45 protein-coding genes and 3 rRNA genes (2 of these 48 only partly in view) are annotated in these 57,671 nt (G+C 70.7%); 29 read left to right on the top strand and 19 right to left on the bottom strand.

Annotation, left to right across the window (positions count from 1 at the left end; genetic code table 11):
- Both OUQ99_RS27230 and OUQ99_RS27225 read left to right on the top strand, forming a co-directional pair.
- Nucleotides 1–4,175, top strand: partial view of a HAMP domain-containing protein gene (locus OUQ99_RS27230; protein WP_267946624.1) — the 3' portion only. Its footprint begins 862 nt before the window's first position; 4,175 of the gene's 5,037 nt are visible here — the last part of the coding sequence; its start codon lies off the left edge, out of view; it ends in the stop codon at nucleotides 4,173–4,175.
- Nucleotides 4,176–4,181: 6 nt separating this feature from the next.
- A complete protein-coding gene (locus OUQ99_RS27225; protein ID WP_267946623.1) occupies nucleotides 4,182–4,820 on the top strand; it encodes a response regulator in 639 nt (212 codons plus the stop codon).
- A 305-nt stretch (nucleotides 4,821–5,125) separates the two neighbouring features.
- Here the strand turns inward: OUQ99_RS27225 and OUQ99_RS27220 are convergent, their stop codons facing one another.
- On the bottom strand, nucleotides 5,126–6,292 hold the full coding sequence (locus tag OUQ99_RS27220; protein WP_267946622.1) for a PAS domain-containing protein: 1,167 nt from the start codon (nucleotides 6,290–6,292) through the stop codon (nucleotides 5,126–5,128).
- A gap of 103 nt (nucleotides 6,293–6,395) precedes the next feature.
- On the opposite strand from OUQ99_RS27220, the gene OUQ99_RS27215 reads away from it, so the two are divergent.
- Nucleotides 6,396–7,151, top strand: coding sequence for an ANTAR domain-containing response regulator (locus OUQ99_RS27215; protein WP_267946621.1), 756 nt, complete (start codon nucleotides 6,396–6,398; stop codon nucleotides 7,149–7,151).
- A gap of 52 nt (nucleotides 7,152–7,203) precedes the next feature.
- The gene (locus tag OUQ99_RS27210; RefSeq protein WP_267946620.1) at nucleotides 7,204–7,551 is read left to right on the top strand and encodes an STAS domain-containing protein; all 348 of its coding nucleotides are present in this window, start codon (nucleotides 7,204–7,206) and stop codon (nucleotides 7,549–7,551) included.
- Here OUQ99_RS27210 and OUQ99_RS27205 read toward each other — a convergent pair.
- Nucleotides 7,541–8,473: an anti-sigma factor RsbA family regulatory protein gene (locus OUQ99_RS27205; protein WP_267946619.1), complete on the bottom strand. Its 933-nt coding sequence runs from the start codon at nucleotides 8,471–8,473 to the stop codon at nucleotides 7,541–7,543. The two genes, OUQ99_RS27210 and OUQ99_RS27205, sit on opposite strands and share 11 nt — an antisense overlap.
- A gap of 86 nt (nucleotides 8,474–8,559) precedes the next feature.
- Nucleotides 8,560–9,837, bottom strand: coding sequence for a glycosyltransferase (locus OUQ99_RS27200; protein ID WP_267946618.1), 1,278 nt, complete (start codon nucleotides 9,835–9,837; stop codon nucleotides 8,560–8,562).
- Nucleotides 9,838–10,607: 770 nt separating this feature from the next.
- Here OUQ99_RS27200 and OUQ99_RS27195 point away from each other — a divergent pair.
- Entirely contained in the window at nucleotides 10,608–11,369 is a 762-nt protein-coding gene (locus OUQ99_RS27195) for a PP2C family protein-serine/threonine phosphatase (RefSeq protein WP_267946617.1), read from the top strand.
- Nucleotides 11,370–11,489: 120 nt separating this feature from the next.
- Here the strand turns inward: OUQ99_RS27195 and OUQ99_RS27190 are convergent, their stop codons facing one another.
- The 3 genes from OUQ99_RS27190 to OUQ99_RS27180 form a co-directional block, all read right to left on the bottom strand.
- Nucleotides 11,490–12,170, bottom strand: coding sequence for a copper resistance CopC family protein (locus tag OUQ99_RS27190; protein ID WP_267946616.1), 681 nt, complete (start codon nucleotides 12,168–12,170; stop codon nucleotides 11,490–11,492).
- Between the two features lie 79 nt (nucleotides 12,171–12,249).
- Complete coding sequence (locus tag OUQ99_RS27185) at nucleotides 12,250–12,819, bottom strand: copper resistance protein (protein WP_267946615.1); 570 nt, start codon at nucleotides 12,817–12,819, stop codon at nucleotides 12,250–12,252.
- 281 nt (nucleotides 12,820–13,100) lie between these two features.
- On the bottom strand, nucleotides 13,101–13,364 hold the full coding sequence (locus OUQ99_RS27180; protein ID WP_267946614.1) for a WhiB family transcriptional regulator: 264 nt from the start codon (nucleotides 13,362–13,364) through the stop codon (nucleotides 13,101–13,103).
- A gap of 782 nt (nucleotides 13,365–14,146) precedes the next feature.
- On the opposite strand from OUQ99_RS27180, the gene ectA reads away from it, so the two are divergent.
- The 11 genes from ectA to OUQ99_RS27125 all read left to right on the top strand — a co-directional run bounded on the left by ectA (nucleotide 14,147) and on the right by OUQ99_RS27125 (nucleotide 25,093).
- A complete protein-coding gene (gene ectA, locus OUQ99_RS27175) occupies nucleotides 14,147–14,656 on the top strand; it encodes a diaminobutyrate acetyltransferase (RefSeq protein WP_267946613.1) in 510 nt (169 codons plus the stop codon).
- Nucleotides 14,657–14,745: 89 nt separating this feature from the next.
- Nucleotides 14,746–16,011 (top strand): diaminobutyrate--2-oxoglutarate transaminase, encoded by a 1,266-nt coding sequence (gene ectB, locus OUQ99_RS27170; protein WP_267946612.1) that lies wholly within the window; start codon nucleotides 14,746–14,748, stop codon nucleotides 16,009–16,011.
- Nucleotides 16,012–16,140: 129 nt separating this feature from the next.
- Complete coding sequence (locus OUQ99_RS27165; protein ID WP_267946611.1) at nucleotides 16,141–16,542, top strand: ectoine synthase; 402 nt, start codon at nucleotides 16,141–16,143, stop codon at nucleotides 16,540–16,542.
- A 522-nt stretch (nucleotides 16,543–17,064) separates the two neighbouring features.
- Nucleotides 17,065–17,916 carry an ectoine/hydroxyectoine ABC transporter substrate-binding protein EhuB gene (ehuB, locus tag OUQ99_RS27160; RefSeq protein ID WP_267950523.1) on the top strand — a complete coding sequence of 284 codons (852 nt, stop codon included), beginning with the start codon at nucleotides 17,065–17,067 and terminating at the stop codon, nucleotides 17,914–17,916.
- Nucleotides 17,917–17,923: 7 nt separating this feature from the next.
- A complete protein-coding gene (gene ehuC, locus OUQ99_RS27155) occupies nucleotides 17,924–18,652 on the top strand; it encodes an ectoine/hydroxyectoine ABC transporter permease subunit EhuC (RefSeq protein WP_267946610.1) in 729 nt (242 codons plus the stop codon).
- On the top strand, nucleotides 18,649–19,287 hold the full coding sequence (gene ehuD / locus OUQ99_RS27150) for an ectoine/hydroxyectoine ABC transporter permease subunit EhuD (RefSeq protein ID WP_267946609.1): 639 nt from the start codon (nucleotides 18,649–18,651) through the stop codon (nucleotides 19,285–19,287). The genes ehuC and ehuD overlap by 4 nt, the downstream gene beginning before the upstream one ends.
- Complete coding sequence (gene ehuA / locus OUQ99_RS27145; protein ID WP_267946608.1) at nucleotides 19,274–20,116, top strand: ectoine/hydroxyectoine ABC transporter ATP-binding protein EhuA; 843 nt, start codon at nucleotides 19,274–19,276, stop codon at nucleotides 20,114–20,116. Before ehuD ends, ehuA begins: the two co-directional genes overlap by 14 nt.
- 209 nt (nucleotides 20,117–20,325) lie before the next feature.
- Nucleotides 20,326–21,258: a CPBP family intramembrane glutamic endopeptidase gene (locus tag OUQ99_RS27140; RefSeq protein WP_267946607.1), complete on the top strand. Its 933-nt coding sequence runs from the start codon at nucleotides 20,326–20,328 to the stop codon at nucleotides 21,256–21,258.
- A 210-nt stretch (nucleotides 21,259–21,468) separates the two neighbouring features.
- A complete protein-coding gene (locus OUQ99_RS27135) occupies nucleotides 21,469–23,571 on the top strand; it encodes an RNA degradosome polyphosphate kinase (RefSeq protein WP_267946606.1) in 2,103 nt (700 codons plus the stop codon).
- Nucleotides 23,572–23,645: 74 nt separating this feature from the next.
- Nucleotides 23,646–24,593 (top strand): NUDIX hydrolase, encoded by a 948-nt coding sequence (locus OUQ99_RS27130; protein WP_267946605.1) that lies wholly within the window; start codon nucleotides 23,646–23,648, stop codon nucleotides 24,591–24,593.
- 56 nt (nucleotides 24,594–24,649) lie between these two features.
- Nucleotides 24,650–25,093 (top strand): SRPBCC family protein, encoded by a 444-nt coding sequence (locus OUQ99_RS27125; RefSeq protein WP_267946604.1) that lies wholly within the window; start codon nucleotides 24,650–24,652, stop codon nucleotides 25,091–25,093.
- A 101-nt stretch (nucleotides 25,094–25,194) separates the two neighbouring features.
- Here OUQ99_RS27125 and OUQ99_RS27120 read toward each other — a convergent pair whose 3' ends face one another.
- Nucleotides 25,195–25,785 carry a hypothetical protein gene (locus OUQ99_RS27120; RefSeq protein ID WP_267946603.1) on the bottom strand — a complete coding sequence of 197 codons (591 nt, stop codon included), beginning with the start codon at nucleotides 25,783–25,785 and terminating at the stop codon, nucleotides 25,195–25,197.
- Nucleotides 25,786–26,053: 268 nt separating this feature from the next.
- Here OUQ99_RS27120 and OUQ99_RS27115 point away from each other — a divergent pair, with 268 nt between their 5' ends.
- Nucleotides 26,054–26,749: a M50 family metallopeptidase gene (locus OUQ99_RS27115; protein ID WP_267946602.1), complete on the top strand. Its 696-nt coding sequence runs from the start codon at nucleotides 26,054–26,056 to the stop codon at nucleotides 26,747–26,749.
- 150 nt (nucleotides 26,750–26,899) lie between these two features.
- On the opposite strand, the gene OUQ99_RS27110 is transcribed toward OUQ99_RS27115, so the two are convergent.
- The 3 genes from OUQ99_RS27110 to OUQ99_RS27100 form a co-directional block, all read right to left on the bottom strand.
- Nucleotides 26,900–27,253, bottom strand: coding sequence for an STAS domain-containing protein (locus OUQ99_RS27110; protein ID WP_267946601.1), 354 nt, complete (start codon nucleotides 27,251–27,253; stop codon nucleotides 26,900–26,902).
- 597 nt (nucleotides 27,254–27,850) lie between these two features.
- Nucleotides 27,851–30,160, bottom strand: coding sequence for a hypothetical protein (locus OUQ99_RS27105; protein WP_267946600.1), 2,310 nt, complete (start codon nucleotides 30,158–30,160; stop codon nucleotides 27,851–27,853).
- Between the two features lie 156 nt (nucleotides 30,161–30,316).
- Entirely contained in the window at nucleotides 30,317–31,411 is a 1,095-nt protein-coding gene (locus tag OUQ99_RS27100; protein ID WP_267946599.1) for a CaiB/BaiF CoA transferase family protein, read from the bottom strand.
- 338 nt (nucleotides 31,412–31,749) lie between these two features.
- On the opposite strand from OUQ99_RS27100, the gene OUQ99_RS27095 reads away from it, so the two are divergent.
- Together OUQ99_RS27095 and rsmA are read left to right on the top strand one after the other, a co-directional pair.
- A complete protein-coding gene (locus OUQ99_RS27095) occupies nucleotides 31,750–32,901 on the top strand; it encodes a ubiquitin-like domain-containing protein (protein ID WP_431061451.1) in 1,152 nt (383 codons plus the stop codon).
- 56 nt (nucleotides 32,902–32,957) lie between these two features.
- Complete coding sequence (rsmA, locus tag OUQ99_RS27090) at nucleotides 32,958–33,842, top strand: 16S rRNA (adenine(1518)-N(6)/adenine(1519)-N(6))-dimethyltransferase RsmA (protein WP_267946598.1); 885 nt, start codon at nucleotides 32,958–32,960, stop codon at nucleotides 33,840–33,842.
- A 116-nt stretch (nucleotides 33,843–33,958) separates the two neighbouring features.
- Here rsmA and OUQ99_RS27085 read toward each other — a convergent pair whose 3' ends face one another.
- A complete protein-coding gene (locus tag OUQ99_RS27085) occupies nucleotides 33,959–34,186 on the bottom strand; it encodes a hypothetical protein (protein ID WP_267946597.1) in 228 nt (75 codons plus the stop codon).
- The gene (locus OUQ99_RS27080) at nucleotides 34,173–35,663 is read right to left on the bottom strand and encodes a PspC domain-containing protein (protein WP_431061450.1); all 1,491 of its coding nucleotides are present in this window, start codon (nucleotides 35,661–35,663) and stop codon (nucleotides 34,173–34,175) included. Before OUQ99_RS27080 ends, OUQ99_RS27085 begins: the two co-directional genes overlap by 14 nt.
- A 209-nt stretch (nucleotides 35,664–35,872) precedes the next feature.
- Between OUQ99_RS27080 and OUQ99_RS27075 the strand changes: the two genes are divergently transcribed.
- Both OUQ99_RS27075 and OUQ99_RS27070 read left to right on the top strand, forming a co-directional pair.
- Nucleotides 35,873–37,087, top strand: a complete 1,215-nt coding sequence (locus OUQ99_RS27075) for an ATP-binding protein (protein WP_267946595.1) — start codon at nucleotides 35,873–35,875, stop codon at nucleotides 37,085–37,087.
- Nucleotides 37,088–37,208: 121 nt separating this feature from the next.
- Nucleotides 37,209–37,880, top strand: coding sequence for a response regulator (locus OUQ99_RS27070; protein ID WP_276567173.1), 672 nt, complete (start codon nucleotides 37,209–37,211; stop codon nucleotides 37,878–37,880).
- 107 nt (nucleotides 37,881–37,987) lie between these two features.
- On the opposite strand, the gene OUQ99_RS27065 is transcribed toward OUQ99_RS27070, so the two are convergent.
- Nucleotides 37,988–38,917 (bottom strand): nucleoside hydrolase, encoded by a 930-nt coding sequence (locus OUQ99_RS27065; RefSeq protein WP_267950520.1) that lies wholly within the window; start codon nucleotides 38,915–38,917, stop codon nucleotides 37,988–37,990.
- Between the two features lie 168 nt (nucleotides 38,918–39,085).
- On the opposite strand from OUQ99_RS27065, the gene pcrA reads away from it, so the two are divergent.
- The 4 genes from pcrA (at nucleotide 39,086) to rrf (ending at nucleotide 47,229) form a co-directional block, all read left to right on the top strand.
- Entirely contained in the window at nucleotides 39,086–41,416 is a 2,331-nt protein-coding gene (gene pcrA, locus OUQ99_RS27060; RefSeq protein ID WP_267946594.1) for a DNA helicase PcrA, read from the top strand.
- A 632-nt stretch (nucleotides 41,417–42,048) separates the two neighbouring features.
- A 16S ribosomal RNA gene (locus OUQ99_RS27055) occupies nucleotides 42,049–43,580 on the top strand.
- 333 nt (nucleotides 43,581–43,913) lie between these two features.
- Nucleotides 43,914–47,006, top strand: a 23S ribosomal RNA gene (locus OUQ99_RS27050).
- 107 nt (nucleotides 47,007–47,113) lie between these two features.
- Nucleotides 47,114–47,229 (top strand): 5S ribosomal RNA (gene rrf / locus OUQ99_RS27045).
- Together the 16S, 23S and 5S rRNA genes form the textbook arrangement of a ribosomal RNA operon.
- Before the next feature lie 99 nt (nucleotides 47,230–47,328).
- On the opposite strand, the gene OUQ99_RS27040 is transcribed toward rrf, so the two are convergent.
- From OUQ99_RS27040 to OUQ99_RS27025, 4 genes are all read right to left on the bottom strand, one after another.
- On the bottom strand, nucleotides 47,329–48,393 hold the full coding sequence (locus tag OUQ99_RS27040; protein ID WP_267946593.1) for a peptidase M23: 1,065 nt from the start codon (nucleotides 48,391–48,393) through the stop codon (nucleotides 47,329–47,331).
- Between the two features lie 347 nt (nucleotides 48,394–48,740).
- Entirely contained in the window at nucleotides 48,741–49,265 is a 525-nt protein-coding gene (locus OUQ99_RS27035; RefSeq protein ID WP_267950519.1) for a methylated-DNA--[protein]-cysteine S-methyltransferase, read from the bottom strand.
- Nucleotides 49,266–49,487: 222 nt separating this feature from the next.
- A complete protein-coding gene (locus tag OUQ99_RS27030; protein WP_276567194.1) occupies nucleotides 49,488–51,065 on the bottom strand; it encodes an AlkA N-terminal domain-containing protein in 1,578 nt (525 codons plus the stop codon).
- Nucleotides 51,066–51,121: 56 nt separating this feature from the next.
- Nucleotides 51,122–51,523: a hypothetical protein gene (locus OUQ99_RS27025; RefSeq protein WP_267946592.1), complete on the bottom strand. Its 402-nt coding sequence runs from the start codon at nucleotides 51,521–51,523 to the stop codon at nucleotides 51,122–51,124.
- A gap of 144 nt (nucleotides 51,524–51,667) precedes the next feature.
- Here OUQ99_RS27025 and OUQ99_RS27020 point away from each other — a divergent pair, with 144 nt between their 5' ends.
- From OUQ99_RS27020 to sucD, 3 genes are all read left to right on the top strand, one after another.
- Entirely contained in the window at nucleotides 51,668–52,078 is a 411-nt protein-coding gene (locus OUQ99_RS27020; RefSeq protein WP_267946591.1) for a cobalamin B12-binding domain-containing protein, read from the top strand.
- A gap of 433 nt (nucleotides 52,079–52,511) precedes the next feature.
- Nucleotides 52,512–53,693: an ADP-forming succinate--CoA ligase subunit beta gene (gene sucC, locus OUQ99_RS27015; RefSeq protein WP_267946590.1), complete on the top strand. Its 1,182-nt coding sequence runs from the start codon at nucleotides 52,512–52,514 to the stop codon at nucleotides 53,691–53,693.
- A gap of 15 nt (nucleotides 53,694–53,708) precedes the next feature.
- The gene (gene sucD, locus OUQ99_RS27010) at nucleotides 53,709–54,587 is read left to right on the top strand and encodes a succinate--CoA ligase subunit alpha (protein ID WP_267946589.1); all 879 of its coding nucleotides are present in this window, start codon (nucleotides 53,709–53,711) and stop codon (nucleotides 54,585–54,587) included.
- On the opposite strand, the gene OUQ99_RS27005 is transcribed toward sucD, so the two are convergent.
- Complete coding sequence (locus OUQ99_RS27005; RefSeq protein WP_267946588.1) at nucleotides 54,584–55,210, bottom strand: DUF1707 SHOCT-like domain-containing protein; 627 nt, start codon at nucleotides 55,208–55,210, stop codon at nucleotides 54,584–54,586. The genes sucD and OUQ99_RS27005 overlap by 4 nt on opposite strands.
- 150 nt (nucleotides 55,211–55,360) lie before the next feature.
- Between OUQ99_RS27005 and OUQ99_RS27000 the strand changes: the two genes are divergently transcribed.
- Nucleotides 55,361–57,103 carry a cell division protein PerM gene (locus tag OUQ99_RS27000; protein WP_431061449.1) on the top strand — a complete coding sequence of 581 codons (1,743 nt, stop codon included), beginning with the start codon at nucleotides 55,361–55,363 and terminating at the stop codon, nucleotides 57,101–57,103.
- 123 nt (nucleotides 57,104–57,226) lie between these two features.
- Here OUQ99_RS27000 and mfd read toward each other — a convergent pair whose 3' ends face one another.
- Nucleotides 57,227–57,671 carry the end of a transcription-repair coupling factor gene (gene mfd, locus OUQ99_RS26995; RefSeq protein WP_267946587.1) on the bottom strand. Its footprint extends 3,164 nt past the window's final position, so the window shows 445 of its 3,609 coding nt (coding positions 3,165–3,609); its start codon lies off the right edge, out of view; it ends in the stop codon at nucleotides 57,227–57,229.

Raw genomic sequence — 57,671 nt, 5'->3', positions numbered from 1 at the left:
CGGACAACCTGACCAACCAGGTGCGTGACATCTCACAGGTCACGACGGCGGTGGCCAGGGGCGACCTGACCCAGAAGGTCCAGGTCGACGTGCAGGGCGAGATGCTGGCCCTGAAGAACACCGTGAACACCATGGTCGACCAGCTCGACTCCTTCGCCGACGAGGTCACGCGCGTGGCGCGCGAGGTCGGCACCGAGGGCAAGCTGGGCGGTCGCGCCAACGTCAAGGGCGTGTCGGGCATCTGGAAGGACCTGACCGACAACGTCAACTCCATGGCGAACAGCCTCACCTACCAGGTCCGCAACATCTCCCAGGTGACGACCGCCGTCGCCGCCGGCGACCTCACCAAGAAGATCACCGTGGACGCCCAGGGCGAGATGATGGAGCTGAAGGACACCATCAACAAGATGGTGGACCAGCTCGACTCCTTCGCCAGCGAGGTCACCCGGGTGGCGCGCGAGGTGGGCACGGAGGGCAAGCTCGCCGGGCAGGCCCACGTCCGCGACGTCTCCGGGGTCTGGAAGGACCTGACGGACAACGTCAACTCCATGGCCAACAACCTGACCTACCAGGTGCGGCAGATCTCCATGGTCACGCGCGCGGTCGCGGCGGGCGACCTGACCAAGAAGGTCACGGTCAACGCCAAGGGGGAGATCCTCGAGCTCAAGGACACCATCAACGTGATGGTCGACCAGCTGTCCGCGTTCGCCGACGAGGTCACGCGCGTGGCGCGCGAGGTCGGCACCGAGGGCAAGCTGGGCGGTCGCGCCAACGTCAAGGGCGTGTCGGGCATCTGGAAGGACCTGACCGACAACGTCAACTCCATGGCGAACAGCCTCACCTACCAGGTCCGCAACATCTCCCAGGTGACGACCGCCGTCGCCGCCGGCGACCTCACCAAGAAGATCACCGTGGACGCCCAGGGCGAGATGATGGAGCTGAAGGACACCATCAACAAGATGGTGGACCAGCTCGACTCCTTCGCCAGCGAGGTCACCCGGGTGGCGCGCGAGGTGGGCACGGAGGGCAAGCTCGCCGGGCAGGCCCACGTCCGCGACGTCTCCGGGGTCTGGAAGGACCTGACGGACAACGTCAACTCCATGGCCAACAACCTGACCTACCAGGTGCGGCAGATCTCCATGGTCACGCGCGCGGTCGCGGCGGGCGACCTGACCAAGAAGGTCACGGTCAACGCCAAGGGGGAGATCCTCGAGCTCAAGGACACCATCAACGTGATGGTCGACCAGCTGTCCGCGTTCGCCGACGAGGTCACGCGGGTCGCCCGCGAGGTGGGCACCGAGGGCAAGCTGGGCGGTCGCGCCAACGTCAAGGGCGTGTCCGGCATCTGGAACGACCTCACCGAGAACGTCAACTCGATGTCGCACAACCTCACCACGCAGGTGCGCAACATCTCCGAGGTGACGACGGCGGTCGCGGCCGGAGACCTCACGAAGAAGATCGACGTCAACGCCCAGGGCGAGATCCTGGAGGTCAAGACGACGGTCAACACCATGGTGGACCAGCTGTCGGCCTTCGCCACGGAGGTCACCCGCGTCGCCCACGAGGTGGGCAGCCAGGGGCAGCTGGGCGGCCAGGCCAAGGTCGAGGGCGTCTCGGGCACCTGGAAGCAGCTCACCGACAGCGTCAACGGGCTGGCGGGCAACCTCACCACGCAGGTGCGCGCGATCGCCGAGGTGGCCAGCGCCGTCGCCGAGGGCGACCTGACCCGCAACATCCAGGTCGACGCCCGCGGTGAGATGGAGCAGCTCAAGGACAACATCAACCTGATGGTGTCCAACCTGCGCGAGACCACCGCCACCCAGCGGGACGCCGACTGGCTCAAGTCCAACGTGGCCCGCATCTCCGGCCACATCCAGGGCCACCGCGACCTCAAGGAGCTGGCCCGCCTCATCATGACCGAGGTGACGCCGCTCATCGGCGCGCAGCACGGCGCCTGCTACCTGCCCGAGGCCCAGGACGACGAGGAGAACTTCCTCTTCTACGCGGGGTTCGGCTTCGAGCCGGGCGAGAGCCGCCGCCGCGTCCGCAAGGGCGTCGGACTCATCGGCGAGGCCCTCTCTCAGCAGGTCGAACAGCAGGTGGGCAACATCCCGCCGGGGTACGTCAAGGTCGAGTCCGGCCTGGGCGAGGCCTCGCCCCGCAACCTGTACATCCTCCCGATCGTCTCGGAGGAGCGCGCCCTCGGCGTCGTGGAGTTCGCCTCCTACGGCGAGTTCCGCGAGATCCACAAGAACTTCCTGCGCCAGCTGGTCGCCCTGCTCGGCACGACGATCAACACCATCCTCGCCAACAACCGCACCGAGCACCTGCTGGAGCAGTCGCAGCAGCTCACCAGCCAGCTGCGGGAGCGCTCGAACGAGCTCCAGCGCCAGCAGGAGGAGCTGCGCGGCAAGAACGCCGAACTCCGGCAGAAGGCCACCCAGCTCGCCAACCAGAACAGGGCCATCGAGCTCCAGAACCAGCAGATCCAGCGGTCCAGGAACGCCCTGGAGGAGCGGGCGCACCAGCTCCAGGTCTCCTCCAAGTACAAGTCCGAGTTCCTGGCGAACATGTCGCACGAGCTGCGCACACCGCTCAACAGCCTGCTCATCCTGGCGCGACTGCTCGCCGACAACGGGGAGCAGAACCTCTCGCCCAAGCAGGTCGAGTTCGCCCAGACCATCCACAAGGCGGGCAGCGACCTGCTGCTGCTCATCGACGAGATCCTCGACCTGTCCAAGGTGGAGGCCGGCCGCGCGGAGGTCCAGCCGAGCGAGGTGTCCATCGGACAGCTGGTGGACTACGTCGAGGCGACCTTCCGCCCGGTCACGGGCGAGCAGGGGCTCGCGTTCGCGGTGGACGTGTCGCCGGACATCCCGGGGACGCTGTGGACCGACGAGCAGAGGCTCCAGCAGATACTGCGCAACCTGCTGTCCAACGCCGTCAAGTTCACGCCGCAGGGCGAGGTGCGCCTCCTCATCGAGCCCGCGTGGGCGCTGGAGGACGCCGACCTGGAGATGTTCGAGGAGAACGAGGAGGTCATCGCCTTCACGGTCGCGGACACCGGGATCGGCATCGCCGAGGACAAGCTCCAGGTCATCTTCGAGGCCTTCCACCAGGGCGACGGAGGCACGTCGCGGAGGTTCGGCGGTACGGGCCTCGGCCTGTCGATCAGCCGGAACTTCGCCCGCCTGCTCGGCGGGGAGATCCGGGTGCAGAGCGTCGCGAACCAGGGCTCGACCTTCACGCTGCTGCTGCCGGTCCGCCTTCCCGAGGACGCCGGGGACCGGGACGACCAGGCGGTCGGCGTGTCCTCGGTGCCCATGCTGGAGACCGGCCGCGGCGACACCGACCCCGCCCAGGACGCCTTCGGGACCGGGTTCGGGACGGGCGTCCCGATCAACGACGACTTCGCCATGCCGGACGAGGACTTCGACGCGGCGGTGGCCGCCCTCACCGACATCGGCCACGAACCGCTGCCCACCGTCCCGGTGCTCAAGGCGCCCGAGTCGGCCGCACCGGCCGGGGGAGAGGCCGCGGAGGAGCCGAAGGAGGCCGAGGCGCGCACCGACCCCGAGCGGCGCGCCGTCCTGGCCGGCCAGCGGGTCCTCATCGTCGACGACGACGTGCGCAACGTCTTCGCCCTGACGAGCGCCCTGGAGGCGCAGGGGCTGGAGGTGCTCTACGCCGACAACGGCCACGCGGGCATCGCCAGGCTGGAGGCCAACGAGGACATCTCCCTGGTCCTCATGGACGTGATGATGCCGGAGCTGGACGGCAACCAGACGACCCAGCGCATCCGGGAGATGCCGCAGTTCGCCGACCTGCCGATCATCTCGCTCACCGCCAAGGCCATGCAGGGCGACCGCGAGCGCAGCCTCGCGGCGGGCGCCACGGACTACGTGACCAAGCCCGTCGACCTGGACCACCTGCTCGACGTCATGCGGCGCTGGCTCACCGCGGGCCGGGAGGAGACCATCGCCGGAGCGGCGGCCGAGGACGCCGCCGCCGCGGCGGCCTCCGCCGGAACCGGGGCCGACGGCGCGGACGACACACGGACCGGGCAGAATGGCGCGACGGCCGACGACGGCGACAACACCCGCGCCGGTACCAGGGATAACAACGACCCGAACGGGGACACTGGCACCAGCACCCCGACCGAAGACCTGGAGTAACCCGAAGTGACCCAGAAGGCCAACATCCTTCTCGTCGACGACCGCGACGAGAACCTGATCGCGCTGGAGGCCGCCCTCACGTCCCTCGACCAGAACCTGGTCCGTGCGAACTCCGGGGAGGAGGCGCTCAAGCACCTCCTGGGCACCGACTTCGCGGTCATCCTGCTCGACGTGGTCATGCCGGGGATGGACGGGTTCGAGACCGCCGCCCACATCAAGCAGCGCGAGAAGACCAAGGACGTGCCGATCATCTTCCTGACGGCACAGGAGATCGACCGGCACCAGGTCTTCCGCGGCTACGCGTCGCGCGCGGTCGACTTCCTGCTCAAGCCCTTCGACCCGTGGGTGCTGCGCTCCAAGGTCGAGGTGTTCGTGGAGCTGCACCAGCTCAAGGCGCAGATGCGCGAGCAGGCCCGCGCCCTCCAGCGCGACCTCGGCCAGGAGACCGGGGAGCCGGGCAAGATCCTGGCCGAGCAGCTGGCGCTGCGCTCACGGCAGGTGCAGTCCGACCTCGCCGAACTGCGCGAGCACATCGTCACCAACTACCAGGACGTGGACCAGCCCCTCGTCAACGGCGTGCGCCGGATGGACCGGTCGGTGTCGCAGCTGTCCACACTGGTGGACACCCTGCACGGCCCCGAGTAGCTGTGTTTGCCCTGGGGCTCCGCTTCGCTTTGCCCCGGGGTTCGGGCGCCTTGAGGCCGGTGTGCTTCCTGTGTTTGCCCTGGGGCTCCGCTTCGCTTTGCCCCGGGGTTCGGGCGCCTTGAGGCCGGTGTGCTTCGTCCTCGTCTGCGCCTGCCGCTCGTTCCTCGCTCGCGGCTTGACTCGTCCTGCAGCACCCCGGCGGCGCCCTCACTCGCAACCCCCTGGGGCGGGGGTGCGTTCTGACGCACACCCCCTGGGGTGGGGTCGTGTTCTCACTCGCAACCCCCTGGGGCGGGGGAGCGGGATCAGGGGACGGGACGGGGAGGGAGCGCGAGTCCGATGTGCTCGCCGATCTCCTCGATGAGCCCCAGGTCGGCGAGGCGGAAGCTGCTGCGGTTGCTGCGGCGGATCAGGGTGAGCGCGCCGCGCACGCCCCGGCTCCCCCGGAGCGGGACGGAGAGGAGCGACCCGGCCCCGAGCACCGCGAGCAGGGGAGCGCCCGACCCGGCGGCGCCCAGCACCGACTCGTCCTCGATGAGGGGGAACAGCAGGGACTGGCCCCGGCCGAGCACCTCGCCGGGGATCTCGGACCCCCCGGGCGACACGGCCGCGACCTCCTCCCGCACACCGGGCGCCGCGTCGGGAGGGCCGGCGACCACGGCGCGCCGGGCGACCCCGGGGTCGGTGGGCAGGTCGCACACGTCCACGACCACCCAGTCCGCGTAGGAGTCGGCGAGCAGTTCGGCGGCGTCCGCGAGGGCGAGCGGCTCCCCCGCCCCGCCGGGCCCCGCGGACCGCAGCAGCAGCCGCGTCATCCTCGTCAGGACGTCCAGCCGACGGGCGGCGAGGACCACCACCTGGTCCTCCACCTCCGGTTCGAGCGGGGACGGGGCCTCCTCCTCGGCGCCGTTCATCGGCGGCGACATCGCCACCAGCACCAGCGGGTTCGGCTCCGTGGGCAGCTCCAGGCGGGTGAGGGTGAGGTGGACGTCCTCCGCCCACCCGCGCTGCGCCAGCCGCGACTCCAGCGAGGCCGGCCCGCCGCCGCGCAGCACGGCCGCGAGCCAGGACTGCATCGCCGCCCTTTTGCGCAGGTCCACGAAGTGGGCGAAGGTCTTCCCGGTGAGGTAGCCCGGTGCGCTGCCCAGCTGGGCGGCCCCCGCGTTGTTGATCCGTCTGATGTACCCCTCGTGGTCCAGCAGCACCACCGGGACGCTGAGCTCGGTGAACACCGCCCGGAGCAGGTTGCGGTCGTCGTCGTTCTGGCGGCGCGGCCCGGGCTGGCTGTGGGCGCGGGCCAGCTGCGCCCCCGCGTCGTTGAGCAGGCGTTCCGCGTACTCCAGCTCCGCGAGGGCCGCCTCGGCGGTGCCCTCGGCGTCGTCCGGGTACATCGTGTGCGTGTTGCGGAGGGCGGCTGTTCTCTCACTGAGAGCAGTGGTCTCGCGTTGCAACCCGGCGAGGTTCTCCGACACGCTCAGGGCTCCCGTCGTGGCTGGTCTCTCCCGGATGTCCGGGTCCGTGATCCCCAAGGTTACGGTTAGCGGGTGAGCCCCGGACGCGGAAGGAGGCCCCGCCGTGTGGATCGAACGCCTGGCCCGCGACATCGGTGCGCTGGGACAGGCGGAGAACACCACCCTCGAACGCGCCCTCGACCAGATGAGCAGGGCCGCCGCCTTCGGGGTCCCCGGCTGCTCGGCCGCCCTCGTCGTGCTGTGGCGCGAGGTCGAGGGGGCCGACGGGACGGTCCGCCACGTGGTGACCGACTACGGCGCCTCCCACGCCGATCTCTCCGCCGCCTTCGAGCACCAGTACACGACCGACCAGGGACCGACGGTGGAGGCCGTGCGGGAGATGGCCCGGGTCGGGGTCGCCGACGTGCTCCGCGAACCCCACCGGTGGCCGAGCTACACCGCCATGGCCGTCCAGTGCGGCGACCGCTCCTCCATCACCCTGCCCAGCCTCCTGTCCGGCGACGGCGCCGACGACGACCGCGTGGTCACGTTCGGGGTGCACTCCGGCCGCGCCGACGCCTTCGACGAGCAGGTCGTCGCACCGCTCACCGCACTGCTGGCGGAGCACGCGGCGGCGGCCCTGCACACGGTGGGGCGCCAGGCCGACGTGGCGCGCGAGACCGCGCACATGCGCCGGGCGATGTCCGCGCGCACCTACATCGACCAGGCCAAGGGCATCATCATGCACGCGCGCGGCTGCGACGCGGACACGGCCTTCACCGCGCTGCGGGAGGTCGCCCAGCGCAACCGCAAGCGGGTCGTGGACGTGGCCAGGGACCTGGTCATGGAGAACACGGCGGGTGACGAGTCCCGAGCGTGATCGAAAACCGCCATGATGAGGCTCCGACCCGCAGCGACAAGGAGAAGCGACCGTGACGTCAGACATCTCGATCCGTCGCGAGCATGACGTCGTCGTCGTCACCCCCGTGGGGGAGATGGACGCGGTGACCTCTCCCGGCCTGGCCGACGTCCTGGAGGAGGTCCTGGCCGCCGACCGGCCGCGGGGCGTGGTGGTGGACCTCGCCAAGGTCGGCTTCTGCGACTCCCGCTGCATCGGGGTGCTCGTCGCGGCCTTCCGGCGCGGCCGGGACATGGACGTGGGGTTCGTGGTCGCCGAGCCGCAGCAGCAGGTCAACCGTCTGTTCGTGATAGCCGGCATCGACCAGGTCATCCCGATCGTGCCGAGCACCGACGAGGCGGTCGACTCGCTCAGGGGCTGAGCCCCCCGAGCCCGTCCACGAAGTGCAGCCGTACCGTCGACCCCCCGCCGTCCCCGCTGATCTCCAGGAAGTCGCAGCTCTGGCGGGTGATCCACAGCCCGTACCCGCGCGGGCGCATGCTGTCGGCGGGACGGTAGCCCGCCAACGGGTCGGTGAGGCCCCCGTGCTCGTCGAACACGTCGCACACCCACCGGTCGGGGCCCCGCCAGAGGCTGACGGAGCCCTTGCCCGCCCCGTGCTCCAGCACGTTCGCGGCCAGCTCGTTCACGGCCACGACGAGGCTGTCGGCCCGGTGCCGGGCCAGGCCCAGGGACTCGCAGAGCGCGGTCAGCTCACGGCGCAGCCGGGGGAGCGACATCCCGATCTCCAGCCGGTGGACGGGCCCGCCGACCGGCAGGGGGTCCGGTACGGCCGGCAGGGCGCCGAACGCCGCCGTGCCCAGGTAGCCGGGGTTGGGACCGGGCCCGCCCGGGCCCACCAGCGCCGGGTGGGTGGCGCGCACCGCCGCGCGGGCCCTCGGGCCGAGCACCCGCCCGTCGTAGGCGCACAGCAGGCGCAGGCCCAGGGGCGCCAGCGCCGTGCACAGGACCGACTCCAGGCGCAGCCACTCGCGCGTCTCGGTCCCCGAACCGGAGGGGGGCGGTGGCTCCGCCACCAGCGCCACGGGTTCGTGGGTGAGGGTCAGGCGGTGCAGGGCCGCCAGGGTGCGCCCAGGGGCCTCGTAGAGCCCGTCCCTGTCGAGCACGTGGACGCGCGCGCCCTCCGCGGGGGACAGGGACCCGACGAGGGCGGCGGCGCGGGCCCCGGAGACGGCGAGCGCCGCGTGGGCGCCGCCGCCCAGCGCGGACCGCAGCCGCTCCAGGGCCGTGTCGTGGAACCGCCCCTCGCTCTCGAAGAGGAGTCCCTGGTGCTCGAAGGTCATCGGCGCACGGCTCCGCGCCCCGGCCGCCCGGAGGGGGCTCCGCCGGGCTCGGGACACGGACACGGGGGGACGGGGGAACACACGGATCAGCGGGTGGCCCCGGACAGCAGGAGGCCGTCCGTCTCGCTCCCGTCGGCGCCCTCGTCCTCCGCCTGCTGCGGGCGCGACCGGTCGTAGGCGATCTCGGTCTCCACGGCGATCCGCTGCCACGTGAACCGCGAGCGGGCACGGTCCACGGCGGCGATCCCGTAGGCGGTGCTCATGGTCGGGGTGCTGAGCACGGCGCGCACGGAGCGCGCGACCTCGTCCGGCCGGCCGAACCGCATCAGCACGCCGCTGGTGCGGTGCAGGACCGCGCCGGGGGTCGCGCCGGTCGCGGTGGCCACGACGGGCAGGCCGCAGGCCATGGCCTCCAGGACGGCACCGCCGTAGGGGTCGTAGGAGGCGGCGGACACGTACACGTCGGCCGAGCGCAGCAGGCGCGGCAGCTCCTTGCGCTCGACCGGTCCGACGAGGTGGACGCGGTCGTCGACGCCGGCCTCCTTGGCCAGGAGCTCCACCCGGCGGGCGTTCTCGTCGAGGGCGACGTCGAGGTCCTCGGCGGTGGAGACGATGAGCAGCTCCGCCTCGGGCAGGCGGGTCATGGACTCGACGAGGCGGTCGGCGCCGCCGGCCTCCGTCAGGGAGGTGACCGACACCAGTCGCGCGCGCTCCTCGCGCCGGGAGGTCCAGTGCTCGGCCGAGGTCCCGCCCTCCATGCTGAAGTGGTCGGGGTCCACGCCGAAGGGCACGACGCTCACGTGGTGCCGGGGCACGCCCAGGCGCGCCAGCTCGCCCTGCTGGTCGGTGGAGTTGACCAGGACGTGGTCGGCGCGGGAGGCGAGGATCGTCTCCATGCGGGCGCGTTCGGGGTGGTGGGACAGCCCGGAGCGCTGTTCGCTGGCGTTGAGGGAGTGGAAGGTCTGGACGATGGGGGTCCCGCTCTGGTCGCTCTCGCTGTGCGCCTGGGCGTGCAGCGCCGCGAGACCGCTGGTCCAGCCGATGGCGTGCAGGACGTCGGGCGCGTCCTCGTCCAGGACCGCGGCCAGGGCGGTGCCGAAGGCGCCGGTGTGCTCGGCGTGCTCATCGGCGGGAAGCGGGCTGGCGGGGCCGGCGTCGAGGTAGGTGACGGAGACGCCGCGCGCCATCCGGGTGCGCCCCTCCGGCTGCTCGGGGTCGCTGCGACGGGCGTAGACCGTCACCTTGTGACCGAGTTTGGCCAGCTGCCGGGAGAGCGCGCAGACGTGCAGGCTCGCGGGGCAGGCGGGCTCCCCCCGGTGGGCGGGAAGGGGGTTGGCGTGTTCGGCGATCATGGCGATCTTCACTGGGCTGGACTCCTTGGGCGAGAACGGTGCCCGTCGTAGGTGCGAACGCCCGAGGTGACTCCGGAGCGGGGATCGGAATCCCCCCGGGCGGGACGGCGGCTGTGCGATCCAGGGGAGAGCGGGCGCACGGGTCGGGAACGCCCGGGCACAGCGGGTGGTGGACGCCGGGCAGCACTGACGGCCGCGCGCACGGAGGGCACGCGGCTGCTGCGGGGCGAACCGGGAAAGGAAGAGAGGCAGGGCAGACGCACAGTGATCACACCAAACGACCGTCGAAGGAGATCGAGGACCACGGGCGCGACGGAGTCGCGGCGCACGTGGCGGGTCGTGTGTGTCTGCGTCTTAGACACCCAACGGGGCCCATTCTGCCAGACGCCTCGCGGGCGGACAACGCGAGGCCGGTCTCGCGCCATGCCCCAAGGAGACTTCGGGGCGGACCGTAATACCCCGGGACCCCCTGTGCGCTGGGGGTTCTCCGTACCCGCCGATCGGCCCTGTCGGGCGCGCGTGGACGCCGCTACTGTCGGACCGGGACCACGGAAGGCCGCGACACACACCGGAGGCCCACCCGTCACAGCACTTTTATCGGCCGGAACCGGTGCGGGAACTGCATATCCGGGTGTTTTCCGCCATGATGTACGCGGATTTTGACCGACTCCAGCAGTAGGTCGGTACGGTTACAGAATCCAGACGTTGAACGGGACTCGACCAAGGTCCGGCGCGTGGCGCCGGGCAACCGGCCACGGCCGACGAAACGGGAGGAAGGGCGTATGGGTGTCGCTGGTGGGGAAGTCATTGTCACGGCCCTCACGCACCGGGGCGCTATCCGCCCCGCCAACGAGGACGCCGTCGTCATGGGTGCTCTCACCGTCGCCAGTGCGAACATGACCTCTCCGGTCCGCTGCGTGCTGCCGGTGAGCGAGCCCGTCATCCTGGCGGTCGCCGACGGGATCGGCGGACAGGCCGCGGGAGAGATCGCCTCGGAGCACGCGGTGCACCGCATGGCCGAGATGGGGCCGCGGCTGAACGGCCCCGAGGAGATCGCCCAACTGCTGAGCAACATCGACGAGGAGATCAAGGACCACGCCCTCCAGCACACCGAGTTCTCCGGCATGGGGACCACGGTCGCCGGCGTCCTGCTCAACAACGACGGCAACTTCTGGTTCAACGTCGGAGACTCCCGGACCTACCGCCTGGAGGGACGCCGCCTGCGGCAGCTCTCCGAGGACGACTCCCCGGCGCTCCCCCCCTCCGAGGACGGCCGCCCGGTCACCACGAACTTCATCACCCAGTCCCTGGGCGGCAGTTCCGGCGGCTCGATGGTCCCGCACGTGGGACGCGACGACGCGGCCGACCCGAGCGCCTGGCTCATGTGCAGCGACGGACTGTCCGACCTCGTCCTCCCCGAGGAGATGGAGCGGATGATCGCCGAGGCCGGCAGCGACGAGGCCGCCGTGCACGCCCTGTGGCAGGCCGCCATGGAGGCCGGCGGCAAGGACAACATCAGCATCCTGCTGGCGCGCCGAGTCTGACCCCGGCTCCGACGCGCGGGTCCCGCCCCGCGGCGGCCGGCGCGGGGCGAACACGAAGGGCCCGTACACCTCGCGGTGTACGGGCCCTTCCGCTCGTGGACCGCGAGGGTCCGCGCCGGCCTACTTCCGGTCGGCGCCGCCGCCCGGGCGGTTGCGCATCCGGACCAGGACGAGCACGACCGCGCCGATGCCCGCGATCGCGACGACGGCCACCACGGCCAGCGCCACGGGGGAGACGCCGCCCTCGTCGGCCTCCTCGGCGGAGACCTCCTCGGCGGCGGGCTCCCCGGCGGGCTCGTCCGACTCCTCGGAGGCGGGCGCCTCGCTCTCACCCGCCTCCGGCTCCGGCGCCGCGGCGGCCACGGCCTCCTCGGTCACGGTGAACGTCAGGCTGTCCTGGATGGGGTGGCCGTCGGAGGACACGACGCGGAACCCGATGGTGTACTCGCCGGCCTCGTCCAGGGGGCTCAGCCCCACGGACACGTCCGTGCCGTCGAACGAGAGCTCGCCGTCCTCGTAGGTGGTCTCCCCGTCCGGCCCCGTCACGACGACGGCGCTTCCGCTGCCGCCCTCCATCGGCGCGTTGTTGAAGGTCAGCACGACCTCCTCGGGCACGGTCTCCAGGGTCTGCCCGTCCTCGGGGCTGGAGTCGGTCAGCACGTCGTGGGCCAGCGCGGGCGAGGGAGCCAGCGCCAGTGCCGCGGCGGCGAGGGGGGCGAGGAGGGCGGCGGCCGCGCGCGGGAGCACGCGGGAGGCTGTCCCGGTTCCGTCGAGGGGGGCGCTGCTGCTGGTGGTGGTCATGTTCTTCTCTCAGCGTTCGTGGTCGGTTCGCGCCCGGCGCGCGGGTCCTCCGGTACGGGGACCGCGCGGTCCGGGCCTCTCACAGTGCGGACGGGTGCGAACCGGGAGGCCCCCGGGGCCGGTGCGCCGAGAGCGGGGCGGGGGAGGGCGCCGCGGACCGGGTCGGAGACCGGGCCGGAGCGGCGGCGCCGAACGCGAGGCGGGGGACGAGCAGCGGCGGCAGCGCGCGTGCGAACAGCGCGGCGAGGAACCACAGGGCCGCCTCGCCGTGGGCGAGCAGGGCGGAGGCGAGCAGGGCCGCCCACAGGTGCGCGAGCAGCATGCCGGGCGCGAAGCCGAGCGTGTGCGCGAGGAACCCGTGGCCCGCGTGGCCGGCGTCGGCGCCGAACGCGGGGTCGACCGAGCCCTGGAGGACGAGGTGCAGGGCGACCTGGACCGTCGCCATGACGGCGAGGATGTCGCCGAAGCCGCGCATGGACCGGGTGAAGAACCAGAGCACGGGGAAGAGCACCGCGGTGGCGGCGGCGAACCCGCCGGCGGAGGCGGGGACCTCCGCCCACAGGTTGTGGCCGCCCCAGGCCAGCCCGGTGCACGCCGCGGCGAGGGACGCCGTGCGTGTGAGACGGAGAGTGCCGTGGGCGGGTCGCACGTGAACGAACCTAGGCCGTGCCCCGGGGGGCCGCAAGATCTCCCAAAGGTGAGAACCGTGCCCCTGGGGTCGCGGATCGGCGCGGAGCGTGACGGTCCACCGTTCGGCACCTCGCGTTTCCGGTCGGGCGGCCGGGGTCCTCCTCCCGGGCCGCGGGGCGGGAGCGACGCCGGGAGGGGGCGCGGACGTGGAAGAGGCCGCCGGGCGCGATCCCCCGCGCTCCCGGCGGCCTCCTCCGTCGCCCTTCGCAGCCTTCGTGCGCGGGCGGACCCGGGGGTCCGCTAACCGGCCGGTACGAGCTCGCGCCGCATGTAGCGTCGCTGCTCGGGGGTGGTGCCACCCCAGACTCCGTGAGCCTCACCGGAACGAAGGGCCCACCGCAGGCACTCTTGGCGAACAGTACAGCTGCGGCAGACGGCGACGGCCTGTTCGGTGTCGGCGCGCCCGATCCCGGTGCTGCTCACCGGGAAGAAGATCTCCGGGTCGTACGAGCGGCAGTTGCCCTGCTCGACCCAGTCCTCGCTCTCGTGGTACAGGCGGTTCACGGGGCGCCTCCGATCCGTGGCTTGGTCCATGGTCCGTGGGCCGCGCCGTGTTCCCGCGGCGGGGCCGGAAGTCTCCGCCCCGCCCGCGTTCCCGTCGACCGGGCGGAACTGCGGCGAAGCGATGCGACTAAGTGTAGTACTACATGAGGTCGTACTACACGGAGTCTGCTGGAAATCCGCCGAATGATCAAGGACGTTCGGCCGTGTCAGACCCCCTCTCCGCCCCTCGGCGGGCGGGGACGGGGCCGTGTGCGCGGGCCGGGCGGGGGTCGGGAAAGCTCGGGAAATTCCAGCGCACGGACCTTTTCCGGAGCCCCGCCGCGTAGCGTGTGACCTGAGGCGCCGCCCCGAAGAGGCGTTATGTCGCGAGGTTCCCACCGAATTGATGTGACTTAACGCACGCTTAATATTGCTCGGTAAAGCTCTATGTTTGACCGTGTCGGACGGCCGCCGCGCGAGGCGCCGCCGCCGCCCCCGCGCGCCGCCCGTACCCGGCCCGCCCGCCGAACCGCCTGATGGGCGGGGCGTGGACCGCGCGGCCGGGGTCCCCGCGACTCCCCTTGAAAGCCCTGGTCAGGGCCTTGGTTCGCTGCTAAATAAACGGGCCATACCCGATGCGAACCTCCCGAAACATCTGCGCGGAATCTCCGCGGAACCTCATTGACATTCGTTCGCTAAGTTCGATCGACGTGCCACATCTACGAACGAACCTCCAAGCACGCGACCGAACTGACACCGGGGCCGAGAGCCCTGGGACGACAGGGGCCGCGGGCCGTGGGGACGTGCGCCTCGCGCACCCGTCCCCGGAGGACGGGCCGCACATGTGGCGGCTGGCCCGGGAGACGGGAATGGACGTCAACTCCCCGTACGCCTACGCGCTCTGGTGCCGGGACTTCGCCACGACCAGCGTCGTCGCCCGCGACGGCGAGGGCCGTGTCGCGGCCTACGTCACCGGCTACGTGCGTCCCGACAGTCCCGACACGTACTTCCTCTGGCAGGTCGCCGTCGACTCCGCGTTCCGCGGACAGCGGCTGGCCCGCCGGATGCTCGACTTCATCGGCGACCGGATCACCGACCGTGGTCTGCGCTATCTCGAAGCGACCGTCACACCCGACAACACCGCTTCCCGCGCGCTGTTCGCGTCGTTCGCCCGGGACCGGGACACCGAGGCCGTGTGGAGTCCGCTCCTGACCGGGGAACACTTCCCCCAGGAGGGGGACACCCCGCACGAGCCCGAGGACCTGGTCCGGATCGGCCCGTTCGGGCAGGCACCGGGTCAGGGGCGTGACTGACCATCCGCACCGGATCGACCGATCCCGACCCACCCCGTCGTCCAAGCCATGAGCCCACGAACCTGGGGAAAGGAACCGAGGTACACACGATGGAGACCTTCCAGCGCCTGGAGTCCGAAGTCCGCGGATACTGCCGGAACTGGCCGGTCGTCTTCGACAGGGCGGTCGGAAGCCATGTCTACGACGAGACCGGCAAGCCTTACCTCGACTTCTTCGCGGGAGCGGGCTCGCTCAACTACGGGCACAACAACCCCGAGCTGAAGACCTCGCTCATCGAGTACCTGACGGACGACCGCATCGTCCACAGCCTCGACGCCTACAGCGTGGCCAAACGCGAGTTCCTGGAGACCTTCGAGCAGATCGTGCTCAAACCGCGGGACCTCGACTACAAGGTGCAGTTCCCCGGTCCGGCGGGCAACAACGCGGTCGAGGCCGCGCTGAAGCTGGCCCGCAAGTACACCGGCCGCTCGACGATCGTGAACTTCACCAACGGCTTCCACGGCATGACCCTGGGGGCCCTGGCCGTCACCGGCAACTCGATGAAGCGCGGCGGCGCGGGCGTGCCGCTCGACCACGTGGCCACGATGCCGTTCGACAACTACCTCGACGGGCGCACGCCCGACTTCCTGTGGCTGCGCAGCCTGCTGGACGACAGCGGCAGCGGGCTGGACAAGCCCGCCGCCGTCATCGTCGAGGCGGTCCAGGGGGAGGGCGGCATCAACGTCGCCAGCGCCCAGTGGCTGCGGGAGCTCTCCGACCTCTGCCGCGAGTACGAGATCCTCCTGATCGTCGACGACATCCAGATGGGCTGCGGCCGCACCGGCGACTTCTTCAGCTTCGAGGAGGCCGGGATCACCCCGGACATCGTCACGCTGTCCAAGTCCATCAGCGGCTACGGCCTGCCCATGGCCCTCACCCTGTTCAAGCGCGAGCTGGACGTGTGGGAGCCGGGCGAGCACAACGGCACCTTCCGCGGATTCAACCCGGCGATGGTGACCGGCGCCGAGGCGCTGCGCCGCTTCTGGAGCGACGACTCCTTCGCCGCCTCCACCAAGGCCAAGGGCGACATGGTCGCCGCGCGCCTGGGGGAGATGGCGGCGGAGCACTCCGACTTCGGCGCGCACGTGCGCGGCCGCGGGCTCGCCCGGGGTCTGGCCTTCGAGCAGGACGGCATCGCCAAGAAGGTGGCGGCCGAGTCGTTCGACCGGGGCCTGCTCCTGGAGACCTCCGGGCCCGAGGACGAGGTCGCGAAACTTCTTCCGCCGCTCACCGCGACGGAGGAGGAACTGACCGCCGGCCTTGACATCATGGCTGACGCGGCCCGTGCCGCGGTCAAGGTGGCGCAGCCGGCCTAGGCCCCGGCGGCGGTTCCACATCCACGCGGTACGGGGTCGGACGACACTCCCAGGAGGGAGGGTCGTCCGGCCCCGCGCCGCGTCGCACCACCCCAGCAAGGCGCAGCAGCGCGTTTAAGGAGCAAGCCAGTGATCGTTCGCAGCATGGACGAGGTCAACGACACCGAGGCCGACATCAAGACGGAGAACTGGCGCAGCCGCCGGATCATCCTGGCCAAGGAGAAGGTGGGCTTCTCCTTCCACGAGACCGTCCTGTACGCGGGCACCGAGTCGACCTTCTGGTACGCCAACCACGTCGAGCTCGTGCACTGCATCGAGGGCGAGGCGGAGCTGACCAACGAGGAGACCGGGGAGAAGCACACCATCACCCCGGGCACCCTCTACCTCCTCAACGGCCACGAGAAGCACACCGTCCGTCCCAAGACGGACTTCCGCGTGCTCTGCGTGTTCAACCCGCCCGTGACCGGGCGCGAGGTCCACGACGAGAACGGGGTCTACCCGCTCGTCGTGGAGGAGGACGCCCCCGCGTAGGGCGCCGACACGGCAGCAGGTGGGCGGGGTCCGCGCGGCGGACCCCGCCCACGGCCGTGTCCTGGGTTTTGATGGGGGTCTCCGGACCGGGCCCGGGGTGCGTCGGGGGAAGGGAAGGACGGCGGAGAACCGACGCCCCAGTGTGACCGCGCCTCGGACCCAGGGTCACCAGGTACAGGTGACCCGCCCTGAACAGGCCGAAAGCCGGGTCACCCGGCGACCGCGTATCCATAACCAGTGCATAACGGACTAAACCCGTCTCGTTACTGCCGGATGTGCTCGGGGAGGGAGACCCCGTACCAGCGCCGCCGCTCCGTGTCCCGACCGGCGGCGGCAGCCGCGGCCCAGCGCCGCGCACCGCCCGCACCAGGCGTCCCACCATCCGAATGCGCGGCGCACCCGTCCTGCCTTCCCGGTCGGGGGCGCCGCCTCGCGAATCACCGAGGAGCAGTCGTGAAGAAGCAGGTACCAGCGATCAGCCGAGGAACCTGGGGCCGCCGAGACGCACTCCGACTGGGCGGCGTGGGGCTCGCCACGGTCGGCCTCGCCGCCTGCACCCGGGTCGACGGGGGAGGCGGCGGGGAAGAAGGGGGACAGTCCACCCTGGAACGCCTGCGCGAACAGGGCTTCGTGAGCGTCGGCCTCGCCAACGAGATCCCGTTCGGGTTCATCGACGGCAGCGGCGCCCCCGCGGGGCAGTCCCCGGCCGTCGCCAGAGCGGTCTTCGAGGAGCTGGGCGTCCCGGAGATCCAGCCGACCCCGGTCACCTGGGACGGCCTGATCCCCGGCCTCCAGGCGAACCGATTCGACGTTCTCGCCGCCGGCGTGTTCATCACGCCGGACCGCTGCGAGCAGGTCGCCTTCACCGAGCCCACCGCCACGTCCCCCGAGGCCTTCCTCGTCAACGAGGGCAACCCCGAGGGCATCGAGCACTTCACCTCGTTCGTGGACAACCCCGACCTGACCCTGGCCGTCCTCAACGGCTCGGTCGAGCAGAGCTACGCCGAGTACTTCGAGGTGCCCGAGGGCCAGCTGGAGCTCATCCCCGACCAGACCACCGGCTACGAGCTGCTGGAGGCGGGCCGGGTCGACGCGGTGTCCATGCTGAAGGTCTCCCACGAGTACCTCCTCATCGACCGCGGCGGCCCCTTCGAGGTCACCGAGGCGTTCTTCCCCGAGATCGACGGCCGGGAGGAGAAGGGCTGGGGCGGCCTGTGCGTCCGCCAGGAGGACACCGAGCTCCTGGAGGAGATGAACCGCGTCATCGCCGAGTTCAAGGAGAGCGGACGCCTCCTGGAACTGGGCGAGGAGTGGGGCTTCACCGAGGCGGACCTCCCCGACGACACGACCACCGCCGAACTCTGCGAGGGATGACCACGACGTGGACTTCCTGATCGAGCAGCTCCCCCGATATCTCGACGGCGCTCTGATCACCGTCCAGCTGACCGCGGGCGGCAGTGCGCTGGCCTTCGTGCTGGCCATGGTCTTCGGGATCCTGGGCAGCATGAAGCACTGGCTTCCCCGGGCCGTGGCCACGGTCTACGTGGAGGTCTTCCGCGGTATCGCCGCACTGGTCCTGATGTTCTGGATGGCGTACGCCCTACCGCTGGTGTCCGGCTACAAGCTGGACGACACCTTCGCGGCGATCGTCGCCCTGGGCATCAACCTCGGAGCCTACGGCGCCGAGGTGGTGCGCGCGGCCGTCAACGCCGTGCCCAAGGCCCAGGTGGAGGCGTGCGTCGCGCTGAACATGTCGTGGTTCCAGCGGACCCGCCTGGTGGTGCTCCCCCAGGCGTGGGCGCAGATGCTGCCCACGTTCGGCAACCTGGTCATCGAGCTCATGAAGGCCACCGCTGTGGCCTACCTCATCGGTGTGGCCGACCTGACGGCCGTGGCGCAGCAGATCCGCTCCGCCACGGGTGAGACGGTCCTGGCCTTCACCGGAGCCCTCATCCTCTACTACCTGATCGCGCAGGTGCTGATCTTCGGCATGCGACTGCTCGAACGCCGCGCCAACCGCAAGCTGGGACGGATCCCGCCCGGAGGCACCGGGCTGCTGGCGCTTCTGCGGCCCCCGTCCGTGGGCACGAAGGTGGGTGTCGCCAAGTGATCTGGGACTTCGAGTTCACCCTGGAGGTCATGCCGGATTTCCTGCGCGGCCTGTGGGTCACCGTCCAGGCCACCGTGTTCGGCTACCTGATCGCGCTGGCCCTGGGCCTCGTGATCGCCATGGTCCGCCGGATCCCGGTGCTCGGGACGATCGTCCACGTGGTGATGGAGTTCATCCGCACCACGCCGCTGCTGGTGCAGCTGGTCTTCGTCTTCGCCCTCGTGCCCGCGGGCTTCTCGCCCCTGATGGTCGGCATCATCGTCCTGGGGGTGCACTACGCGGCCTACACCGCCGAGGTGTACCGCTCGGGCATCGAGGGCGTGGCCGTGGGCCAGTGGGAGGCGGCGCGCGCGCTGAGCCTCCCGGCCCGGCGCACGTGGGGGGCGATCGTGCTGCCGCAGGCGATCCGCAAGGTCATCCCCGCGCTGGGCAACTACCTCATCGCGATGTTCAAGGACACCCCGCTGCTCTTCGCCATCACGGTCGTGGAGCTCCTGGCCACCGCCCAGCAGGTCGGCCAGGCGAGTTTCAAGATCGTGGAGGCGTTCACCCTCGTCGGGTTCCTGTTCCTCCTCGTGAGCATCCCGTCCGCGATCATCATCCGACGACTGGAGCGACGCTATGCCGCCGTCTGACACCCCTACGAACGCACGGCCCCAGGGTGGCGGGGCCGGGGCCGGGGGAGGCCCCCTGATCGTCTTCGACCAGGTGGTCAAGCGCTTCGGCGACCTCACCGTCCTCGACCACCTGGACTTCTCGGTCGACCCCGGGGAGCGGGTCACCCTCATCGGGCCCAGCGGTTCGGGGAAGACCACCATCCTGCGCCTGCTGATGACCCTGGAGAAGGTCACCGAGGGCGTCATCCGGGTGGGCGGCGAACCGTTCAGCCACATGCCCCGCGGCGGTTCGGGAGGGCTGGTCCCGGCCGGCGAGAGCTACCTGCGCGAACGCCGCAAGCGCATCGGCATGGTCTTCCAGCAGTTCAACCTGTTCCCGAACATGACCGTGCGGCAGAACGTCATCGAGGCCCCGGTCCACGTCCTCGGGATCCCCAAGGAGGAGGCGAACGCCAAGGCCGAGCAGCTGCTGGACCTGGTGGGCCTGGCGGACAAGGTCGACGCCCACCCGACCCAGCTGTCCGGCGGCCAGCAGCAGCGCGTGGCGATCGCCCGCGCGCTCGCGATGAGCCCGGAGATCCTCCTCCTGGACGAGGTCACGTCGGCGCTGGACCCGGAGCTGGTGGCCGGTGTCCTGGACGTCCTGCGCGAGGTCGCCGAGAGCACGGACATCACCATGCTCTGCGTGACCCACGAGATGGGTTTCGCCCGCGACGTGTCGCACCGCGTGCTCATGTTCGACCAGGGGCAGATCGCGGAGGAGGGGACGCCGGACCAGATCTTCGGCGACCCGCAGGAGGAGCGGACCCGGTCGTTCCTCAGGTCGGTCCTGGACAACGGGGTCTGACACCGGCCGCCGCCCGGCCCGGTCCACGGCGCGGCGGGACGGCGTGCCACGGGGCGGGCCCGGGTCGGAGCACGACCCGGGCCCGCCCCGTTCCGCCGTCCGGAGCGCCCCGATCCGAGACGAGTGGCGACATACCGTGGTCATTGGACAGCTTTTAGTTATCTCTTGGGCAGAATGAGAGTCCTGATACAGGGGGGACTCTTGTGACCATGGTGCGAAGATGGGGGCTCACCTGGTGGTCGGCCCTCGCCGTCCTGCTCGTCGCGGTGCCGATGGCCGTCCACCCCGACCTGCGCTCCGACGTCCTGGGCGACTTCGCCGTCCTCTTCCTCGTCTCCTGGGGGCCGATGCTGGTCGGCGGCCTCCTGGCCTGGGCCCTGGTCCGGTCGCTGGGGGCGCCTGACGCGTTGGACCGCAGGATCGCCGCGGCGATGGTGGGCCACCCCCTGGGCCGGGAGCTCGCCTGGCTGGCGGTCTGCCTGGGCGCCTTCGTCCTCAGCATGGTCGTGCTGTCGCTGTTCTTCGGCATGTACGAGGCGACGATCGGCGCCGATCTGGCGATGTCGGCCTCCCTGGTGTCCCGGCTGCTGTTCCTCTTCACCCTGCCCCTGCTGGTCATGGACCGCTCGGGCGTCACCATCGACGGGAAGGGCACCGCCATGCCCTCCCTCGCGCTGAAGGTGACCGAGGGCTGGCGCTGGTCGGGCCTGGCCCCGGTCGGCCTGGCCCTGGGCCTGATCGCCTACCTGCTCGTCCCGTACACCGGGCTCCCGCCCGTGTCCTTCCCCCTCGTCGGCTTCGTGCTCGCGTTCGCCTTCGTCGCGGTCTGCGAGGAGATCTTCTTCCGGGGCATGGTGCAGACCCGCCTGGAGATCCTGATGGGCCGGTGGGGCGGCATCCTGGCGACCTCGGTGGTCTTCGCGCTCACCTACGCGGTCATCCAGCCCTACGACGCCGTGTCCCAGCTGACCGGCGTCGACTTCGTGTACGACACCGGGCTGTCCCTGCTCACCTACGCCACCGCAGGCGCGTTCTACGGCTACCTGTGGGCCTGCTTCCGGAACACGTGGCTCAACGTGCTCATGCGGATCGGGATGTTCGTCGTCATCATGCCGCCGGACCTCCAGATCGGGATCACCTAGGGCCCCGCGGGCACGTCCGCCCGCCCGCCCCACCCCTGTGACCGGTCCCCTTTCCGTTCTCGGACCGTGCAAGACCGGCAATCCGTCCGCGAAATACCCTGACATCCGCCCGTGGGTGGGTACACAAGGTCCATAGCGGTCGCGTGGAGGTCATTTCCCCCTCACGGGGTTGTCACCGTGCGGTCATGAAAGAGGGGGAGTCTGCCCACTGTGAGCACGGAATCAGCGCCAACGCCAGCGGGTCCCACGACCGAGCTGCCCGCCGACAGGTTCATGGACCGGGAGGAGGGGTGGCTGCGGTTCAACCAGCGGGTCCTGGAACTCGCCGAGGACGAGGACATCCCGCTCCTGGAGCGCGCCCGGTTCCTGGCCATCTTCTCCAGCAACCTCGACGAGTTCTTCATGGTCCGGGTCGCCGGACTCAAACGGCGCCTGGCCACCGGGCTCGCCGTCGCCTCCTCCAGCGGACACCGGCCGCGCGCCCTCCTCGAACGCATCTCGCTCTTCACGCACGAGCTGATGCTCCGCCAGGCCGCGTGCTTCGAGGACAGCGTCGCCCCCGCCCTGCGGGACGCCGGGATCCGCATCGTGCGCTGGGGAGAGCTGGACGACGACGAGCGCGAGTACCTGCACGGCTACTTCCTGCGCTCCGTCTACCCCCTGGTGACCCCCTTCGCGGTCGACTCCGCGCACCCCTTCCCCTACATCTCCGGCCGCTCGCTCAACCTCGCGGTCACCGTCCGCGACCCGCTCGACGAGCGGCGCATGTTCGCCCGGGTCAAGGTGCCCAGCTCCCTGCCGCGCTTCATCGAGCCGGGCCCCCGCCCGGGCGGCAGGTTCGTCCCGGTCGAGGACGTCATCGCCGCCCACCTGCCCCAGCTCTTCGAGGGCATGCAGATCCTGGAGCACCACGCCTTCCGGGTGACCCGCAACGCCGACCTGGAGGTGGACGAGGACGAGACCGACGACCTCGTCACGTCGCTGGAGAACGAACTCCTGCGCCGCCGCTTCGGCCCCCTCGTGCGCCTGGAGGTGGAGGAGACCATCTCCGCCGAGGTCCTGTCGATCCTCACCGAGGAGCTCGGCGCCGAGGAGGAGGAGATCTACCGCGTGCCCGGGCCGCTCAACCTCGCCGGGCTGGCCCAGATCGCCGACGCGGACCGGCCGGAACTGCGCTTCCAGCCCATGGTCCCGGTCGAACCGCGGGCCCTGACCATGGGGGACCTCTTCTCGACCATCCGCGGGCGGGAGGTGCTCGTCCACCACCCCTACGAGTCGTTCGCCACCACCACCGAACGGTTCCTGGCCATGGCCGCCGCCGACCCCGCGGTCGTGGCGATCAAGCAGACCCTCTACCGCACCAGCGGCGACTCACCCATCGTCGAGGCCCTCATCGAGGCCGCCAACGCGGGCAAGGAGGTCGTGGTCCTGGTCGAGATCAAGGCCCGCTTCGACGAGCAGAACAACATCCAGTGGGCGCGCAAGCTCGAACTCGCGGGGTGCCACGTCGTCTACGGCGTCGTCGGACTCAAGACCCACTGCAAGCTGTCCATGGTCATACGCAAGGACGACGACGGGCTGCTGCGCCGCTACTGCCACGTCGGCACCGGCAACTACAACCCCAGCACCGCCCGCATCTACGAGGACTTCGGCCTGTTCAGCTCCGAGCCGGAGGTGGGGGAGGACGTCAGCGACCTGTTCAACAGTCTGACGGGGTTCTCCCGCAAGAAGCACTACCGCCGCCTGCTCGTCGCCCCGGCAGCACTGCGCGAGGGCCTGCTCCAGCAGATCTCCCAGGAGATCGAGAACAGCCTCAAGGGCGACCCCGCCCGGATCCGGATCAAGGTCAACTCCCTGGTCGACGAGGAGATCATCGACGCCCTCTACCGGGCCTCGCAGGCCGGGGTGGGCGTCGACCTGTGGGTGCGCGGGAGCTGCGTCCTGCGCGCGGGCGTCCCCGGCCTCTCCGAGAACATCAGGGTCCGCAGCATCCTGGGCCGCTTCCTCGAACACTCGCGCATCTTCGTGTTCGCCAACGGCTGGCGGCCGCAGGTGTGGATCGGGAGCGCCGACCTGATGCCGCGCAACCTGGACCGCAGGGTGGAGGCGCTCGTCCGGATCTCCGACCCCGAGCAGTGCCGCCGCCTGGTCGGGCTCATGGACCTGGCCATGGCCGCCACCACCTCGTCCTGGCGCCTCGAACCGGACGGCACGTGGACCCGGCACACGCACGGCGAGGACGGGCTGCCCCTCGTCGACCTCCAGGACAGCCTGCGCGGAGACCGCCACCTGCGCGTGGTGGAGGGCGGATGAGCGGGGGAGCGGAGGCCGGCGCGGACGCCGGGACCCCGGACGGGAGAACCGGGGGACCGGAACGGGAGGTACGCGTGACCAGTGCCTTCCCGCCGCGCGACACGGCGGTCGGCGGCTACCTCGAACCCATCCGCGCCGGCGGCGCCGTGCTGTGGCGCACGGGTGCCGGCGGCGCGACCGAGGTGGTCCTCATCCGCCGCCCGGAGCGGGGCGACTGGACCCTGCCCAAGGGCAAGCTCAAGAACGGCGAGCACCCCCTCACCGGCGCGGTCCGCGAGGTCGAGGAGGAGACGGGGCTGACCCCGCTGATGGGGCGCAGGCTCCCGCCGCAGCACTACCTCAAGGACGGGTGGCCCAAACAGGTGGAGTGGTGGGCCGCCACCCCGGACCTCCCCGGCGGGGAGATCGACTACAAGCCCAACGAGGAGGTCGAACTGGTCGAGTGGGTCCCCGTGGCGGAGGCACGGGACAGGCTCACCTACGACCACGACGTCCAGGTCCTCGACAACTTCCGGGCCGGGCCCGCCGTCACCGTCCCCGTGATCCTGTTGCGGCACCTGTCGGCGGGGGACAAGCGCGCGTGGTCCGGCAGCGACCTGCTGCGCCCCCTCGACGGGGCCGGGCGGTCCGACGCCCTGGCCCTGTCCCGGGTGCTCGGCGCCTACGGGAGCCCCCGGGTGGTCTCCTCGGCCGCCGCGCGGTGCACGGAGTCGGTGCTGCCGTACACCGTGGAGCACGACGTGCCGATGCGGACCGAGCGCGCCTTCACCGTGCGGGAGGGGTCGGAGTACGACGTGGAGGAGGCCCGCGAGGAGTTCGGGCGCATCATCGCCGAAGGGCGGCCGACGGTCGTCTGCACGCACGGGGAGCTGATCCCGAAGCTGATGTCGGCGGCGCTCACACGGCTGGGGGCGCCGGTCACCCAGCAGCTGGGGCTGCGCAAGGGATCGTTCTGGGTGGTGCACGTCGAACCCTCCGGGGGGACGCTGGCGGGGGTGGAGCGCCACGCGCTCCGCGGCTGAGCCGGGTTCGCCGGACCCGCGCGGGGCGCGGCGGACGACGGTGACATGATGCGGTCATGGCCAAACACAAGGTTGCGCGGAGCGTCGTGGTGGACGCCCCCGCCAAGCGGATCTTCGACATCGTCGCGTCACCGGCGCTGCACTCCGAGTTCGACGGCTCGGGCACCGTGCGCGGCACCCACTTCGGCCCCGACCGGCTGGAGCGGGGCAGCGAGTTCGGCATGGACATGCGCATGTTCGGTGTCGGCTACCGGATCACCAACCGGGTGGTGGAGTACGAGGAGGACCGGCTCATCGCCTGGCGGCACGGGGGACCCCACCGCTGGCGCTACGAGCTCCGGGAACTGCCGGAGGGCGGCACCCGGGTCACCGAGACCTTCGACTACTCGCGGGGGCTCCCGGCGTTCTACGTCCTGATGGGGATGCCGGCGAAGAACGGGCGCAGCATCGAGAGGACCCTGGAGCGCCTCAAGGCCGCGGCGGAGCGGGACGGGGCCTGAACCCTCCCCGGTCCCGGGGAACGGCGGCGCCCACGGCCGGCGGCCGTGGGCGGAGCTGTTCACACGGGTCCGGCGCCGCGTGGGCGTCCGGGGCCCGCCGGCTAGAAGTAGCCGGGGTGCTCGGCCTCGACGAGCTCGGCCTCGGGGGCCTCCGCGCCCTCGGTGCTCTCGGCCCCGGTCTCCTCCTCGGCCTCCTCGGCTTCCTCGGCCTCGGCGGTCTCCTCGGCCTCCGCGCCCTTGGTGGCCTCCGCGCCCTCGGCCGCCTCCGTGTGCTCGGCCTCCTCGGCCCCGGGGGCCTCCGCGGTGGCGGCGTCCGCGCCTCCGACGGCCTCGCCCTCGACGGTCTCGGCCTCGGTGCTCTCCGCCTCGGCCTCCGCGCCCTCGGCCGCCTCCGTGTGCTCGGCCTCCTCGGCCCCCGCGGGCTGGCCGGGGTGCTCGTGACCGGCCCCGGCGGGTTGGCCGGGGTGCCCGTGACCGGTGTTCCCTCCGTGGTGGTCCTGCCCGTGGCCTTCGGACCAGCCGTGGTCCTGCCCGTGGCCGTCGTAGCCCCCGAGGCCGGACTGCTCGGCTGCGGGACGCTCGGAGCCGCGGGGCCCCTCGGCCCCGGCCCACGCGGAGGCGGGGGAGGCGGCCAGGCCGACGGCCGCACCGGCGGCCAGGGTGATGAGAGCGAGTCCGGCGATACGTTTCACGACATGATCCTTGCTCTATGTATCTGAGTAACTACTGTCAGTCGCGACTGTAGGACGGTCGTCCCCTTTTGGCCAGTTCATCGGTGCGGTGCACCCGTTTTCGTGCCGCCCCGACCGTTATCCACAGGCCCCCGCAGCACTCGGCCATATGCCCTAAAGTTCGGCAAGGGCCCGTGTTCTCCGCGTCTCCCGGCAGCCGTGGCGCGAACCGGTCGGGCCCGTCGACGGTACGCCGAAGCAGGAGTCGGGGGCAGTGGTGGGAACAACCTTGGGTGACGTCTGGCAGGAAGTCCTGTCCGTACAACCGGAGCCGGAGTCGTGGATCGTCGTCTCCGCGGCCGTCCTGGCCCTGGCCGCCGTCCTGCTCGGCCCACCGTGGAGGGTCGGACGCAACGTCGTCACCATCGCCCACGAGGGCGGGCACGCGCTCGTCGCGCTGCTCAGCGGCCGACAGCTCACGGGTATCCGGCTCCACTCGGACACCTCCGGTGTGACCGTCTCCCGCGGCAGGCCGACCGGCATCGGCATGATCCTGACCGTCTTCGCGGGCTATGTCTCCTCGTCGGTCATCGGGCTCCTGGGCATCCTCATGCTCATGTCCGACCGCATCACCGCCCTGCTGTGGCTGAGCATCGTCGTGCTGGCCGCGATGCTGCTGATGATCCGCAACGTCTACGGAGTGGTGTCGGTCGTCGTCACCGGCGCGGTGGTGTTCGGCGTCAGCTGGTTCACCCCGCCCGAGGTCCAGGCCGCCTTCGCCTACCTGTTCATCTGGTTCCTGCTCTTCGCCGGCGTGCGACCGGTCTTCGAGCTCCAGTCCCAGCGCAGGCGCAACCCCTCCCCCCACTCCGACGCCGACCAGCTCGCACGGCTCACCGGAGTGCCCGGCACCCTCTGGGTGGTGGTGTTCGCCCTGGTGAACCTCGCGGTGACCGCGCTCGGCGTGTGGCTGCTGCTCTTCTGAGGCGACCGGTCGGCACGTCCCGCGGGGGACGGCCGGTTCCGGACACACGAAAGGGCGCGGCCCGGTGGTCGCGCCCTGTGCGGGGTCCGGCGGGGCCCGTACGGCCCTCGCCGACCGGGGAGCGGGTCGGGGCTCCCCGTCGGTGGACGGTCAGTCGGCGCGCGGTGCGGCGAGTGCCTCGGAGACCGTGGTGAAGACGGGGATGCGCGTGTCGAGCGACGTCACCCGCAGTGTCTGCATCACCCGGTGGATGGGCGAGGCGATGGCGAGGAGCGCCTGCTGCTCCTTGGCCGCCTTGTGCGCCCGGATGAGGACGCGCAGACCGCTGGAGTCGATGAACCGCAGGTCGGAGCAGTCCAGTACGACCCGCCCGAACGGCTGAGTGGTCAGGGCCTGGGTCACCGCCTCCTGGAAGCGGTGCTCGGTGGCCATGTCGATCTCCCCGTCCAGCGCCAGAACGCGCCCGGCGTCGTGCAGGGTGGAGGAGATGTTCAGGTCGGGCATTGCGACTCCGGCGTATTCGGGACGTGCCCGATGGGTCGGCGAGGCGGGCCGTACGCCGCTCCATGAGCGTGCGTCGACCGGCGCGTTCGCCGCGTTACCGCGGTGGCCAAGCTGATGGTTCATCAAGTTCCTTGCGTGGTGCCCCGGGCTGGGTCCGGGAACGAAACGCCTTCTCACCTGGGTGTCCTGGGGGTTCCGCGTGAAGCACGGATGCCCGTCGAACGTGCGAACCCGGGTCGAAAGTTCCTGGACGCGTCCTGTCCCGCCGTCGACGGCGGAGGACGCGTGGTGCGTCGGCGGACGCGTCGCTTGTCGCTTCGGGCCACTCCCAGCCCTCTGCAACTGTGAACCCGCCCGTGGGAGCGGGCATTCCCCTCGCGGTCGAGGAGTGGCCTTCCGGGGCGGTGGAATCGCGGCCGTCCCCGTGTGCCGGGCGGTCGGTCACCGGGATCCCCAGGGGCCCCGGCAGGTGCCATGTTCCTCTAACGGACCCGCCCAGCCTCGGACTTTACCATAGGACCGTGGCCGATTCGTGACGTGAGCGACGCAAGGTCGTGCTCGTGCTGTTTGCTCTTCCTGTGCCTCATGAGGCACAGATCACAAGCAGTGGGCGTTCTCGGTCGGTTGACGGCCGGGTGTCTGGTCCAGGTCCTCCTGCTGGACCGCCCACACGCACGCGGAAAGCGTCAGGGGAACCGCCACGGTGAGGGCGATCGCGGGGATCGCCACCCCCGAGTCGTTGGCCGCGAACCCCGCGAGGGCCGTCACCAGTGAGCCGGTGAGGCCGGCCCGGAGTGTCGGCGCGTACTCGTAGGCGCGCTGGAGCGCCCCGATCCGCCACTTGGTCGGCCGGTTGAGCACCACGAACAGGAACACCAGGGCGCAGGCCGCGAGCAGCGTGAGCTGCCAGTTGCCGAGGGTCCCCAGCATCGCACCGAGCTTGCGCGCCAGCACGGTCCCGGCCTCGCCGTTCACCACCTGGGCCGCGAACGCCCCCAGGTGGCTGCGCTCCTCCGGCGGGCGCAGGTAGTCCCGCCACGAGAGCAGCGAGATCGCCGCGACCGCCACCGCCCCCACGGCCACCAGCCGCAGGGGGGTGACCCTCACCCCGGCGATCATCATCGTCGTCACCGCGAGTCCCGGGACCAGGGCGAGCACCCCGCCGAAGTCGGTGCCCAGCCCGGGCCAGCCGACGATGAGCACGGACGCGGTGCCGACCGCCAGGGTCGTCGCCACGGCCGCGCGCCGCCGGCCCCGGGCGATCAGCCCGTGGGCGATCCCGGCGACCGCCATGAGCATGCCGGTCGCGAACGTCGCGAAGGCGATGTTGCCTATCCCGTAGAACCGCCCGCCCACGATCGGCGAGTAGCCCGTCGGCGAGTTCATCTGCAGGTTCGCCCCGAAGCACAGGTCGAGGAAGAGCACCGCCGTGGTCGCGCCCGCGACGACCGTCATCGGTCCCAGGATGCTCCGGCGCCACGGTCCGGCCACGGCCAGCGCCACCACCAGGGCGTCGGCGGTCACCACGCAGGCGAGCAGCGCCACCAGCGGGCTCCCGGAGGCCCACCACGGGATGAGGTTGGCCAGGTAGCTGGCGACGGGGAAGGCGGCGCCCGCGAGCGCGACGATCCGCGTCACCGACAGGACCAGGGCGCGCTTGCCGCGCTGGCGGCCCGAGTACCGGTGCAGGGCGTAGGCCGCCGCCGCGTAGATGAGGAGCTGGAAGGCGACCAGTCCGCTGAAGAAGCCGGGGATCGCCGCGCCCACGACCACCGCCGCCGTGTTGAAGTCCACCAGGCGCACGAGGGCCTGCTCGACCGACGGCGGACGCTCGGCCAGGTGCCAGACCCGCCCGCTGGTGGGCTCCGTCGCCCTGAGCCCCAGCGCCGTGAGGACGGTCGGCGTGGTGTCGGTGAGGGCCACGAGCCCCGGGCGCCGGGTCGACTCCGACGCCAGGTACGACTCGCTCCCGGAGAACCCGTCCTCGGTGATCTCCCCGGACAGGGCCACGGTGAGCTGGGAGGGACCGGTGTCCATGGACACACCGACGACCATGAGGGACGAGCCGACCGGCAGGATCCGCTCCAGGGCCCTCAGCCGTCCGTCGAGGTCGGCCAGCGCCTCCTCACGCGCCCATTCCGGCACGTCCTCCGGGTCGGGTTCGGGGGGCTCCTCCGCACCGTCCGTCTCCCGTTCCCGCGGGGGGTCGGGGTACAGCCGGGTGAGCTCGGGCAGTTCCACGGCGGCCAGGGACACGCCCTCCAGGCGTTCCGTGGTCAGGTCGAGCGGCCCGTCGGCGTAGTGGTCGACGCGGCCGGAGGTGTCGGCGACGCCGAGGGCGGCGCCGGGGCCCGCCGCCAGGGTGGTTCCGCCGGAGTCCCGCACCGTCTCCCCGAGCAGGCCGACGGGGGCGGAGAAGGCCGAGCGCTCGTTCAGCCGCACGTAGGAGTCGAACCCGGGGACCACCGCGCCCGAACCGTCGCCCTCGGGTTCGGGCGCCGCCTCGCACACGGTGAAGCGCTCGCGCTCGGACAGGGCGCGCTGCCCGGCCGACACCGACAGCCAGCCGTCCGTCGGGCAGGTGCGGGAGGTGGCGCTGCGGATCGACACGTTGCCGATGGCGCCCTCCTCGGCCATCCCCCACAGCGTCGGTGTGTGCTCCGGGGTCACGTCCTGCCACAGCAGTCCCGGTACGCCCACGAGGACCACCGGACCGCCGCGCCGGTCCGTCAGATCGGGGCCGCCCCCGGCCCGGGGAACCTCCGCGGAGGCGGACGCCGCGGGTGTCCGGGGCTCCGCGGCCGCCGTCGGCGCGGCGGCGCACAGCAGGACCGCCCCGGACAGGACGAGCGGACCCAGGCGCGCCCCCCAGCGCGCCGCCGTCCGTGTGACGAGCCGTCGTGGCATGGCGAACCCCCCAGTCGCGCTCAGCCGGACTGGCCACGATAGTGACCATCCGCGCCCGGTAGGGGGACCCGCGCCCGCCGGGCGCGTGGCCCGGGCCGGGGCCCCTCGGCCCGAACCGCCCCCGAGGGACGGCCCGGCGCGGGATCGCCGCACCGGTCAGCCGGTGATGCCCCACTCCCGGAGGGTCGTGCCGGTGTCGGGCCGCTCGCGTCCGCGGGTGACACCGCCGGGCGTCCGGTCGAAGCGCGGGGCCGGACCGGGAACCACCCGGGACCCGTGGCGGACCAGGGTCCCGCGGGCCCGCACGTGCGGATGGTCGGGGGCCTCCTCCAGGGACAGGACCGGCATCACGCACGCGTCGACGCCGTCGAACACCGCCGCCCACTCGTCGCGGCTCCTGGTGCGCAGGACCTCCGCGAAGCGCTCGCGCAGCCGGGGCCAGCCGTCCCGGTCCCACTGGCCTGGGAGGTCCTCGCCGGTCAGGCCCAGACCTGCCAGGAACGCGGAGTAGAACTGGGGCTCGATGCAGCCCACCGACACGTGCCCGCCGTCCGAGCACTCGTACACGTCGTACCAGGGGGCGCCCGTGTCCAGGTAGTTCGTGCCGCGCTCGTCGCTCCACGCGCCGCGCGCCCGGTCCTCGTGGACCATCGACATGAGCAGGGAGCTGCCGTCCACCATGGCGGCGTCCACGACCTGGCCCCGGCCGGAGGACTGCCGTTCGACCAGGGCGGCCAGGATCCCGGTGACCGCGAACATGGTGCCCCCGGCGAAGTCGCCGAGGAGGTTGATCGGCGGCACAGGCGGGCCGCCCGCGCGTCCGATGGCGTGGAGGGCGCCGTTGACGGAGACGTAGTTCATGTCGTGTCCGGCGGTGCGGGCGAGCGGGCCGTCCTGGCCCCAGCCGGTGACCCGCGCGAACACCAGGCGGGGGTTGAGCGCGAGGCACGCGTCGGGGCCGAGCCCGAGGCGTTCCATGACCCCGGGACGGAAGCCCTCCAGGAGGACGTCGGCGCGGGCGACCAGGTCGCGGGCGAGGGCGCGCCCCCCGTCGGTCTTGAGGTCGGCGCCCAGAACGGTGCGCCCCTCGCTCATGTGGGGGCCGTCGGCCCCGGCGTTCACGGCATCGGCGGCCGGGGGGCGGTCCAGGCGGATGACACTGGCACCCAGGTCGGCGAGGAGCATCCCGGCCATCGGCGCGGGGCCGATCCCGGTGAACTCGACGACACGGATTCCGGTGAGGGGTCCCATGGGTGCGGGCCTCCAGCTGAGAGAGCGATCTAGAACGTGGTTCGGTTCATTGTGCAGGCTCCGTGCGGAGGGCGCCACAGCGGCACCGCACAAGACCGTTGAAGGAGAAAAGGAAGAAGGGTAACTAAAACCGGCAGAAGGAAAACCATTTCGGCTGATTAAAAACGCGAACCACAATGGGTGTTAATGTGTCCGTGCTCGTGGGAGAGAGCCGCGAAGCCGCGTGGAGATCCCGCGGACCGCCGTCGCCATCAGCGGAGACGGCTCCAGGGGCAGCCCTACCCGGGCGAAACCGGAGAAACCCGAACCACCCCTTTTCCGAGAAGGATGCAGCCGCCATGCCCGCTACCCCGAAGAAGCGCACGCGCCGTGCCAAAGGCCGACGGCGAGCACGGGGCGGACTCCCGCGCCCGTTCATGGCCGTCGCGGTCGCGGGGGCCGTCGCCGTCGCCGCCGTGGGGACCGCCTTCGCCATGGACCGCGGCGTGGTCCTCGACGCCAACGGCGACGAGCGGACCGTGCACACCTTCGGCGGCACGGTCCAGGACGTCCTCGACTCCGCGGGCGTCACACCGGGGAAGGGCGACCTCGTCGTCCCGCCCCCCGAGACCCCGATCGCCTCCGGCGACCACGTGGTCCTGCGCTCCCCGCGCGAGCTGGTCCTCGAACTCGACGGCCACCGGCACGACCACAGCGTCCACGCGCTCACCCTCGACGAGGCGCTCCGCGAGATCGGCCTGGACCCCGAGGGGGTCGAACTGTCCGAGGACCGGGACACCCCCGTCCCCGAGGGCGGCCTCACCGTCACCGCCGAACGGGCGCCGCGCATGGTCGTCATGTACGACACCGTGCGCACCGAGACGAGGACCACCGGGGCGACGGTCGCCGACGTCCTCCTCTCCGCCGGGGTGGCCCCCGGCGAGCACGACATCGTCTCGCCCGCCCCGGCCGAGCCGGCCGAGCCCGACATGGTCGTCGAGATCACCCCCGTCGTCGGCGAACCCGTCACGGAGGAGAAGGCCATCACGGCCGAGACCGTCGAGCGGGACAACCCCGACCTGCCCGAGGGGGAGCGCAAGGTCGTCACCGAACCCGTGGACGGGCTCCGGAGGGTCACCACCGCCACCGTCCTGCTCGACGGCGAGGAGGTTCCGCACGAGCTCCGGAACGAGGTCGTCACCGAACCCGTCGAGGGGCTCGTCGAGATCGGCACCGCGCCCCCCGCCGGCGGGGGAGCGGCCGCCGACCTCAACTGGGCAGCCCTCGCCCGGTGCGAGTCGGGCGGCGACGCCGGGGCCGTCAACTCCGCGGGCGGCTACTACGGCCTCTACCAGTTCAGCGCCGCCACCTGGCAGTCGGTGGGCGGGACCGGGCTGCCCTCCGACGCCGGCGCGTCGGAGCAGACCCGGCGCGCACAGCGGCTCTACGACGCCGTCGGCGGCAACTGGCGGAGCCAGTGGCCCCACTGCGGCGCCCACCTCTTCGAGTAGGGGGAAGGGCCCCGCCCGGACCGACCGCCGGGGCAGCGGGCGGGAGCTGGCAAGATGTGGGGGTGACACAGACACCCGCACCCGACGACCGCTCCCGCCTGCTGACGCCCGCCGACGTGCGGGCGCTCGCCGAGCGGTTCGGCATCAGGCCCACCAAGACCCTGGGCCAGAACTTCGTCATCGACCACGGCACCGTCCGCCGCATCGTCCGGGTCGCGGGCGTCACCGACGAGGACGTCGTGGCCGAGGTCGGACCGGGCCTGGGCTCGCTCACCCTGGCACTGCTCCCGCACGTGCGCCACGTGACCGCCATCGAGATCGATCCGGCGCTCGCCGCCGCCCTCCCCGGAACCGTCGCCGACCACGCGCCCGAGCTGGCCGACCGGCTCACCGTCGTCCCCGGGGACGCCATGCGCATCTCCGAGGTGCCCGGCCCCGCACCCACCGCACTGGTGGCCAACCTGCCCTACAACGTGTCGGTGCCCGTTCTGCTGCACCTGCTCGAACTCCTGCCCAGCCTCCGGCGGGTCCTGGTCATGGTGCAGGCCGAGGTGGCCGACAGGATCACCGCGACCCCCGGCGGGCGCATCTACGGGGTCCCCTCCGCCAAGGTCGCCTGGTACGCCCGGGCACGGCGCGCCGGCTCGGTCGGACGCAACGTGTTCTGGCCCGCCCCCAACGTCGACTCCGGGCTCGTCGAACTCGTCCGCCGCCCCCGGCCCGACACGAAGGCCACCCGCAAGGAGGTCTTCGCCGTGATCGACGCGGCCTTCGCCCAGCGCCGCAAGACCCTGAGGGCCGCCCTGGCCGGTTGGGCCGGGTCCGCCCCCGCCGCCGAGACCGCGCTCCGGGCCGCGGGCGTGGACCCGGGCGCCCGCGGGGAGTCCCTCGACGTGGCCGGGTTCGCGGCCATCGCCGAGCAGCGCCCCGCCGCCGGATAGCCCCGGGCCGCGGCCGGACGCGTCCCGGGTGCGCGCACGCCGAAGGGCGCCGCCCCCGTCGGCCGGCGCCCTTCGGCCCGCGCTCCCCGGCCCCCACGGGACCGGGCTCCCGCGCGTCAGTCCTTCGCCCCGCCCGGGCCGTCCGCCACGGCCCCCTCCTTCCGCGACCGCCGCGTGAGCACGCGGGCCACCCCGGCCACCCCCAGGCCGACGGCCAGGGCCGGCAGCACCCAGACCACGTCGAACTCCCAGTCGCCGGTGCCGCGCACGGCGAACGCGACCGCGAGGGAGAGGAACAGCAGCCCCGCCACGAACGAGCCCCAGTCGGTCCTACGCTTCGCCATGCCGTACCTCCACTACCCCGACCCGAGAATCGGTGCGCACGTTGATCAACGGGGGTTCGGCCCCGTCGCCGTCCGCCGGACCTTCCGCCGCGCCGCCGGGCGCGGAGACCGGGACGGGTTCGTACACCTCCTCGTGGACGAGGGAGTGCCCGACCAGCTCACCACCGTCCCCCGTGCCTCCGAGGTCCACCATCCCGAGGCCGACGTCCGCAGTGAACGCGACGCGGACGTCCTCCGGAAGGAGTACCTCCAGGTGGCCGGCGCCCACGCTCAGCGACACGTCGGCGGTCTCGCCGGGCCCCAGGTCCCCGATGCCGGTCAGGTCCAGGGTCCCCGAGCCCACGGTGAGCAGGTGGTCGCCCGCCTCGGCCTCGGCGACCGTGGCCGGACGCCAGGTCTCCCCGCCGATCCGCACCCGGGTGAGGTCGGTCACCGACGCCAGCGCGAGCGCCAGGGCGGCCACCAGCCCCATGGACACCAGGCCGCGGGGATCGCCGGCCCAGGCGCCGACCAGCGAGCAGAGGCCGATCACCGCCAGGACCCCGGCGAGGAAGAACACGCCCGTCTCCGGGCCGAACAGCAGCGTCGCCGTCTGCGCGCTCCACAGCGAGGACGACCAGCCGAACACGGCCAACGGGACCAGGACGGCCCCGGCGACGACCGTCCACAGGGCGAACGACGCCAGCGGCGCACCCCTGCGGCACGTCCCGCCGGTGTCCCGGTCCGGGTCGACGGCGGAAGAACCGCTGCCCCCGTGCCGTCCGCCGGGCCCCTCCTCCGCGTCGTCGTCCTCCCCCGCCGCTCCCGACCCGTCGGCGTGCGCGGAACGCTCCGCCACCACCGCCAGGTCCACCGGGCCCTGCGGGGCGGACGCCCACGGCTGGGCCGGGTTGTAGTAGGTCGGGGACGGCCCCGACACCGGGGCCGCGGGCGGCGGCTCCTTCGACGCCAGGTCCTGCCGCAGTTCCGCGAACGCCGCCCGCAGGTCCACCCCGCGGTTGCGCGCCGTCAGCAGCCCCAGCACCAGCGGTACCGCCAGCACCAGGGTCGACCACCCCAGGCCGCCCACCAGGCTGAACGCCGTCGCCACCGCCAACCCGACGGCCAGCAGCTTCGGCACCGCACGCGAGGGGAAGCTCCGGTTCAGCATCTGCTCGAACGTCGCCGGACCTCCCTCCGGCCCGCGCATCAGCATCCACGCGCCGGTGTAGAGCAGCAGGCCGGCGCCCCCGGCGAACGCGGTCAGCACGAACCCCGTCCGCCACACCACGGGATCGACCCCCGTGTACCGGCCCAGGCCCGCGCACACACCGGCGAGGACCCGGTCCTCGTCCCCCTTGCGGATCTCGCGCCCCGAAGCCTCCGGGCGCGCCTCGGCGGCGGCCCGGGGCACGCCCTCCGCGGCTCCCGGGGAACCGGGCGCCGGGAACGCGCCGCCCCCCGGACCGCCGGGAGTCGGATCGTCAGCCATGGTCACTCACCGCACCTTCCTCACCCACCCATGGTCACCCGAAACCACGCGCCACGGCATCCGGGACGACCCTGAACACACCCTGACCGGGGCCAGGGCAGGACCAGGGACGCGCCCCGGATGCCGAACACCTCCCACGGAGGGCATCCTGGAGCACAGGACACACGAGCGGCGCGCACACCCCGCGCCACGCGACGGAAAGCGGTGATCGGGCGGTGGCAGCAACGGCCGCGGACACCCCGCGGCTCACCCGCGCGGTGGAAGGCAGGCTCCTCGGAGGGGTCGCCGCCGGACTGGCCCGGCACCTCGGACTCGACCCGGTGGTCGTCCGCCTCGCCTTCATGGCCCTGTCCGTCGGCGGCATGGGCCTCGCCGTGTACGTCGCCCTGTACTTCTTCGTCCCCGCCGACCCGGAGGACGGGGACGAGCGCGGACCCGGTGAGGCGGAGGGCCGGCGCAAGGGCCGCGACATCTCCCAGCTGATCGCCTACGTCGGCCTCGCCGCGGCGCTCGGCTTCCTGTTCCTGCTCTTCGGCGGGGTGTTCGACCCCCTGCTCTGGTTCGTGGTGTTCGGGACGCTCGGAGGGATCATCCTCTGGCAGCAGGCCAACCCCTCCCAGCGCGACGAGTGGATGACCAGCGCCGTCGGCAGGGGGGACCGGGGCGGCAAGGGCGTCATGCGCGCCGGGACGGGCGTCCTCCTGGTCGTGGTCGGCGTCATCGGCTTCCTCGTCTTCCAGGAACAGCTCCAGAACGCCCGCGCCGGCCTGACCTTCGCCTTCACCCTCCTCGCCGGGGTCTCCCTGATCGCCGCGCCGTGGATCATCGGACTGGTCCGCGAACGCGACCAGGAGCGCCGCGAGCGCATCCGCAACGCCGAGCGCGCCGAACTCGCCGCCCACATCCACGACTCCGTCCTGCACACCCTCACGCTCATCCAGCGCCGGGCCGAGGACCCGCGGGAGGTCCAGCGCCTCGCCCGCGTCCAGGAGCGGGCCCTGCGCAGCTGGCTCTACCAGCGGCCCGCCGACGCCGACACCACCGTGTCGCCCGCGCTCGAACGCGTCGCGGCCGAGGTCGAGGAGGAGCACGGCGTCCCCATCGAGGTGGTGTGCGTGGGCGACTGCCCCATGGACGACGCCCTCTCCGCGATGCTCCGCGCCGCCCGCGAGGCCATGGTCAACGCCTCCAAGTACGCGGGCACCGACAGCATCTCCGTGTTCGGCGAGGTCGACCAGGACGAGGTGCTCGTGTTCGTCCGCGACCGGGGCGCCGGGTTCGACATGGACGACATCCCCGAGGACCGCATGGGCGTGCGCGGATCCATCCTCGGCCGGATGGAGCGCCACGGCGGCTCCGCGCGCATCCGCACCGGTCCGGGCGAGGGCACCGAGGTGCAGCTCCGCATGGCCCGCATCCCGGAGGCGTAGCGCCGGCCGGAGCCGAGAGGGAGGACCCCGGGGCGCCGTCCGCCGACCGGATGCGGACAACGGGCGCCGCGACCCCGGGCGCCGCTGTCCCCCGCCCCCCGACGTGGGTAGAGTCCAGGGTGTGGGAGACGAGAGCACGACCTTCAGTGACGGTGACGCGGTGCCCCGCGTCGTGATCGTGGACGACCACCGGCTGTTCCGCAGCGGGGTACGTGGCGAACTGGGCGACGCCGTCGACGTCGTCGGGGAGGCCGGGGACGTCGACAGCGCCGTGCACGTCATCGGGGAGCAGAAGCCCGACCTCGTCCTCCTGGACGTCCACCTGCCCGGCGGCGGCGGTGTGGAGGTGCTGCGCAGGGTCCTGTCACAGCACCCGCAGATCCGCTTCCTCGCGCTGTCGGTCTCCGACGCGGCGGAGGACGTCATCGGCGTGGTGCGGGGCGGCGCCCGCGGCTACGTCACCAAGACCATCTCCGGCAAGGAGCTGGCCAACGCCATCGTGCGCGTGGCCGACGGCGACGCGGTCTTCTCGCCGCGCCTGGCCGGTTTCGTGCTGGACGCGTTCTCCGCGACCGACGCCCCGCCGGTCGACCCCGAGCTGGACCGCCTCACCCAGCGCGAGCGCGAGGTGCTGCGGCACATCGCGCGCGGCTACGCGTACAAAGAGGTGGCCAAGGAACTGTTCATCTCCGTCAAGACGGTGGAGACGCACGTGTCCTCGGTCCTGCGCAAGCTCCAGCTCTCCAACCGGCACGAGCTGAGCAGGTGGGCGACGGCCCGCCGGCTCGTCTGACGCGCTTCCGCCGGGGCGGGGCCCGCCCCGGCCGGAGGGACGCCGCGTACCCGCCGTGCGAACGGCGACGGCGGCCGCCCCCCCGGGGGGCGACCGCCGTCGGCGCGTCAGCGCAGGGAGTCCATCATCCTGGTGAGGAACTCCGCCTCCGCCACCCCCGTGACCACCCGGGCGGGCCGGCGGTCGTCGGCCCCCGGACGCGGGCGCAGGTCGGCGACGGTCATCCCGCGCGTGAGCCCGCCGGAGAGCTCCACCCGCAGCGGCGCCTCGAACGAGTCCGTCACCAGGTGCCCGTCCACCAGGACCGCGGCGGCCAGCGGATCGTGCATCGCGCACTGGCGGACGCCGAAGATCCCCGTGTAGAAGTCCGCGTAGAAGTCCAGGAACGCCGACGTGCGCTCGGCGCGCTCACCCGGCACCGACCGCAGGTCGGACAGCCACTCGGGCGTCGCCACCGTCTTCATGGTGATGTCCAGCGCCACCAGGTCCAGGTCGAACCCGGCCGCGAACACCGCCTCCGCGGCCTCGGGGTCGTTGTTGATGTTCGCCTCGGCGTGCGAGGTCACGTTGCCGGGGGCCCGCACCGCGCCCCCCATCACCACGAGGCGCCGCACCAGCTCCGGCAGCCGCGGCTCCAGCCCCAGCGCGATCGCGATGTTGGTGAGCGGGCCCACCGCCAGGACGTCGATCTCCCCCGGGGCCTCGCGGACCAGACGCACCAGCAGCTCGGCAGCGGACTCCGCGATCGGCTTGCCCGCGGGCGCGGGCAGCTCCACGTCGCCCAGGCCGTTGCCGCCGTGGACGTGCGCGGCGAGGCGGGGAGCCTGCACCAGCGGCCGGGCGGCGCCGACCGCCACGGGCACGTCCGGACGGCCGTACAGCTCCAGGAGCCGCAGCGCGTTGTCCGCCGTGATGTCGACGCTGTTGTTGCCGAAGACCGCACCGATCCCGACGATCTCCACCTCCGGGCGCGCGGCCAGGTAGGCGAGAGCGACGGCGTCGTCGATCCCCGGATCGCAGTCGACGAACACACGCATGGTCAAGGAAACTCCCCCCGAGACAACCGCGGTCCCCCACCGGGGACCCGTACTAAAACAGCCTAGGCCGCCGGTCAGCGCACTTTCACCCGCGAAACGGGCAGAGCGTGCGGAGGCGCCTCCGGTGACCGGGACACCGCCGTCCCCGGGCGGCCGTAACCTGGAGGAGTGTCCTCCCAAGAGCAGCTTCTCGAAGGTCTGAACGGTCCCCAGCGCGACGCCGTCACCCACAGCGGCGCACCGCTCCTGATCGTGGCGGGCGCCGGATCGGGCAAGACCCGCGTCCTGACGCACCGCATCGCCCACCTCATGGCCGAGCGCGGCGTCCGCCCCGGTGAGATCCTCGCGATCACCTTCACCAACAAGGCCGCCGCCGAGATGAAGGAGCGCATCCAGGCCCTCCTCGGCGTCCGTGCCGCGAACACCATGTGGACGATGACGTTCCACTCGGCGTGCGTGCGCATCCTGCGCAGGGAGGCGCACAGGCTCGGCTACCCCAGCAGCTTCACCATCTACGACTCCGCGGACTCCGCGCGGCTGATGCAGCTGGTCTGCAAGGAGATGGACCTCGACCCCAAGCGGTTCCCGCCCAAGTCGTTCTCCTTCCAGGTGTCCAACCTCAAGAACGAGCTGGTCGACTACGACACGGCCGCCGAGCAGGCCCAGACCGAGCAGGAGAAGAAGCTGGCGGAGGCCTACCAGCTCTACCAGCGGCGCCTGCACGAGGCGGGCGCCATGGACTTCGACGACCTGATCATGGTCACCGTCAACCTCTTCCAGATGTTCCCGGACGTCGCCGAGTACTACCGGCGCCGCTTCCGACACGTCATGGTCGACGAGTACCAGGACACCAACCACGCCCAGTACGCGTTCGTCCGCGAGCTGGTCGGCGCGGCCGAGGACTCCGACACCGGCGTGGTGCCGCCCGCCGAGCTGTGCGTGGTCGGCGACGCGGACCAGTCCATCTACGCGTTCCGCGGCGCGACCATCCGCAACATCCTGGAGTTCGAGCGGGACTTCCCCAGCGCGCGGACCATCCTCCTGGAGCAGAACTACCGCTCCACCCAGAACATCCTCTCGGCGGCCAACGCGGTCATCGACCGCAACGAGGGGCGCCCGGCCAAGAACCTGTGGTCCGAGCAGGGCGACGGCCCGGCCATCACCGGCTACGTCGCCGACAACGAGCACGACGAGGCCGCGTTCGTGGTCGGCGAGATCGACAAGCTCACCGACGAGGGCACGGTCACGCCCAGCCAGGTCGCCGTGTTCTACCGGACCAACGCGCAGTCCCGCGTGTTCGAGGACGTGTTCATCCGCACCGGCCTGCCGTACAAGATCGTCGGCGGCGTGCGCTTCTACGAGCGCAAGGAGATCCGCGACATCCTCGCCTACCTGCGGGTGCTGGCCAACCCCGAGGACACGGTCAGCCTGCGGCGCATCCTCAACGTGCCCAAGCGCGGGATCGGGGCGCGGGCGGAGGAGGCGGTGGAGCTGTTCGCCGCACGCGAGCGCATCTCCTTCTCCAGGGCGCTGCGCAGGGTGGACGAGGCGCCGGGGATCGCGACCCGCTCGGTCAAGGCGGTGCAGAACTTCACCGCCCTGCTCGACGAGCTGGCCGAGGCGGTGCCGGGCAGCACGCCCGCCGAGGTCGTCGAGGCGGTGCTGAGCAAGACCGGGTACCTCTCCGAGCTCGCCGAGTCCAAGGACCTCCAGGACGAGAGCCGGGTGGAGAACCTGGAGGAGTTCGTGGACGTGGCCAGGGAGTTCGAGCACACCTTCGCCGCGCTCCTGGAGGAGGAGCCCCCGGACGAGGACGAGGAGGACGGCGCCGTCCCCTCCGGCACCCTCGATCCCGGGGAGCCGACGCTGGTCGACTTCCTGGAGCGGATCTCCCTCGTCGCGGACACCGACCAGATCCCCGACGCGGACGACACCGGCGGCGTCGTCACCCTGATGACCCTGCACGCGGCCAAGGGGCTGGAGTTCCCCGCGGTGTTCCTCACCGGCATGGAGGACGGCGTCTTCCCGCACACCCGCACGCTGGGCGACAAGACGCAGCTTGAGGAGGAGCGGCGACTGGCCTATGTGGGCCTGACCCGCGCCCAGCGGCTCCTCTACGTCAGCCGCGCGGCGGTGCGCAGCGCTTGGGGAACGCCCTCCTACAACCCGGGTTCGCGGTTCCTGGACGAGATCCCCGCCTCCCTGGTCGACTGGCGCAGGGCGGAGTCCAGCCTGGCCGCCCCGCCCAGCCGCGGCATCGGCGGCGGGCGCGGTTCCGGCGGGTTCGGCAGCACCTTCGGCGGAGGTCCGCGCCGCGGCGCCGGCAAGGAGGCGCCGACGCTCGGCGTGGGCGACCTGGTCAACCACGACTCGTTCGGCATGGGCCGGGTACAGCTCGTCGAGGGCACAGGTGACAAGACCAAGGCCCGCATCGACTTCGGCGCCGACATCGGCGAGAAGGACTTCCTCGTCAAGTACGCCCCGATCGAGAAGCTCTGACGCCGACGTGTGCCGGTGTGTCCCGGTCCCGCCCGCGCGGGCGGAGGGGAGCGGGACACACCACACGGACGGATTCCCCGGAACGCGTCACGAGGACTCCGGCGCAGGGGTACAGTTGGTCAAGACCGAGCGAGACGGACGCGGAATCTCCGCGGACGGGCCGGTCTCTCCCAGAGTCATCACCGGTACGGTCCTCCGAGCCTCGCGGTTCGAGCACTGTTCGGGCCATGTAAACTCAGGGAGTCGCTTCAAAAGCCCAGTCCATTCGGACAAAAGCAGACGAAGCAAACGGGCTTTACCCCGATCAGAACCACCACAAACCGCCGATTTGGCGGGGCGCGGAACACCTGATAAAGTAAAGACACAACAAAGCGGAAACGCAGACGCCTTCCACGGAAGAGCAGACGGCCGGAACGGCTGGCGCTTGTACGGGAAGAGCGGTTGTTTCTTGAGAACTCAACAGCGCGTGTTTGATTTTCTTTAAGCCATGTTTGTTTTGGCCCCGTCACCCGAACAGTGGTTCGGTGTGAAGGGTTCCTTTGATTAACCAGGGCAACCTGGTTGGTCAGGATTACTTCTAGGTTTATCCGCCCCAGGCCGACCTCACGGTCGCCGGGACGGATGGTATGACCTTTATGGAGAGTTTGATCCTGGCTCAGGACGAACGCTGGCGGCGTGCTTAACACATGCAAGTCGAGCGGTAAGGCCCTTCGGGGTACACGAGCGGCGAACGGGTGAGTAACACGTGAGCAACCTGCCCCCGACTCCGGGATAAGCGGTGGAAACGCCGTCTAATACCGGATACGACACACCGCCTCATGGCGGTGTGTGGAAAGTTTTTCGGTCGGGGATGGGCTCGCGGCCTATCAGCTTGTTGGTGGGGTAACGGCCTACCAAGGCGATTACGGGTAGCCGGCCTGAGAGGGCGACCGGCCACACTGGGACTGAGACACGGCCCAGACTCCTGCGGGAGGCAGCAGTGGGGAATATTGCGCAATGGGCGAAAGCCTGACGCAGCGACGCCGCGTGGGGGATGACGGCCTTCGGGTTGTAAACCTCTTTTACCACCAACGCAGGCTCCCAGTTCTCTGGGGGTTGACGGTAGGTGGGGAATAAGGACCGGCTAACTACGTGCCAGCAGCCGCGGTAATACGTAGGGTCCGAGCGTTGTCCGGAATTATTGGGCGTAAAGAGCTCGTAGGCGGCGTGTCACGTCTGCTGTGAAAGACCGGGGCTTAACTCCGGTTCTGCAGTGGATACGGGCATGCTAGAGGTAGGTAGGGGAGACTGGAATTCCTGGTGTAGCGGTGAAATGCGCAGATATCAGGAGGAACACCGGTGGCGAAGGCGGGTCTCTGGGCCTTACCTGACGCTGAGGAGCGAAAGCATGGGGAGCGAACAGGATTAGATACCCTGGTAGTCCATGCCGTAAACGTTGGGCGCTAGGTGTGGGGACTTTCCACGGTTTCCGCGCCGCAGCTAACGCATTAAGCGCCCCGCCTGGGGAGTACGGCCGCAAGGCTAAAACTCAAAGGAATTGACGGGGGCCCGCACAAGCGGCGGAGCATGTTGCTTAATTCGACGCAACGCGAAGAACCTTACCAAGGTTTGACATCGCCCGTGGACCTGTAGAGATACAGGGTCATTTAGTTGGTGGGTGACAGGTGGTGCATGGCTGTCGTCAGCTCGTGTCGTGAGATGTTGGGTTAAGTCCCGCAACGAGCGCAACCCCTATTCTATGTTGCCAGCACGTCATGGTGGGGACTCATAGGAGACTGCCGGGGTCAACTCGGAGGAAGGTGGGGACGACGTCAAGTCATCATGCCCCTTATGTCTTGGGCTGCAAACATGCTACAATGGCCGGTACAATGGGCGTGCGAGACCGCAAGGTGGAGCGAATCCCTAAAAGCCGGTCTCAGTTCGGATTGGGGTCTGCAACTCGACCCCATGAAGGTGGAGTCGCTAGTAATCGCGGATCAGCAACGCCGCGGTGAATACGTTCCCGGGCCTTGTACACACCGCCCGTCACGTCATGAAAGTCGGCAACACCCGAAACTTGTGGCCTAACCCTTCGGGGAGGGAATGAGTGAAGGTGGGGCTGGCGATTGGGACGAAGTCGTAACAAGGTAGCCGTACCGGAAGGTGCGGCTGGATCACCTCCTTTCTAAGGAGTCTTTGAAGACCAGCTCTTCCTATGGCTGGTCGGACTCGTAAGTGGACCCGTTCGGGTCGGTCTTCGGATCGCCTGTTTTCGGGAGTGGCTGTAAGGGAATCAGGCTTTGCCTCCGGCGACTAGAAGCGTCGGGGGGCGCGCTGTTGGGTGTCTGAGGAAGCAACCTCGACCATCTGGCTCTCCTTGTGGGGGCGGGTGGTCGGTTTGTTTCCCGCGGACCACCTCTGCGAACTCTCGGGTTTTGTTTCCCGGTGTGAGGTAGTGGGGATTGTGGTTGGTGTTTTGACTTGTGAATAGTGTGCGCGAGCATCTTGTTATCTGTAGTGGCCAAGTGATAGTGGCACACGGTGGATGCCTTGGCATCAGGCGCCGATGAAGGACGCGGGAGGCCGCGATAGGCCACGGGGAGCTGTCAACCGAGCTTTGATCCGTGGGTGTCCGAATGGGGAAACCTAGCCCGAGTTGTGTCGGGTTGCCGCTACCTGAATGTATAGGGTAGTTGGTGGTGACGCGGGGAAGTGAAACATCTCAGTACCCGTAGGAAGAGTAAACAACAGTGATTCCCCTAGTAGTGGTGAGCGAACGGGGAAGAGGCTAAACCGTGCGCGTGTGATAGACGGCAGTCGTTGCGTGTGCGGGGTTGTGGGATGCACCTTTCCAGGTCTGCCGACGTGGAGCGCTGAGTGATTCTTTTAGCTGAATCCGTTGGGAAGCGGAACCGTAGTGGGTGAGAGTCCCGTAGGTGAAGGAAGAGTCTAGGCGTTGGTGTTCTCCCGAGTAGCGCGGAGCCCGAGAAATTCCGTGTGAATCTGGCAGGACCACCTGCTAAGCCAAAATACGTCCTGATGACCGATAGTGCACTAGTACCGTGAGGGAAAGGTGAAAAGTGCCCCGGTGAGGGGTCGTGAAATAGTACCTGAAACCGTGTGCTGTCAAGCCGTCAGAGCTGAAGCTTGTCTTTGGTGATGGCGTGCCTTTTGAAGAATGAGCCTGCGAGTCATGGTGTGTGGCGAGGTTAACCCGGGTGGGGTAGCCGTAGGGAAACCGAGTCTGAATAGGGCGTTTGAGTCGCATGCTGTGGACCCGAAGCGGAGTGATCTACCCATGTCCAGGGTGAAGCGGGGGTAAGACCTCGTGGAGGCCCGAACCCACCAGGGTTGAAAACCTGGGGGATGAGGTGTGGGTAGGGGTGAAAGGCCAATCAAACTCCGTGATAGCTGGTTCTCCCCGAAATGCATTTAGGTGCAGCGTCGCGTGTTTCTTGCTGGAGGTAGAGCTACTGTTTGGCTGATGGGCCCTACAAGGTTACTGACGTCAGACAAACTCCGAATGCCGGTTAAGTGAAGCGCGGCAGTGAGACTGCGGGGGATAAGCTTCGTAGTCGAGAGGGAAACAGCCCAGATCATCAGCTAAGGCCCCTAAGCGTGTGCTAAGTGGGAAAGGTTGTGGAGTTGCTGAGACAACCAGGAGGTTGGCTTAGAAGCAGCCATCCTTTAAAGAGTGCGTAATAGCTCACTGGTCAAGTGGTTCTGCGCCGATAATGTAGCGGGGCTTAAGCACACCGCCGAAGCTGTGGATGCCAACCTTGTGTTGGTGTGGTAGGGGAGCGTCGTGCATCCGGTGAAGCTGCCGAGTGATCGTGTGGTGGAGGGTGTGCGAGTGAGAATGCAGGCATGAGTAGCGAAAGCAACGTGAGAAACGTTGCCGCCGATTGACTAAGGGTTCCTGGGGCAGGTTAATCCGCCCAGGGTGAGTCTGGACCTAAGGCGAGGCCGACAGGCGTAGTCGATGGATAACGGGTTGATATTCCCGTACCCGTGCACGAGCGCCCAGTATCGAATCAGGTGATGCTAACCACGCCGGCTCCTTATGGGACCTTCGGGTTCTGTTTGTGGCTGGTCTGGGATCCGAGCTTGTAGTAGGTAAGTGATGGGGTGACGCAGGAGGGTAGCTCTACCCGGCGGTGGTTGTCCGGGGGTAAGCGTGTAGGCTGGGGGGTTGGCAAATCCGCCCCCTGTTGAGGCTGAGACGTGATGCCGAGCCGTTTTCGGTGAAGTGAGTGATCCCATGCTGTCGAGAAAAGCCTCTAGCGAGTTCGTGTGTGGCCAGTACCCTAAACCGACGCAGGTGGTCAGGTAGAGAATACCGAGGCGTTCGGGTGAACCATGGTTAAGGAACTCGGCAAATTGTCCCCGTAACTTCGGGAGAAGGGGAGCCCTGTCTGGTGATGGCCTTTGCGGTCTGAGCTGGGTGGGGTCGCAGATAGCGGGGGGAAGCGACTGTTTATTAAAAACACAGGTCCGTGCGAAGTCGTAAGACGCTGTATACGGACTGACGCCTGCCCGGTGCTGGAACGTTAAGAGGACCGGTTAGTGGGAGTTCGCTCCTGCGAAGCTGGGAATCTAAGCGCCAGTAAACGGCGGTGGTAACTATAACCATCCTAAGGTAGCGAAATTCCTTGTCGGGTAAGTTCCGACCTGCACGAATGGCGTAACGACTTCCCCACTGTCTCAACCATGGGCCCGGTGAAATTGCACTACGAGTAAAGATGCTCGTTTCGCGCAGCAGGACGGAAAGACCCCGGGACCTTCACTATAGCTTGACATTGGTGTTTGGGATGGTTTGTGTAGGATAGGTGGGAGCCGGTGAAGCTGTCACGCTAGTGGCGGTGGAGGCGTTGGTGAAATACCACTCTGACTGTTTCGGGCATCTAACCTTGGACCGTGATCCGGTTCGGGGACAGTGTCTGGTGGGTAGTTTAACTGGGGCGGTTGCCTCCCAAAGAGTAACGGAGGCGCCCAAAGGTTCCCTCAGCCTGGTTGGTAATCAGGTGTTGAGTGTAAGTGCACAAGGGAGCTTGACTGTGAGACGGACGTGTCGAGCAGGAGCGAAAGCTGGGACTAGTGATCCGGCACCGGCGTGTGGAAGCGGTGTCGCTCAACGGCTAAAAGGTACCCCGGGGATAACAGGCTGATCTTCCCCAAGAGTCCATATCGACGGGATGGTTTGGCACCTCGATGTCGGCTCGTCGCATCCTGGGGCTGGAGTTGGTCCCAAGGGTTGGGCTGTTCGCCCATTAAAGCGGCACGCGAGCTGGGTTTAGAACGTCGTGAGACAGTTCGGTCCCTATCCGCTGTGCGCGTTGGAGACTTGAGAAGGGCTGTCCCTAGTACGAGAGGACCGGGACGGACGAACCTCTGGTGTGCCAGTTGTCCTGCCAAGGGCATGGCTGGTTGGCTACGTTCGGGAGGGATAACCGCTGAAAGCATCTAAGCGGGAAGCTTGCTTCGAGATGAGGTCTCCTGCCTCCTTTGAGAGGGTAAGGCTCCCTGTAGACGACGGGGTTGATAGGCCGGGTGTGGAAGCCCTGTGAGGGGTGGAGCTGACCGGTACTAATAGGCCGAGGGCTTGTCCGCTGCAGATAATTGGATGTTCGCGCACACTTTTCACGGAGTTTCGGCTCGCTGTGATCCCCTTGCACTGGGTTGTGGTGTGGGGTGTGGGTCTGGTGGGTTGTTGGTTTCCGTGGTGGTTATTGCTGGAGGGTCACACCCGGTCTCTTTCCGAACCCGGTCGTTAAGTCTCCTTGCGCTGATGGTACTGCCCTGTGGTGGGGTGGGAGAGTAGGTCGCTGCCACGGTTTTTTGTAGGGGAGGGGGTTGCCTTGTGGGCGGCCCCCTCCTTTTTCGTGCGCATGTTTGTGCGTTTGTGAAAAGAGTGTTTCTGGAACCCGGTGTTTCTAGAACCCGTAGTTGTACACCGAGCCGCCGGGGTAGACCGTGCCCACGCCGCTCCGGTAGACGTATCCGCCGTAGGCGGCGCCCTCGTAGAAGGTCCAGCCGCCCAGGGTCCTGCCGTGGAGGGGGACGTACCAGCCCGCCGCGTTGGGGTCGGTGTAGCCCCTCAGCGCGAAGTGGATGTGGGCGCCGGTCGTCGAGCCGCCGGCGCAGAGGCTGTTGCCCTGCCTTCCGAGGTAGTGGCCGACGCCGACGTTGTTACCGGGCAGCCACTGGTAGTCCTCCAGGTGGTAGTAGTCCGTGGAGTAGCCGTTGTCGTGGATCACCCGGGTCCAGCCGGTGCAGAGGCTGTAGGCGTAGCCGCCCCGGGCCGCACGGGCCTGGCCGTTGCCGCCGGCGAAGTCCACCGAGCTGTACGGGTGGCCGGAGCTGAAGCCGTGCGGTCCGCCGGTCATGACCATCGAGGAGCCGATGGAGAACGGCAGCCCCACCCCGATGTAGGTGGAGGCGGAGACCTCGTCCGGGTTCGTGGACGCGGCGACGGCCTCCCGCTCCTCCTCGGCCAGCAGGGTCGATGCCGAGAGGATCTCCGAGAACTCCTCCGTGCCCTCCAGTCCGACGGCCCACTCCGAGCCCTCGTGGTCGGCGGCGAACAGCCAGGCGTAGGGGCTCTCCTCCGAGCCCATGGGCGCGGTCACGATGGCGACACCGAAGGCGGAGCCGTCCGAGGCCTCCCGGATGTCGATCCGGACGTCGCGGTCCCGGGCGTCGAGGGCGGAGAGCCCGGTGCCCCGGGCCTCCAGGACGTCGGCGACGACCGCGTCGGCGAGCACGTCCTCGGCCGCCGTTCCGGGTGCTGCGCCGGGCAGGGACTCGGCGGCGCCGTCCGCGGTGACCTCCACGTTGGGAGCGGTCGCGAGAGCGGTGTCCACGGGCGCCGGCTGGGCCTGGGCCGCACCGGCGGAGACGACCAGGGCGGCCGCGGCGGTCAGGGAGAGGGTGGCCGCGCCCAGGAACCGGGTCCGGGAAAGGCGCACGCGAAAGGCGGGGGAGGTGGGGGGTGTCAACGCTTCTCCTTGGGGTGAGCGGACGGGGGGTCGACACGGTGCTCTGCGGTCATGGGGTCTCGACCACATTGCTACCGCAGGGTAACCACACGAATACCCGCCTGCAAGGGGTGGAAGGGGAAGGGACGCCGTCCCGGAAGCCCGCCGGGAGGCCGGCGGTGGGCGCACACTGCGGGGGGAGGGGCGCGGAACGGAACGGGGGCAGGGCGAAGCATCCTGCCCCGGGGAGCCCCCCGATTTCCAGTCAACCCTGTTCCGGAGGGCGGGGCCAGACCGGTCTCCCTCCTGTGGAAAACGCGGAACGGCCCCGTTCCCGGGGCCGTTCCGCGTGGGGGCGGGGAGGGCCGCTAGGCGGCACGCCCCGCCTCCAGCCCGAGCAGGAACTCCTTGCGCTCCAGACCGCCCGCGTACCCGGTGAGGGTCCCGTCGGCCCCGATGACCCGGTGGCAGGGGACGATGATGCTGATCGGGTTGCGACCGTTGGCCATGCCCACGGCGCGGGAGGCGGTCGGCCGCCCCAGTTCCTCGGCGAGTTGGCCGTAACTCGCGGTCTCCCCGTACGGGATGGTCGTCAGCCCGGCCCACACCTTGCGCTGCCACTCGGTCCCGGAGGGGGCCAGCGGCAGGTCGAACTCCCGGAGCTCCCCCGCGAAGTACGCGTCCAGCTGCCGGACCGCCTCGGCGAACGGCGCCGGGTCGGCGATCCACTCCGCCGGGACGCTCAGGGAACTGCCGTCCTTCGCGAGCGTGAACAGCGCGCCCAGCGCCTCACCGTCGCCGACGAGGGTCAGCAGCCCCACCGGCGAGTCCATGGTGGTGTACCGGGTCGGCCCGTCCAGCGGGGCCCGGAACTCCGCGGTCGGCGCCCGCATGGGGGCGACCGGTTCGACATCCGCGAAGAGTGACTCCTGTCCGGGTGCCGCGGCACCCGGTGCCCGTGTGATGCTCATACCGTTCCCTCTCGTCCTCACGTCCGTCTTCCCTTGCCGACGGCCACCGGACCCCGAGGGCCCCGTGGTTCCAACAACCGGGCGGCGGCCACCGCTTCCCCGCCGGTCCGGGCCCGCCCGCGGTCGTCCCGCACCGCTTCCGGCTCACGCCGCGGAACCGGTGCGGCCCGCGACCCCGCCGACCGCCCCGGACGGGCCGTCCGCAGACGCGCCGTCCGGAACCGCTCCCGCCTCCCGCGCCCGGGCGGCGTCGCCCAGCGACGCCCACAGCAGGTGGGTGGCGTACGAGCGCCACGGGCTCCACCCCCGTGCGTTCCGGGCGGCCGCCGCCGGGGAGGTCCACGCCCTTCCGGCCTCCAGCGCCGACCGGACGCCCAGGTCGCCGTGCAGGAACACGTCGGGGTCGCCCAGACCGCGCATCCGCACGTAGCCAGCCGTCCACGGACCGATGCCGCGCAGCTCGACCAGGCGCCGCTCGGCCTCCTCCCGGTCGCAGCCCGGCCCCAGGTCGACACGGCCCGAGGCGACGGCCCCGCTCAGTCCCACCAGGGCGGTTCCGCGCGCCACGGGGATGGAGAAACCCGTCGGGTCGGCCCCGGCCAGCACGTCCGGGGACGGGAACAGGTGCGTCAGGCCGCCGCCCGGGACCTCCAGCCCCTCCGCCAGGGGCTTTCCGAACCTCTGCACCAGCCGGCCCGCCAGCGTGCGCGCGGCCCGTACCGACACCTGCTGGCCGAGCACCGCACGGACGGCCAGCTCCGCCGGGTCCACGTGCCCGGGCGACCGCATGCCCGGACGGGCCGACACGATCGGGCCGAGCAGGGGGTCCCCGCCCAGGGCCTCGGCGACCGCACGCGGGTCGGCGTCCAGGTCCAGCAGTCTGCGGCACCGGCGCACCGCACTGGCCAGGTCGCGGGTCTCGGTCAGCCGCAGCCGGCACAGCACGTGTCCCGGCCCGGAACCCGCCGAGAGCTCCACGACACCGGTTCCGTGCGGGAGCGGGAGCGTCCGCCTGTACACGCCCTCCCGGTACTCCTCGATCCCGGGAACGGCCCTGTCGCCGAGGAACCCCAGCATCGAGGCCAGGTCGATCGGCTCCCGGTAGGGCAGCCGCAGCGTGATCGTCCCCGGTGCGGAGGAGCCGGGGGCCCGGGAGCGTCCGACCGAGCGCATCTCGGTGGGGGAGCGGTCGAACACCGCCTGCATCGTCTCGTTGAACTGGCGCACGCTCGCGAACCCGGCCGCGAACGCGACGTCCGCCATCGGCATGTCCGTGGTCTCCACCAGGACCCGGGCGGTCTGGGCGCGCTCGGTGCGGGCCAGGGCCAGCGGCCCCGCGCCCACCTCGGCGGACAGCAGCCGGTTGAGCTGGCGTTCGCTGTACCCCACGGCGGAGGCCAGCGCGCCCACGCCGCCCCGGTCCACGGCGCCGTCCTGGATGAGCCGCATCGCGCGGCCGACCACGTCGGCCCGCAGGTTCCACTCCGGTGAGCCCGGCGTCAGGTCGGGGCGGCACCGCTTGCAGGCGCGGAACCCGGATTCCTGGGCCGCCGCCGCGGTGGGGAAGAACCTGGTGTTGACCCGCTTCGGGGTGACGGCGGGGCAGCTCGGACGGCAGTAGATCCCGGTGGTGCGCACGGCCGTGTAGAAGACCCCGTCGAAGCGGGAGTCCCTGCTGTGTACTGCGCGGTAGCGCTGGTCGTCGTCCATCACACTGTCCATGGTCACCCATGGACCGGGGCGGGTGCTGGCGGTTTTCGGACATGCACCCCGAGGGGTCAGGAAGGCCTGTCGCCGTCGGCCCCGTCGGGCCGGGCCCCTCCCGGAGCGGCGCCCCCGGGGTCCGCGGGGGCCCCGCCCGGTCCGGTGTTCCCCGTTCCGGGGTCCGCGTCGCCCGCCTCCTCCCCGTGGTCGAGGAGGTACTGGACGTAGACGGGGCGCAGGGCCTCCTGGACCCCGGGGTCCGTCTCGGCGGAGAGGGCCTCGTACACGAAGCCGGAGAGCTGGGCGACACTCGCCTCGCTGGCCCGGTCGTTCCCGGCCGCGGCCTCCGCCGCCGGGACGAGGCCGAGCAGCCGCCAGAAGAAGCGCAGGTCCCACCTCTGACGTGCCAGCTCGACGGCGCGGTCCCGCAGGTCCTCTGTGCTGGTTCGGTCGAATTCGGTGGCATCGTCTCCCATGCTCGGAAGATACCCGTCCCCGTGCCCGCCACCCGCGAGTGACCTGCGTTACGCTTCACACGAGTTCATCGTCTCCACCCCGCCCCGGTGGGACTCCCACAAGGAGTGGCCGGGCCGCGGGGAACACGTCGTGAGGGGTAAGCCATGGCCGAGGGTGCGGCAAGGATCGTCGTCGCCAAGCCGGGACTGGACGGGCACGACCGGGGGGTCAAGATCGTCGCCCGCGTCCTGCGCGACGCCGGGGTCGAGGTCATCTACACCGGTCTGCGCCAGACGCCGGAGATGATCGTCGCGGCGGCGCTCCAGGAGGACGCCGACGCCATCGGGCTGTCCGTGCTCTCGGGGGCCCACATGACCATGTTCACCCGGGTGATGGAGCTGCTGAGGGAGAACGACGCCGAGGACATCCGTGTGTTCGGCGGCGGGATCATCCCCGACGCGGACATCGCGGAGCTCGAACGCCTGGGGGTCGCCAAGATCTTCACCCCGGGGGCGCCCACCTCGGAGATCGCCGACTGGGTCCGGGAGAACGTCCGCCCGGCGCACGCGGCCTGATCCTCCGGCGGCGCCGGCGGGGAGCGCCGGGACGGAGGGCGTCGTCCGCGCCCGGTCCCGTGCGGCGGTCCGCGGCGTGATGTTGGTCGCAGGGACGAAGCGGCCATGGTACGGCCGATGCACCCATGTCGTGTTATTCGCGGTGTCGCTGGTCACACAATTTCCCACGCGGACGCTTCCGCAGTGCGGCATGGACGGCTTTTGGGCCGGGACCGACGCGGTGAAGCGGCCCCCGGTGTCCGGCGGCCGGATTTCAGGCGACTAAGCTTTGCGCATGTCGCGGGTGGCGACTCCGCGGCGATCTCGATCTCTGTGAACGGCGGGGCCCCTCGGGGTCCTGCTGCGTGTGACGTGTACCAGTAGGTCACAGCCGATCCGGACGAGGCCACCCCGGTAGACATCCTGAGCCAGCGAGTTACAAGGACGGACCCTCGTGGACCTGTTCGAATACCAGGCGAAGCAACTCTTCGCAGAGTACGGGGTTCCCGTACCCCAGGGGAAGGTGGCGAGCACGGCCGCTGAGGCACGTGCCATCGCTGACGAGTTCGCCGCTGCCGGCAAACCCCGCGTCGTTGTCAAGGCGCAGGTCAAGACCGGTGGTCGCGGCAAGGCCGGCGGCGTGAAGGTCGCCGAGGGCCCCGAGGACGCCCAGGCCAAGGCCGAGCAGATCCTCGGCATGGACATCAAGGGCCACACGGTCCACCGTGTCCTGGTCGAGGAGGCCTCCGAGATCGCGGAGGAGTACTACTTCTCCTTCCTGCTGGACCGCGCGAACCGCAATTTCCTGTCGATCTGCTCCAAAGAGGGCGGCATGGAGATCGAGGAGGTCGCCGTCACCAACCCCGACGCGGTCGCCAAGATCTCCATCGACCCCCTGACCGGCGCCCCCGCGAACGTCGCGGCCGAGATCGTGAAGGCGGGCAACCTGCCCGAGGCCGCCGCCCAGGGCGCGGCCGAGATCATCACCAAGCTGTGGGACGCGTTCGTGGGCAAGGACGCCACGCTCGTCGAGGTGAACCCCCTCATCCTCACCAAGGACGGTCGCGTCGTCGCCCTCGACGGCAAGGTCACCCTGGACGAGAACGCCGAGTTCCGCCAGGACCTGGAGAGCCTCACGTTCGCCGAGGAGGGCGACCCCCTCGAGGTCGCCGCCAAGGCCAAGGGCCTGAACTACGTCAAGCTCGACGGCGAGGTCGGGATCATCGGCAACGGCGCGGGCCTGGTCATGTCCACGCTGGACGTGGTGGCCTACGCCGGCGAGGAGCACGGCGGGGTCAAGCCCGCGAACTTCCTCGACATCGGCGGCGGCGCCTCCGCCGAGGTGATGGCCAACGGCCTGGAGATCATCCTGGGCGACCCGGCGGTCAAGAGCGTGTTCGTCAACGTCTTCGGCGGCATCACCGCCTGCGACGCGGTCGCCAACGGCATCGTGCAGGCGCTGGAGCTGCTGGAGGGCCGCGGTGACGATGTCACCAAGCCGCTGGTGGTGCGACTGGACGGCAACAACGCCGAGCTGGGCCGCCAGATCCTCGACGAGCGCGCACACCCGGCCGTTCGGCGGGTCGACACGATGGACGGCGCCGCCGCTCAGGCCGCCGAGCTCGCGGCGAAGTAGGAGACGGAACACACCATGGCTATTTTCCTGACCAAGGACAGCAAGGTGCTGGTCCAGGGCATGACGGGCTCTGAGGGCACCAAGCACACCCGGCGCATGCTCGCCTCGGGCACCAACATCGTGGGCGGGGTCAACCCGCGCAAGGCCGGCCAGAAGGTCGACTTCGACGGCACCGAGGTCCCGGTCTTCGGATCGGTGGCCGAGGGCATGGCCGCCACCGGCGCCGACGTCACGGTCATCTTCGTGCCGCCCAAGTTCTCCAAGGACGCGGTCGTGGAGGCGATCGACGCCGGGATCGGCCTGGCGGTGGTGATCACCGAGGGCATCCCGGTGCACGACACCGCCGCGTTCTGGTCCTACGCCGGCTCCAAGGGCAACAAGACGCGGATCATCGGTCCGAACTGCCCGGGTCTGATCACGCCGGGCCAGTCCAACGCGGGCATCATCCCGGCCGACATCGCCAAGCCGGGCCGGATCGGCCTGGTGTCGAAGTCGGGCACGCTGACGTACCAGATGATGTACGAGCTGCGCGACATCGGCTTCTCCTCGGCGGTGGGCATCGGCGGGGACCCGATCATCGGGACCACGCACATCGACGCGCTGGCGGCGTTCGAGGCCGACCCCGACACCGATGTGATCGTGATGATCGGTGAGATCGGCGGCGACGCCGAGGAGCGTGCGGCGGAGTTCATCAAGGCGAACGTGTCCAAGCCCGTGGTGGGGTACGTGGCGGGGTTCACGGCTCCGGAGGGCAAGACGATGGGGCACGCGGGCGCGATCGTGTCGGGTTCGGCGGGCACGGCCGCGGCCAAGCAGGAGGCCCTGGAGGCCGCCGGCGTCAAGGTCGGCAAGACCCCCAGCGAGACTGCCAAGCTGGTGCGCGAGCTGTTCTAGCACGCGCCCCGGGAGCAGCCCCGACGGGTGACCGCTTCGACGGCTCCGCCCCACCGCCGGTTCATCCGGAGGGTGGGGCGGAGCCGTTTTCGCGTGTCCGGCTGGTCGAGGGCCCGCGAACCGCCGTCCGACCTGCTGCGGACGGTCTGCACGGTGGCCACGACCGCGCCCGGGACGAGGAGGACCAGGAGGAAGAACAGCCACGCGAACACGGCGCCGGTGTTGCCGCTGGAGATGGACGGCACCCCCCAGAGCACGAACATGATCCCTCCCCAGATCACCAGACCGCCCGTGTGGGGACGGTTGCGGCGGTCGGACGAGCCCTTCCCGCCCTCCCGCCGGGCCGGCGGGCGTCCGGCCGTCCCGGCAGGCGTGGGCGGGCGCCCGTCCCCCGGCTCCGCGTCCCCGGGGACGGCGAGCGCGCTGGGCCGGGACTCCGGGGGCAGGTCCTCGAAGAGCGGGACCAGGTCCGTGTTGGCGACCGCCTCCAGCACCGCCCCGGCGCGGGTCCCGTGCTCCTCGGGGTCCAGACGGCCCTCCTCCAGAGCCGTCCGCAACCGTTCCAGCGCCTCGTCGCGCTCCCGGTCGGAGAGCCGGTAGCGGTCGGGGTCGGTGCCTGCCATGGGTGTCCGTCCGCAGCGGGGGTGAAACCTGTCTCCCTCCGTACGACGGGGGCCGGACGCCGACGGTTCCACCGGCGCCGCCGCACACGCGCGCACGACACGCGCGGCGGGATACCGCGGAGCATTCCGGTCCCTGGCAGCATAAGTCGGGTGAGTACGCCAGGATCTCCCCCCGACCGGGGCCGACCGCCGAAGCGCCCGCGGGCCACCGCCGCGGAAGCCTCCGCGCCGGAGGCCGCCGACGAGCGCAGGCCCCTCTACGCGACCGGGGGCATCGCCGCCGCCACGGCGGCGGGCAGCGGTCTGGCCGCCATCGTCACCCTCACCATCATCGGCTGGGTGGCCGCGCCGCACGACACCTTCGGCGAGGACATCGTCGACATCCTCCAGGGAGCGGTCCTGGCCTGGCTGGTCGGCCACCACGTGTCGTTCACCGTGCCCGACGGGCAGATCGCCCTGCTCCCGCTCGGGCTGGTCCTGCTGCCGGGCCTGCTGCTGTACCGGTCGGGCCGGTGGCTGGCCCGCTCCTGCGAGATCCTGCGGCTCCGGTACGTGTGGGGGGCGGCGGTGGCCGTCGCCGGCCCCTACGCGGCGATCGCCGGCACGCTGGCGCTGGTGGCGCGCACCGAGGCGATCGAACCCAGCATGCCGCGCGCCCTCGTCATGGGGTTCGCCATCGCCTTCCTCGCCGCCGGGCTGGGGGCGCTGCGCCAGCTGATGCGCGACAAGGGCGTGGCGGTCCGGGACCTGCTGGAGCTGATGCCCGCCAGGCCGAGGTCCCTCCTGGTGGGGTTGCTCGCGTCCACCGGCACCCTCCTGCTGGGCGGGCTGCTGCTGTTCGCGGCGGCGCTGGCGTTCGCCTTCCCGGAAGCCGTCGAGACGACGAGGGTGCTGGGGCCCGGCGTGGTCGGCGGTGTGCTGCTGGTGGTCATCCAGCTGGCGTACCTGCCCAACGCGGTGGTGTTCGCGGTCTGCTACGCGCTGGGGCCGGGGTTCGCGATGGGCGCGGGTACCGTCGTCGCCCCGACCGGGGTGTCGGTGGGCGCCCTGCCGGTGTTCCCGATGCTGGCCGCACTGCCGGACGACGGGGCCGCTCCGGCGGTGTCCCTGGTGGCGCTGGCCCTGCCGTTCGCGGCGGGCGCGGTGGGCGGTGTCCTGACCCAGCGCAGTGCGCCGGACGCGGTCGGCGAGGCGGCCCCCCTGTGGGGGTTCGTGTGCGGTGTGACCACGGGGATCCTGTGCGCGGCCATGGCGGAGATCGCGGGCGGGCCCCTGGGGGGAGAGCGGCTCAGTGAGGTGGGGCCGTCGGCGTGGCAGGTGGGCCTCGTCGCCGCCCTGGAGGTCGGGGTGGCCGCGGCGGTCGCCGCCTGGATCGCGAACTGGTGGTACTGGCGCAAGCTGCGGCTGGGGAAGGGCACGGAGTCCCCCGGCTCCACGGAGTCCGGGACGGGCGCCGCGAAGAAGGGGGCACGGGCCCCCGTGCGGCCGGGGGCCGAGCCGCGGCCGGTGGTCGAGCTGCCGCCGGACGTCCCGGTCGGGAAGGGCCTGGCGACGGTGACGCCGCTGCGCCGCCGTGACGGCCAGGGCGTCGGTGACGCCGGGGAGGAGGCGGGGCCGGACCCGGAGCCCTCTCCCGCCACCCCCGGGGAGATGAGGGCGGCCAGGGACCGGGAGCGGGCCGCCCGGACGGTCGACCGCGGCGCCGAGCGCGGCGCGCGCAAGGAGGCCCGCCGGGAACTGCGCGACCACCGGCGCCGGGAGAGGCGGGAGGCGAAGGACGCCCGCCGCGCCTCCGGCGGTCGCTGGTGGCGGCGGAGGCAGGGCGAGGACGAGGAGATGTACGGCATCACCTACGAGGCGGACCCCGGCGGCGTGGACGCCCCCGGGCACTGACCCGTTCGGCGGTGCCGCACCGGACCGCCGCACGGCGGCGGGTCCGGCGGCCTCCGGTGGAGGCCGCTCGGACGGGAGCCGTCCCGGCCGACGCCTCCGGGGACGCCCCGGCCGGGGTCCGGGCTACTGGGCCGGGGTGCTCCGGCCGGCTTTCCTGTGCGGCTCGAAGACGGCGTTGACCAGGTCGCTGCACCACTTGAGGAGTTCCAGGTCGCGCAGCGGCTTGCCGCCCAGGCCACCGGCCTTGGGCACCGGTACCAGCAGGGTCCGCGTCGTCTCCTTGTGCAGGGACTTGGGGTACATCCGCCGCAGCCTCAGCTCCTGCGACTCGCGCAGGTCGACCGGGGAGAACCTGATCTGGTTGCCCTGCATGACGACGTCCGAGAGCCCCGCCGACTTGGCGAGCACCCGGAACCGCGCCACCGCCATCAGGTTGTCCACCTGCTGGGGCGGGGGCCCGTACCGGTCGGTGAGCTCCTCGTACGCGGCGAGGATGTCCTCCTCGCTGCCCACGCCGGCGATCCGCTTGTACGACTGGAGCCGCAGTCGCTCGCCCGGAACGTAGTCG

Origin of the sequence: Streptomonospora nanhaiensis (assembly GCF_026642255.1) — a bacterium.
Lineage (GTDB): Bacteria > Actinomycetota > Actinomycetes > Streptosporangiales > Streptosporangiaceae > Nocardiopsis > Nocardiopsis tropica.
This window is presented reverse-complemented; position numbering and strand designations above follow the sequence as displayed.

Excerpts from the sequence above, each read along its gene's own strand:
- OUQ99_RS27205 (WP_267946619.1), bottom strand. The coding sequence starts at position 8,473 with ATGACCTTCGAGCACCAGGGACTCCTCTTCGAGAGCGAGGGGCGGTTC.
- OUQ99_RS27195 (WP_267946617.1), top strand. The coding sequence starts at position 10,608 with ATGGGTGTCGCTGGTGGGGAAGTCATTGTCACGGCCCTCACGCACCGG.
- OUQ99_RS27190 (WP_267946616.1), bottom strand. The coding sequence starts at position 12,170 with ATGACCACCACCAGCAGCAGCGCCCCCCTCGACGGAACCGGGACAGCC.
- ectB (WP_267946612.1), top strand. The coding sequence starts at position 14,746 with ATGGAGACCTTCCAGCGCCTGGAGTCCGAAGTCCGCGGATACTGCCGG.
- ehuA (WP_267946608.1), top strand. The coding sequence starts at position 19,274 with ATGCCGCCGTCTGACACCCCTACGAACGCACGGCCCCAGGGTGGCGGG.
- OUQ99_RS27140 (WP_267946607.1), top strand. The coding sequence starts at position 20,326 with ATGGTGCGAAGATGGGGGCTCACCTGGTGGTCGGCCCTCGCCGTCCTG.
- OUQ99_RS27125 (WP_267946604.1), top strand. The coding sequence starts at position 24,650 with ATGGCCAAACACAAGGTTGCGCGGAGCGTCGTGGTGGACGCCCCCGCC.
- OUQ99_RS27110 (WP_267946601.1), bottom strand. The coding sequence starts at position 27,253 with ATGCCCGACCTGAACATCTCCTCCACCCTGCACGACGCCGGGCGCGTT.
- OUQ99_RS27105 (WP_267946600.1), bottom strand. The coding sequence starts at position 30,160 with ATGCCACGACGGCTCGTCACACGGACGGCGGCGCGCTGGGGGGCGCGC.
- OUQ99_RS27100 (WP_267946599.1), bottom strand. The coding sequence starts at position 31,411 with ATGGGACCCCTCACCGGAATCCGTGTCGTCGAGTTCACCGGGATCGGC.
- OUQ99_RS27095 (WP_431061451.1), top strand. The coding sequence starts at position 31,750 with ATGCCCGCTACCCCGAAGAAGCGCACGCGCCGTGCCAAAGGCCGACGG.
- OUQ99_RS27085 (WP_267946597.1), bottom strand. The coding sequence starts at position 34,186 with ATGGCGAAGCGTAGGACCGACTGGGGCTCGTTCGTGGCGGGGCTGCTG.
- OUQ99_RS27065 (WP_267950520.1), bottom strand. The coding sequence starts at position 38,917 with ATGCGTGTGTTCGTCGACTGCGATCCGGGGATCGACGACGCCGTCGCT.
- OUQ99_RS27035 (WP_267950519.1), bottom strand. The coding sequence starts at position 49,265 with ATGCGGGCGCCGACCGCGGAGTTCCGGGCCCCGCTGGACGGGCCGACC.
- OUQ99_RS27030 (WP_276567194.1), bottom strand. The coding sequence starts at position 51,065 with ATGGACAGTGTGATGGACGACGACCAGCGCTACCGCGCAGTACACAGC.
- OUQ99_RS27025 (WP_267946592.1), bottom strand. The coding sequence starts at position 51,523 with ATGGGAGACGATGCCACCGAATTCGACCGAACCAGCACAGAGGACCTG.
- OUQ99_RS27020 (WP_267946591.1), top strand. The coding sequence starts at position 51,668 with ATGGCCGAGGGTGCGGCAAGGATCGTCGTCGCCAAGCCGGGACTGGAC.
- sucD (WP_267946589.1), top strand. The coding sequence starts at position 53,709 with ATGGCTATTTTCCTGACCAAGGACAGCAAGGTGCTGGTCCAGGGCATG.
- OUQ99_RS27005 (WP_267946588.1), bottom strand. The coding sequence starts at position 55,210 with ATGGCAGGCACCGACCCCGACCGCTACCGGCTCTCCGACCGGGAGCGC.